The sequence below is a fragment of the Paenibacillus sp. OK003 genome (assembly GCF_900109515.1).
In the GTDB taxonomy this organism is placed as follows: Bacteria; Bacillota; Bacilli; order Paenibacillales; family Paenibacillaceae; genus Paenibacillus; species Paenibacillus marchantiae.
In genome coordinates this window covers 173,015-220,528 of sequence record NZ_FOBD01000012.1, presented here as the reverse complement: position 1 = coordinate 220,528, position 47,514 = coordinate 173,015, and the positions used below count along the sequence as shown (strand labels likewise).

Genomic DNA, 47,514 nt, shown 5'->3' with positions numbered 1-47,514 from the left:
TTTTTTCGCCATAAAAATATCCCCTCCAAGTTTCACTTGAACCCTCATGATACATGAAGGTTTTTTTAAGTGTCTACTTAAAGGGGATAATACCAGATTACCAGAATCGTTAGGGTTTTATGTTGAAACGAATTGTACTGCTTGTTTAGCGTTTCGTTATACTGCTTTTTCAACGTTTGTTCAGGGAATCTACTTCTTGACCAGTTCCAATATTTCATTGGCAACAAGATCCGGGTGATATTGATGAATATAATGCTCGGTATCCTTAACGGTTACATGTTTGGATTGTTCCGACCAGGATGTAAATTCAGCCTGGGTTTTGTCCCACTTTGGTTCACTTGCTCCGAAGTAATCTGCGGTCAGTATGGTAAGCGGAAACGGGAAGGGCTTTTTGTTGTCGATGACAATCTTGGCATTGGTTGTCGTTTCGCGCAATTCATCGACGGTGTTGGCATTGCCGTAATTAAGCAACAGAGCCGTTGTATCTACTTTCTTTAAATCATCTGGTACAAGCTTCAGGCCGTTACGACTGGCATTCGAGGCTTCTACAACAGCATCAGATTGCATAAGCAATCGGAACAAGCCAGTTTGGATACGGAACTGGTTCATGAAGCCGCCGACCATGCTTGCTATATCCTCGGTTTCATTGGCGTAGTATTCCGGGCTTCCTCCATCCACCATCACGATGCCCTGCACCTCATCCGGGTACTTTTGGGCAAAACGGAGCGTTTCCAGCGAGCCCAATGAATGTGCAACCAATACGTAAGGCGGTTTTTGTCCAGACACCTGTAATAGCTCATGCAGTTCATCCGCAATTGTATCGACATCGCGTTTCTTATCGGTCACATCGCTATAACCGTAGCCAAAGCGATCATAAACTGCAAATTTCGTGTAGGGAGCAAGCTTCTCATATAGCGGATAATAGTCCACATAAGGATCAGCTGTACCCCATCCGGATGCTAGGACAACTGTTGCATCTCCTTGTCCACCCGTATATAAATGCATATTGTCACCATGGATACTGTACAGCTTGCCTGGAGGGACAAATGTTTTCTCATCCTGCCGGGTACTCACTTGTTGATAGATCACACCTGTACCCAGTAGAATCAGAACAGCGACTACCCCGAATATCAACGTTTTAACTAATCTTCTGCGCCATTTTTTCATTATGTCTCACATACTCTCTTGGTTTTTCTCTATTATATATGCCCATTCTTATTGGATAGAAAACAGAATCTTAATTCCACCTTAATTTTCGAATTGGTCCATTGGCTCCATTGAAATGAAGTTAATTGAAATATTACATTCAGATAACCGAAGGCGAATTGATTATAAACGAGCAATGATTTAATATAAAGGCTAATATTGCTCCTGTTTTACTCAAGATTGAATGATCGCTTGAATGATTGATTATAGAGAACAGAAGGTATGAATAATGACAAAATACGAAAATCAGATTCCGACATCGGCGAGTATGAGCTTCAGCTCTCTGGTGAGTATGTTGAGGGATTCCATGCGGAGAAGTATAGAGCGCAGACCTGCGGGTAACATTCCCGTAGAGAAATATGAACCAGCGGAATCGTTAAATGTATCCGATCATCCGCAGGTAACATGGTTCGGTCATTCGGCTTTTTTGCTTGAGATCGAAGGACACAGATTGCTCTTTGATCCAATGCTGGGCAACCGTCCATCTCCTGTATCCTGGGCGGGTACGAAACGATACAGCACGAACCTGCCAATTCAACCCGAAGACTTTCCAGTCTTGGACGCGATCATTATATCGCATGACCACTATGATCATCTGGACTATTCCTCTATCCGCAGATTGAAAAATAAAACACAGCGGTTTATCGTTCCCCTTGGCGTGCGCAGGCGACTGATTCAACTGGGTGTGCCCGCGGAACAGATTACCGAACATAACTGGTGGGATGAGCTATCCTTTAAAGGTTTAACATTAGCCTGCACGCCGGCGCGGCATTTCTCGGGCAGGGGGTTGTTGGACCGTAACTCTACACTATGGTGTTCGTGGGTTATTGCTGGACAAGAAACGAAGGTTTTCTTTAGCGGTGACAGCGGATACGGTCCTCATTTTAAGGAAATCGGCAGTAAGTACGGACCCTTTGACCTGACCCTGATGGAATGCGGACAATATGATGAGCGTTGGTCCAACATTCATATGATGCCGGAAGAAACGGTACAGGCTCACTTGGACGTAAGGGGAGGGCTGCTCATCCCGATTCATTGGGCCGCATTTACGCTGGCCTATCATGCCTGGAACGAGCCGGTTGAACGGATCACCAAGGCTGCACATGCCTTGAATGTCTCCATTGCAACGCCAAAAATTGGTGAGAAGGTTGTGCTGAATGCCGGGGAATACCCAAGTCATCCGTGGTGGAGATCAAACTGAGGTAATTTGAAATAAACATAAAAGCGTCCAGCTCATTAGATGGGAGGACGCTTTTTCACTTGCATTTATTTTAAAATCGATAGGGCACTATAGATGAGCAAAATACCCATTAGGATATTAAAAGGCCGCTCATATTTCAATAAAAAGCTCTGAAATAACATACCGCATAACCCCCAAGTCATATTGGCACTAATGCCAATGATGGTTAGAAGTAACGAAAATACGATCATATGAACATGAGAGTCTCCGAGAGGCATAACAAATACCGAGATGGCCGTAAGACCATACAGAATGACTTTGGGGTTGATGAATTGCAGGGTGAAGCCAAAGAGAAACGTAAAACGATTGGCCTTGGGATCTTTGGCATTTGCAGGTTTACTTCGCATGATTTTGATCGCCAAATAAATCATGTATACACATCCCAACACGTTTAAAGCGGGTCTGATCCTCGGAATGTATTGATGCAGAATAAGGTTGAAATAACTGGACAGAAACATAATAAGCAGGCAGCCAGCTGCTACACCGGCAATAAACGGAAGTATCTTCTTGAATCCCTCGTTTCTTGCGTGCGTCATGGCGATGATGTTGTTGGGACCCGGAGTGAATGAAGCCACAATTGCGTAAGTCAGTAACGGTAAGATATTCATAAGTCCTCCACATTTCATTCTTGTTGTATGTTATATTTAACTGAAACGTGCGATATAACGTACGTTCTTTATAATTGTACAATATGTACGCTATATAGCACAATATAATCTTTTAAAACAGAGGTGACTGTATATTGAAAAACATTAATGTTGTTCTGGCTCAGAATTTGAAGCAGCTCAGGGAACAAAGAAAGCTTAGTTTGGACAAGGTTGCCGAAATGTCTGGAATTAGCAAGACGATGCTGGGTCAGATAGAACGTGGTGAATCCAACCCTACAATCGCGACGGTATGGAAGATTGCGAACGGCCTGAAAATTTCGTTTACAGCTTTAATCCACGAGCCAAAGTCGGACACTACAGTTGTAACGGGCAGTGATATTCAAGCATTGATGGAGGATGAGGGAAAGATTCGGATATATCCCCATTTTCCCTTCGAAGAGGGGCGCCGTTTTGAAATGTACATGATGGAAATGGATAAAGAGTCTTCTTTGAATGCTGAACCGCATATAGAAGGGGCAGAGGAATTCATTACAGTTTTTGAAGGGGAAGTTACGATTCGGGTTGGGGCGGAGGAATATACGATAAAACAAGGGGAGTCAATCCGTTTTCGCGCGGACAAGCCTCATGGCTATAAAAATTCGGGTGCCTCTGCCAATAAATTAAGCATGGTCATCCATTATTCAAAGTGAAATGGTGTGTACAAATAGATTCTACGCTATTTATATTTTGTTTAAATTCGTGTCGTACTATCATCCTGAAGGAGAGAAAGGGGGCCCGGTAATGAATCAAATTATGATTGTCGATGATGATATTTATATCCGTGAACTTGTAAGTACAATCCTGAAACAGGAGGGATTTCTCACCATTGAAGCGGTTGATGGAAACGATGCGCTGCAAAAAGTAGCAGAAGTGAATCCAAGCCTTTGCATTATAGATATTATGATGCCAAATATGGACGGTTTCGAATTGTGCCAAAAGCTACGGCGTTATCATGAGGATATTCCGATTTTGATGCTAACTGCGAAGGAGGATATCACTCAAAAGGTCAAAGGATTTGAAATGGGTACGGATGATTACCTCACCAAACCGTTTGAACCTGCTGAACTGATAGCCCGTACGAAGGCATTGCTGAAGCGTTATAAAATAAATGCCTCCCAATCGGTTACCGTTGGACGAATCACGCTAGACAGAAGCAATTATGCCGTCATTATGGAGGGGAATACTCATACGATTCCTATGAAAGAGTTTGAATTGTTATTTAAGCTTGCGGGTAATGCCAATAAAACACTCTCCCGTAATCAGTTGATTGAGGATTTATGGGGGTACGATTTTGAAGGGAATGAACGCACACTGGATGTACATATCAATCGGTTGAGAGAACGTTATCAACCGGAGACGGCAGGTTTCAAGATTACAACCATTCGAGGATTGGGTTACCGATTGGAGGAGACACCTTGAAGAAAGAAGGGGCTTTCAATCGAGCGGAGATGGACATGTTTATAAGGCGAACAATTTTCTTCCTGGTGCTCTTCTGTGGATCTCTATGTGTTGGATATGTGCTAATGGAATGGATCTATACGGTGACAGGGAATCCCCCGGAACTAATCTCTCATCTGCTTACGGCGATTATTGGCTTGGCTCTTATGCCGTTGGCAGGTTATGCGTGGGCATGGATCCGTGGTGGTGAACGGAAGGATCGCAGATTCATTTTTAATAAACAACGTACAGAATTGCTTGAAGCGATGAGCAGGATTTCCAAGGGAGATTTCAATGTATCTGTAAAGATGGAGGTCGAACAGGGCCCGTATCAGGAGGTGGTGGACAGCGTAAATACCATGGCTAGAGAACTTGGCTCGGTGGAAAAGATGCGCCAGGATTTTATATCCAATGTATCTCACGAGATCCAGTCCCCGCTCGCTTCCATCAATGGGTATGCCTCGTTGCTGAAAAATAAAAGTGTGAATCAAGAGCAAATCGTGTTATATGCAGATATTATTGAAACGGAGAGTAAGCGATTATCCAAGCTGAGCGGTAATTTGTTGCGTCTTTCCGCATTGGAGTCCGATTATACTTCCATGGAGAAAAAAGCTTATCGTTTGGACAGACAACTTGAGAACATCCTTCTTATGCTGGAACCCCAATGGGCTGAAAAACAAATTCAATTGGATGTATCTATGCCTGTGACCACGATTATAGGGAACGAGGATTTGCTAAGTCAGGTGTGGATCAATCTGCTGCATAATGCAATCAAATTCACACCTGAAGAGGGGACCATTGGGGTAACCCTTGATTGTCATCAAGATGAGGTTGTATGTACGATTACGGACAATGGCGTGGGCATCTCACCAGAAGATCAGCTGCACATTTTTGAACGGTTTTTCAAGGCGGATAAAGCTCGAACTCGTTCCCAGGGAGGCAATGGACTTGGGCTGTCTCTTGTCCAAAAAATTGTGAAGATGCATGGCGGACAAGTTACTGCCAAAAGTGAACTGGGACAGGGATCAGAATTTGTTGTGAGTTTACTCCTGATCACTGAAAAATCCTGAAATTAGATTGAATGTGTGGAATATGGAATCGGATTACCGGAGCATCAGTCGTTTAACGACTGATGCTTTTTTGGTTTTTCGTCAGATCGTCAGATTTTGAAACATCCTTACGAGAATATGAATCTGCTGATTTCTTTAACCATTTAAATTCAGTTTAACTTCAAGCGCTAAGATGAGTTTGTGAACAGGAAAAACAACATGAAATTAAACAATAAATTTAGGAGTGATTGCTATGAGTAATCAACATAAACGTATCGCTATTATCGGAGCGGGTCCTGGTGGACTCACGCTGGCAAGGATCTTGCAGCAGGCAGGGTACAGTCCTGTCGTGTATGAAAGTGACCCGTATCCGGCGTATCGCGAACAGGGAGGTACACTTGATCTGGATCAGGAGAGCGGCCAAAAAGCATTACAGATGGCCGGACTACTCGATCAGTTCCATGCCATTTGCCGCTTTGAAGGACAGGCGTTAAAACTTTCAAATAAAAAAGGAAACATTCTGCTTGATGCCCAGGGAGCCCTTGATCACACAGAACATGACCGTCCAGAAATCGACCGTTCCGTGCTGCGGGCGATGCTGCTTGACTCGCTGCAGCCGAATTCCATTCAATGGGGGTGTAAATTGTTGAAGGCTGTACCGCTTGGTCAGGGACAACATGAACTGCAGTTTGACAATGGGTTTACCGAAACCGTTGATCTGGTCATTGCAGCAGATGGTGCTTTTTCCAAAGTTCGTCCATTGGTCAGTGATGCAACCGCAGAATATTCGGGTGTGAGCATGATTGAACTTAACATCCTAAATGCCGCAGCCCAGTTTCCCGAACTTGCAGCATTTAATGGGATGGGAAGTATGTTTGCCCTGGGTGACCACAAAGGAATTATGGCACAGCTGAATGGGGACAAACGGATTCGGGTTTACCTGGGTTTCAAGGTGGAACGAGATTGGCTGGAGCAGAGCAATATTCCTTTTGAGAACCTGGAGGAAGCGAAGCAAGCGATATTGCCGTTATTTGAAGATTGGGACGAACAACTGAAGAGTTATATCCGATGTGCTAATGGGGCGATCACACCCAGACGAATATATATGCTGCCTGTCCCTCACCAGTGGGAACATCAATCTGGCGTTACACTGATAGGTGATGCCGCCCACCTGATGTCTCCCTTTGCGGGAGCAGGAGCCAATCTGGCAATGCTGGATGCTGCCGAGCTTGCCAATTCCATTATAAATCATGCTGATCTTGACAAAGCCGTGCAGGAGTATGAAACCAAGATGTTTGAGTACGCGGGGGAAACGGCAACCGTTACCCAGTCCAACATGGAATTATTTTTCTCGGACAATGCCATGGAAGCATTATGTGAACTAATGAATGAACTTACAATCCAAGCGTAAAAGGAGATCAAAAAAATGAAAAAATCAGGTGTGATTTCTCTCGAACTCGGTATTGAACTTCCGCAAGGCATGTGGACTTTCACGCCTTCGCTATTATATTCGGAAGATGAATTGATCCTTGTGGACACAGGCGTGGCGGGAATGGTGCAAGAAGTATCCTCCAAGTTGAATGAAGCTGGATATTCCATAGAACAGTTAACGGGTATTTTGCTCACGCATCAGGATCCGGATCATATTGGCAATCTAATCGAAATCATCAAGACCTATCCGGGGAAAAAGGTGTATGCACATGCTGCTGATCGTCCTTATATCGATGGAGAGCTTTCTCTTCTGAAACAGATCCCTCCAACAATAGAGCTCAAAACGGCCCATTTCCCATTAGTGTCTGGAACTGTCGTTACAGATACTCTCGAAAATGGCGACGAATTGGCATTCGGTGGCGGAGTCATTGTCATCGAGACGCCAGGACATACACCTGGGCATATCAGTTTGTATCACCCTGCTTCCAAAACATTAATTGCCGGTGATGCCATGTTAATTCGCGGGGGACAACTGCAAGGACCGAATCCCATGCAGACACCGGATTTGAAGCAAGCCTACGAATCGCTAAGCAAATTTGCCGCATATGACATCGAAAAAATTCTCTGTTATCACGGTGGTTGGTATGAAGAGGGGAATGTAAACGAACGAATCGCGGAAATTGCAGCAGCTGGACCACAAGAATAAATACAGACGATATAAATGATAATACCAATAAAGCAGTCTAAGAAATCGGCTGCTTTATTGGTATTTGTTTTGGATCCAACACCTTTGGCAAGTTTCCTGATTAAGGCTTTTCTTTTGCCTGACGCTGAATTTCCGTGGATGTTAACGCCTTATCATATACTTTTACGTTATCCATCGAACCTTTATAGAAGGGATCGGCTGTATAGCGGCTTTTGCCCAAATAAGCTTCCGTCACTTGCAGATCCTTCGGGTTAAACGTGATTTCCGTGCTGCTTGCTACGGATTTTCCGTTCACATACAGAGTTCCAACATCTCCCTGAAGGGTAACAGCGACATGCACCCATTGATTGGAGGGCAGCGGTTCAGCAGCAATCAGGCTCTGATCCCGTCCCTGATCATGAATGGTGAATTGCAATGCTCCAGTATGCTGGGCGGGAGTAAGGAACATATGTCTGTTCAGGCCATTTCCAAAGTCGAAAATTCGCTGCCAGGCTCCCCCGCCACTCCAGTTCACCCATGCGCTAAAGGTGAAATCCGTCGTATCGGTAATGATACCAGGCAATTGGATGTAGCTGTCGGTTCCATTAAAAGCAGCAGCCTGATTCTTACTGCTAATAGCAGAAGTCGCCACATTAAAGGCTTGGCCATGGTATTCATTTTTGCTGAAATCCTGTGCGATTTTTGCAAGTTTCTTTTGATCAAAAGTATATTCTCCAAGCAGTGGACTTACCGCTTGCTGTGGAATGATAACGTTAAACGTTTTGGAGCTTACCGCACTACCTTTGCGGATCGTTGCCGTTAATGCCACCTTGGCATCTCCCTTACCCGTTCGAGGACGATTCACTACTCCGGTAGCGGACAGCGCAGAGGTGTTGGAAGATTTCCACGTAATCTCTGCATCACGAGTTCCCTTGGTCGGGAGGGACAGGTTGAAGAATATGTTCCCTGTGTCGCCGATACTCAGATCCTTTTTCACCGCATTAACAATATCCTGATCCTTCAGTGCAGCCATCTGACTTCCCCAGATTGCCACGCCAGACGAGGAGAGAGCGCTAAAGGTCAGAACCGTCTTTTGGGAATCTGGCTCCCATTCATGCGTGAAGACTCCTTTATACAGAACATTATTCGATGTGATTTGCACCTGATTGTCTTCTTTAAGACTCCAAGTTCCCGTCACCGCACCACTGATCTGCCCATCTGCTGTGAACTGAACGGTCTGTGAAGATTTGATCTCGGCTGTGATTTCCTTCCCGTGATTCACCCATTTGTACTGACCAGCAATATCCTGGGTTTTCAATGCGGCAGTATCCTCTTCTAAGCCCGCATAGCGATAGGGAGAAACAACAGGCCATCCTTCCGAGTTCATATGCATCTCATGGACACGGACTTCATGCTCTTCGCCGCGTCCTGGAAAGCGGGAATGGAAGATCAGAAATTGTTTTCCCGTTTCAGCGTCAACATAAGCGGAGTTATGTCCTGGTGACACATAGCCGATACCTTGACCTGTGCCGGGGTCACCGATCTGTCTTTGAAACAGGAAGTTTCCTAGTAATTTGACGCCAAAAGGCTCGATCGAACGGTCGTCAAACAAGGGTTTGTCCTTGTCCGCCTTGACGTTGATCATATCGTTTCCTTCAGCATCGAGGAAAGGACCGTCCGGTGTTTTGGAACGAGCTACGCGAATGTTATATCCCCCGTCAGCACCTAATCCGCCATAGGACAGATACAGATAATAATAGTCGGTTTCGGGATTATAGAGCATATAAGGTGCTTCAATTCGGCTGTGATTGCCTCCGGTCAGCTTTGTGCCATACCCCTGATTAGGGAGAGGTTTTCCCGTCGTTTCATCCATCTCCAGAATGAAAATCCCCCCGGAATAGGAACCATATACCATCCAGAGCTTGCCGTTTTTATCGAAAAATACATCTGGGTCGACCACATTCGGATGTATGGTTGCATCGTATATGGTGCCATCCTCACTGATCTCATCCCACATGCCGGATTTGAGCAGAATACCCTGATCCTTATAAGGGCCCTCAATGTTATCTGCCACAGCAACACCTAACGCAGAGCGGGGAGAGTCCCCTTTGCATGCATTGTAGTACATATAAAATTTTCCATCCGCCAACTGAATGACGTCTGCTGCCCATAATGTATCGGTCTGCGCCCACTGCAGGGCTTCAGCGAATTCCTTGGTTACATTAGGGACAACAGGGTTGTCATCCGTAACCCCGGAGGCGACCGAATCCCAATTCATCAAATCTTTGGATTTTGCCACTTGAAGATGTGAACCAAAAATATAAAAGGTATCCCCCACCTTAATAACGGAAGGGTCATGAACGGAAACATTCCTGAATGCTGGAACCGCATTCTCAATGGATGTGGAAACTTGCGGGTTGGAACGGATTGCCCCTGGACTGTCCGCCAATACGGAGACGGGAGCCAAAGCTGTTGTCGTAAGTAATGCAGAGCTCAGTAAAGAAATGTGAAGTACGCTTACCCAATAACGTTTCATACGTTTCCCCTTTCCCAATACCTGAAATGAAAAATAACCCTATTCATTGCCGTAAACGTTATTTGGTAGGGCAGCCCTCCTTTTGGTTCGCATAAATTATCAAGCGCTTTCATTTGATATATTATCAATCAATTTATGTATTTGTAAACCATAAATATCAGGGTTAGGGTGACTTTAGGATGGAGAGGGAGATAAGCAAAAGGTCGATGTATTCGAAAGAATTCCTATGATATAACGGATTTTTTGTAATTTTGGGATTGAAATCTTTACTCGGAATAAGATACTATACGATTAGATCATTTATTTATATATTTATTAATCAATTTATATTTATACGAATTAAAGAAAGCTTATCTACGATAATTTACGCTACATAGGAGGAATGAACATGAATACATTTCATAATCAACTAATTGCACACTACAAGTTTGAAGATGCAGCTGACATTGGCAAGGATAGTTCAGGAAATGGGCACGTTGGAGCCGCCGCAGGAGAGAAATCACCCCACATTTCCGAAGTGAATGGCAGATGGGCGGTTACTTTTACGGGAGGATCGAACGGAACATCCTATTTGGAATTGCCTTCGAATTTGCTGCAAAATGTAAGCGACAACACTGGAGTAACTGTTGCAGCATGGGTCCATTTGGGCAAGGGATCGAACGTGTGGGAGCGGATTTTCGACTTCGGCAAAGGAGAAAAGGGCCCCTATTTATTTCTGACTCGTCAGATGCGAGGCACGTTATATGCAGGTGATGATCTGGTTGTAGACCCGGGACGTGGATTAGCCAGTGGGGAATGGATGCATGTTGCTTTGTCCGTAGCAGGCAGTCACGGCGGCACACGCAGCAGCGCGGGTCCGGTTGTATATGTGAATGGAGAGAAAGTAGCGGATGGCTCCATCAGTCAGACATCCAGTGGCAACTATGCCAAGCTGCGCAGATGGTTTGATTCGTTCGTAGATCCTGCGAATTATAGCCGCAATTATATTGGACGTTCTCAGTACGCGGCAGATGTGGATTTTGCAGGCTCACTGTCTGATTTTCGGATTTATCAGGCGGCTCTGTCCATGGATGAAGTGATCGAAGTCATGTGCGAGTCCCTGACGGATGAAGAGATTGTGAAGCTGGCAGGAGATAAATATTTGTCTGCTCCAGCCCGGATTATTACCAAAGACGTGTCATTGCCTGTAGATTTGCTGGGGGGCAAGGTAAACGTTCAATGGAAATCAAGTCAGCCAGAAGTTCTGTCAGCGAATGGACAAGTTCAACCCCTGAGCTCAGCACAGGAGATTCGTTTGAACGCACTTTTAACCAAAGGTGGAAATACGCTGAACAAAAGTTTTGATGTGTCCGTTGTGCCAGAACATCTTCCGCCTTATACCGTTACAATCCATGGGGACCAGCATGTGGCGGATATTAGTGAAGTGATGTACGGCCTGTTCTACGAAGATATCAACAATGCAGCAGATGGGGGAATCTATGCGGAGTTAGTTCAGAACCGTTCGTTCGAATCCTTTGCATTCGATACGTACTCGCATGACTCTGGCGAATGTGGTTGTTCGACAGGCCGGAACCGTGATCCTTTGTTTGCCTGGTCAGGGGATACCGAGAAAATGATCGTACAGCATACCGATGGAATAAACACTCATCTTAACGTAGAAGACCCGGAAGTGAACGCTTATTATGTAACGGTTCAGACGGGTGCGACCATTCGAAATCGCGGATTCTCGGATTCCAATGAGCATTGTGCCATGTCCATCAAGAAAGGAGAGGCATATGATTTTACCGTCTGGGCCAAGGCAGTATCCGCAGGAACGATTACGGTTCAATTGCAGGACGGGAACGGTGATGCCATCAGCGATTCTGTTACCCTGCAAGTTGAAGGCGGTAACACATGGAAGAAGTACGGGATCGCCTATTCCGATACCCGTGTCCTTGTGGCCAATGGCGAGATCAGCGGTCATGCAAGTGGTAGCCATGTATTGACTCACTCCAGCTCTCCCCATATCACCCATTCAAACGTGATCCTGACCGGAACGGAGACCGCGCTGGGGCAATTGGCACTTACCTTTGAAGGAGACATTTCCATCGACATGGTGTCGTTGACTCCGCAGGATGTATGGGGAGCCGATCCGAAAGAGCAGGGAGTATCCGCTTCAGCACATGCCAACTACACCGGGAATCCAAACTATCGTCTTAGGAAAGATCTGGTTCAAGCCCTTGTTGATCTGCATCCGAAGTTTCTGCGTTTTCCGGGGGGATGCATTTCCGAAGGCTCGTTTATTTGGGACAATGTGTATGACTGGAAGGATTCGGTGGGAGCGGTGGAGCTTCGCAAAGAGAACTATAACGTCTGGGGTTACATGATGACGATGGGTCTCGGCTATATGGAGTATTTCCAACTGGCAGAAGATTTGAATGCTGCTCCGGTGCCGGTCATGGCCTGTGGCGTTCTGTGTCAGGCTCGTTCGGATTACGCTCACCCGGCGGGTGGCGCTTTGAGGGATTACTATATCCGAAACTTTACAGACCTGATCGATTTCGCGCTCAGCACGGATATTGAACATAACGAATGGGCTGCCATTCGAAGCAGCATGGGACATCCTGAACCATTCGATCTACGTTATCTTGGCGTAGGTAATGAGAACTGGGGAACCGAATTTTTTGCCAACTTTGAAGTATTCAAGACGTCAATTGATGAGTATATGAAACGTAATTATCCTGATCATGAGCTTCATATCATTTCGACAGTCGGCGCCCAGGCGGACGATGATGCGTACCAACAGGGCTGGAAATTCCTGAGCGGCAATCTGACCGGATCAGCTCAGGTTGCTTTTGCAGATGGCAAAGAGGTCATCGAGGAGACGGTCACTTGGTATGAGAACCAGGACAACTATATGGATACCATTGCCGATGAGCACTACTATCGCTCCAATGACTATTTGCTGAACAACGTGGATCGGTACAACTATTATGAGCGGGCTTATCATGAAGACGGCAGTATGGATTGGACAGAGACATCCAAGGTATTTGTGGGAGAATATGCATCCACGGACAAAAATACACTGGCAGGTGCGATCGCAGAAGCTGCGGTCATGACCGGCTTTGAAAATAATGCGGATGTTGTTCGCCTGGCTGCCTATGCGCCGCTGTTCAACAAAGTACTGACGGATGGCACTTACCGCTGGACGCCGGACTGCATCTGGTTTGATGATGAAACGGTGTGGTACACACCGAATTACTATGTGCAGCAGCTTTTTGCCAAGTATGTGGGTGAGCAGGTGCTGGGCACTTCATTTACAACGTACAGCAAGGGTCAACCGATGGAACTCATTCCACGAGGCGGCATCGAGATTGCGACAGGCAATGCCGATATTGTGGTGAAACGGATTACGGTCACATCGAACCAGGATGGCAGCGTGCTGTTTACAGAAGATTTCAAGGAGCGGACAGCTCTGAATGAGGCATGGAATTCGATTCCGGGATCGGCAGGATACACGCTGGAGAAGGAAAAAGGACTGATTTTGAAAGCCCAGTCAAGCGGACTGAATGGATTATTCCTTCTGAACGATGAATGGTCGAATTATAAAGTGGAAGTCGAGGCTCAGCGTATAGCGGGTGAGGATGGCTTCACCATCGGTGTTGGATTGACGGATAGTTCACCTGAGAAAAAGGATGTCATCGAATACGCAATCGGATATGGCGGCAATGCAACGGGAGTCAAAGTATATAAACAAGGGGTAGAAGGCTACACTCTGGGTGATTATTCTTCCAGTTCAGCGGCGGGGAATCTCCGGGCAGCCAACTATCAACCGCTGGCGAACGATACGAATTATACGATTACTGTCAATTATGGTGGCGATACAGGGAAGAATCTGATCTGCTCTTATACCGATGGTCACACGACCAGCAGAATTCTGGATTACAAGCTGGAAGCGTACAACCGGGATGTATTCCATTCTGTTACGAGAGATGCGCAGCATGTGTATGTGAAGCTGGTGAACGCAGATGGGGTGGACAAAGCAACCCAAATTCACCTTCAAAATCTAAACGTTACCTCTGTTGCGAAATGGATAACACTTGGCGGAGATGAAGAATTGCTACATGTTCCTAATGTGAACCAGAAAAATGATGAGAAAATTGTTCCACAAGAACAAGTGATTCATCTGCAGGAGGATTCGGTTGTCGTGCAGCTTCCTGCGCATTCGGTCAATGTATTGGTTATGGATGTCCAGAACTAATTATATAAGTTGAACCAGTATTTTTCACACAAAGTCACTACGTGGTCAGAACCATCTTCCGATCGCTGTTATCCCCAGATTTTTTTGAATCCCTTATTTAAAAGGGGAAATCCGGTGATAAAGGCGAACGCTTCGCTTCTCCAGATTCCTTCTGACCTCTCCGTTATCGTGTAAATGTCTAGTACAAATTATATAGTTAATATTTCAATAGTAACCTGATGCAGCCAAAAAACCGCGACACTCGCGGTTTTTTGGCGTTCAACGAAGAGGGTCAACAAAAGATACCTAAAGTAAATAGCCTACACTATTGCCGATTCCTGACGGATTCTATAATGAATTTGAAGGAGGAGACAGCTCATGCGTTCCAACTACAAACAATTTATACGAAACGTTCCGCTTCATCTCATGATATTGCCTGGACTGATCATCATTATTGTATTCGGTTACATTCCGATGGCGGGACTCTCCATTGCCTTTCAGAATTTCTCTCCCATTGCCGGATTCAAAAATATGAACTGGGTCGGCCTGGACAATTTCAGGTATCTGTTCGATCTGCCGGGGTTCGGTCAGGTCGTATGGAATACGGTATTTATTTCCGCGATGAAAATGGTGTCCGGTTTGGTCATTCCGGTACTTGTGGCCCTGCTGCTGAACGAGGTGCGCAAAACAGGTTTTAAACGAACGATTCAGACGGTCATCTATATGCCGCATTTCTTTTCTTGGGTCATTTTGGCCGGAATCATTGTGGATGTATTATCTCCCAGTACCGGGATCGTAAATATGCTGCTTAAAGCAGTAGGTGTAGAGCCGGTTCAATTCCTGGCCAGTAACGAATGGTTTCCTTACATACTCGTCATTACGGACCAATGGAAAGAATTCGGATTTGGCACGATTATATATTTGGCCGCACTGACAAACATTGATAAATCCCTGTACGAAGCATCTGTCATGGATGGAGCAGGAAGATGGAAGCAGACCTGGCATATTACGCTGCCTGGCATTCGTCCCATCGTGATTCTAATGGTTACACTGAGTCTGGGTAACGTGCTTAACGGTGGTTTTGACCAAGTGTTCAACCTCTACAATCCGCTGGTCTATGAATCCGGAGACATTCTGGATACGATGATCTATCGGATCGGTCTGCAAGATGCGCAGTATTCGGTATCAACCGCATTGGGTCTCATTAAGTCAGTCGTTTCGTTTATCTTTATCGGGCTTGGTTACTTCCTCGCCTATCGATTAGCCAATTATCGGATTTTCTAGAAAGGAGGCAAGAACATGCATCACGCTTCAAGAGCCTACCGTTGGTTTCTGGGAATCAATTATGTCATCCTGACCCTTCTTGCCTTGCTATGTCTGTTTCCTATTGTGAATATTCTGGCAATTTCGTTTAGTTCAAGTGATGCAGTCAAGGCGGGGAGTGTCACATTCTGGCCGGTGGACTTCACCTTCTCCTCGTATAAATACATTCTCGAAAATCAGCAGTTTCTAAATTCATTCGGTACAAGTCTTCTCCGTGTGGTACTCGGAGTTGCGACCAACCTGATTTTCACGATTCTTGTAGCCTATCCGCTCTCCAAAGAGGCAGCAAAGTTTCGTTCCAGAACGTTCTATGCGTGGGTTTTTGTCTTTACCATGCTATTCAGTGGAGGATTAATCCCGGGTTATCTGATCGTCAAGGAAGCAGGCCTTTTGGATTCGATCTGGGCTCTGATATTACCGGGAGCGGTTCCGATCTTTAATGTATTGCTTATGCTGAATTTCTTCCGGGGTTTGCCGAAGGAGCTGGAAGAGGCGGCTTGGATGGATGGCGCAGGCCATTTCCGCACGCTATGGAGCATTTACCTTCCCATTTCATTGCCCAGTATCGCAACCATTACATTGTTTGCCATGGTGGGACACTGGAACGCCTGGTTTGATGGCATGATTTATATGAAAAGTCCGGAAGGTTATCCGCTAGCCACGTATTTGCAATCGATGCTTCAGCAAGTGACGATGATTCAAAGTGAGATGATGACCCTTGAAGATGCAACACTATTAAGTCAGGTGTCGGATAGAACGACCCAGGCATCTCAAATCTTTTTGTCTGTTATACCCATTCTGCTCGTGTATCCGTTCCTGCAAAGGTATTTCGTTCATGGACTTGTTGTCGGTAGTGTAAAGGGATAAGATCGATGGAGGAAAACCAATGGGAGGAGCCGATTTCCGGCTCCTTTTTGCCGTTGAGGAGAGGAGTGAAGTGAAATGAGATTCGCGGTGGGCACCTGGAAAAATGCATCCATCGTCGTCAAACTGATGATTGCTTTTGTGCTCGTCATCCTGCCCCTATATGGGATCAGCATTATGATCACGCATACCAGCTCCAAGCAAATGCAGACGGAAGTGGAGAAGGCGCATGAATCAAAGCTTTATTTTTACCACAATCATCTGCAATTCGAACTGGAGAGAATGAGTGGGCTTGTTACCGAATTTTCGTTCGATGAAACGATGTCCACCCTAAGTACACGAGCTGCGATTATGAGTAGATATGAGGTGACTTCCAGTCTCAATAATATCCACAACAAGCTGGGGCAGATCATGGTGACGAGTCCCTATATCAGCGATGTTGTGTATTACGTTCCGGCTCTGCATAAACGAGTAAGCGCGGTGGACGGAATTCGCAATGTAGAGGATACAGAATGGAAGGATCTGCTGGAAACTATGGGGAATCTGAATGGTGAGTTGTCTTATTCGGATAACAATCTTTATTTTCTCAAAAGCAATCCGTATAACATGAATCATGAAGAACCACCCAATTTTATATTAGGCATACGCTTGTCTGCAGAAGAACTGAAGCACAGATTACAGCAGCTCGCGGAAACAGGAGGCAGTGATATTACGCTGAGCTTCGGAGAGAAGCACAATGTCGCCATTTCCTCTTCAGACGAACCTACGTCGGCGGCATTATTGCAACGGGTATCACCTGTATCACCTGTATCCATGCAAGTGACGAGATTTCAATCCGATCCATATCTGTATTATTCGCTTTATGATCCCGATCACTCGTTCACGCTGACAGCCAGTATCCCTAATGATGTGCTCCAAGCTCCGCTGGAACAATACAACCTATGGCTGTGGACGTTGACGCTTATTTCAATTGTTATCATTATGATCTTCTCCTTTTCGATCTACAGGTCAATTCACAAGCCGTTATCTGTGCTCATTCGCGGGTTCAGAATGGCGGAGCAGGGCCAGACAAATATTCATATTCCGCAATCCAGACGCGATGAATTCGGTTATTTATACTCTCGCTTCAACCACATGATAGAGCGCTTACATATTTTGATTGATGAAAATTATGTTGCCCGGATTCGAACCAGCGAGGCAGAACTCAAACATTTGCAGTCCCAGATTCAGCCTCACTTTCTATATAACAGTCTGTTCAGCATCAAGCAAATGGCCGAGGTCGAGAATGTTGAATTAATTCAGGAATTCACCGACTATTTGGGTCAATATTTCAGGTATATGTCCAGGGATTCTCATTCCGAGGTTTCGCTAGGTGAAGAGGTGGACCATGCCTTGGTCTATGCTTCTATTCAGAAAATCCGATTTGGCTCAAGAGTCCAACTGCAACTGGAGGAACTAAGTAGGGAGTATCGAGACATCGCCATTCCCCGAGTCATTATTCAGCCAATCGTCGAGAACGTATTCGAACATGCCCTAGCCAAACGCAGTCAGGGAGGAATTCTGAAATTATCCTATCAAGTGGAACACGACAAGTTGTCCATTCGGATAGAAGATGATGGCGATCAATTAACAGATGAAATCCTGAGCAGCCTGCAAGCATCCTTTCAGGAATCTGCAAACCCGAGACATGGGGATGAAGAGATTACGGGACTAATGAATGTGAATCAACGTTTACGGATCAAGTTCGGGACGGGCTATGGTCTTTGTGCGCAGCGTAGTGAGTTGGGAGGTTTATGCATGATTTTAAATATTCCATGGAGACGGGAGTAATCGTATGCAGCGCATGTTAATTGTCGATGATGAACCGGTTATTTTGGATGGTCTTTATGCATTCTTTCAAAAAGCGGATTTTCAGGATATGGAGATCATTAAGGCATACTCTGCCTTTGAAGCAATCGAGTGGTTGAATTCTGTCAAAATTGATATCGTGCTCAGCGACATCTGTATGCCAGGCATGGATGGCATGGAACTGATCGAGAAGATTATGGATCGCTGGCCACGATGCAAAGTGCTATTGCTGACAGGTCATAACGAATTTGATTATGCACACCAAGCAATACGTAACCCTTGTGTTGTGGATTACCTGTTAAAGACAGAGGGCATGAGTCATATTCGCGCAGCGGTAGAGCGGGCGTTAACACAAATATCGGAGGAAAATGATTTCCGTTACCAGCATGCCTGGTTCCGCAGCAAGCTGCCCAGAGCGCTGCCGCAGCTACAGAGACAGTTACTGCTGGATCTCCTAAAACGAACGGAAAGACATGATACCGCCTCGCTTCAGGAAGAGTTGGATGCGGTCCAGTTACCTTTCATGTCCAACGAGCCTGTAATTCCGGTCATTATACGGGTTGAGGAGTGGAACAACTATCAATCCCAGGCGGACCGAAGTTTAATTCGCTATGCGGTTGCCAACGTTGCGGAGGAGCTGCTTCAGGATAAGGCCAAGGTCAAGGCTATTGATCTGGATTATCAGGTGATCGCCTGCTTTGTTCAGCCAAAGGTGGAGCCATCGAGCTTCCATACAGGACAGCAGGAGAAGTGGGAACAGACACTGCGTTTCGTCTATGGAACGCTGGAGTCTGTGCAGCAATCCTGTGCGGATTGCCTGAATCTGTCCGTCTCCATTATGGTGAGCGAACAGGCGGTGGAGTGGATGGAGTTAAGTCAGGCGATTGCACAGCTGCGCCTGTCGATCCATGAGGGCCCTGGACTTGGGATGGAGAAGCTTCTTCGGGTCAAAGTGCAGCATGATTCGCCATACACCCCCAATATTTTGAATCAGCAGAGTGTTGCAGCTCTTCATCTGGATCAGATCAGGCAGCGGGTTACAACAGGAGACAGGGAGTGGATGGAGTCGTTTCACAAATGGACAGAGGCTTCAAAAGAAGGACTTCAGGACCCCTTCTTTCGAATGAAGATCTATTCAGGAGCAGGTAATGGACTGATCGAGCTTCTTCATGAACTGGGCTTGTACGAATCAGCGATGGAGGAAATTGCGTTATCTCGTATGCTTTATTTTGACATCCATACGCCTTGGTCTGATCTGGTGGTTTTCTATCAATCGGCATATGAATGGATTATCTCCAAAAGAAGTGTTACACGTATCCATGATCAGTCCCAGATTCTAATTACGATTCATCATTATATCAAGCACCATCTGGAGGATGACCTATCGCTAACCCGAATTGCACAGGAGGTTTCCCTTAATCCGTCATATCTGTCCCGTTGGTACAAGCGTATTACAGGCAAAGGCATATCCGACTATATCCATGACCGGCGCATCGAGCGCAGCAAGGAATTACTTCTCGGCTCCACCTGCAAAATGCATGAAATATCCGCCAAGGTCGGATTTAGTGATCAGCATTATTTTTATCGTTTCTTCAAAAAGGCCACCGGCTGCACACCACAGGAATATCGGGATCAAAAAAGTTAGATCAAGTCTGAAATGGTAAATCAAAGATACCAGATGTCAACGGGGTACACTCGAAGTGATAGCGCTTTCTTACTAAAATGAAATTATACCTCACGGAGGAATAAAAAGGGGGATTCGCATGAACATGTCATTAAAGAAATTCTCATTGTTAACGTTAACCATGGTTCTGGCAACCACGCTTGCAGCCTGTTCATCGGGTACGGGTAGTGCTGAGAATGAAGCGCAACCGAGCACACAGCAGGATGCGGGAGGCCCGCTTACGAAATATGATCCACCCATCAAATTAACATCAACTATGAATGAAACAGGGAAAGAAACGCTCGCCGAAGGCGATACACACGCCAATAACATATGGACCAGAGGATACAAGGACGAGCTTGGGATCGATGTCACCTATGACTGGATTGTCCCAGATGCCAATTACAACGATAAAATGAACGTCACCCTGGCGAGTGGCGATTTGCCAGATGTATTGAAAGTAAGTGCTGTGCAGTTCGAACAACTGCACGAAGCAGGGATGCTGGAAGATTTGACAGAGGTTTATGATAAGTATGCATCCGATCTGGTCAAGGAATTTATGTCTGCTGAGGATGGAGCAGGCTTGAAACCGGTAACCAAGGATGGGAAAATTTACGCGATGGTGAGTTTCCCAGGCTCACTTGATTCCTCAGATATGGTCTGGATTCGTCAGGACTGGCTGAAGAAAGTGGGACTGGAAGCGCCAAAGTCTATTCAGGATATCATTAAGATCGCGGAAGCCTTTACCTTTGAAGATCCGGACGGAAATGGTAAAGATGATACCTACGGTATTGCATTAAACAAGGATTTGCCAATCAACAGCTTCCTGCTCGGTTATCATGGTTATCTTGAAACCTGGATCAAGGACGCATCGGGTCAGGTCGTGAATGGTACCGTTCAGCCTGAAGTGAAGGAAGGATTGCGAGAACTGCAAAATCTGTACCAGAAGGGCGTTATTGATCCTGAGTTTGGAGTGAAGGACTTTGCAAAAATGATGGAGGATGTCAACGGGGGTAAATCAGGCATATTCTTCCTCCCACAATGGGCACCATTTCAGGTCAGCAGCATGATCAAAAAGGATAAGAATGTGGACTGGCTGCCTTATCCTGTCCAATCTATTGATGATCAGCCTGCCAAAACGCAGAACCACCTTAGCTTGGGCGGTATATTCGCCGTTCGTAAAGGCTATGAGCACCCGGAAGCCTTAATCAAGCTGCTGAATTTCCAAGCAGAGAAAATGTTCGGTGAGTCAGCCAAGGAAGAGCGTGCTGCGTATTTGAACGGGGTAACCGGACTCGGTTTTCAGAATGCGACCGTATCCAATCTGCCTGCCAACAAAAACGTAAAAGCACAAGATGAAGTCGAGCAGGCGCTCAAAACGGGAGATACATCCGGATTAGAGCTCGAAGCGAAGCTGTTCTACGATGATATTATGGATTACCGCAATGGCAATCTGGATAAATGGCATATGGAACGTATTTTTGGACCGGAAAGCTCGCAGGGTGTCATTAAATATTATCGGGATAACGACCTCATTGTCATGAATGAATTTATCTACGCCCCGACGAGAACCATGAACACCAAACAGGCAACCCTGGATAAACTGCGAGCTGAGACGTTTCTGAAAATCATCTACGGCAACCTGTCTATTGACGAGTTCGATAAATTTGTTGCAAATTGGAAAAAGCTTGGCGGAGACCAGATCACTCAGGAAGTGAATGAAGTCATTAATGCGAATAAATAAGGTATATTAAAACAGAAAATGCCACTCTGCGTGCGATCCGCAGGGTGGCATTTTGTATTACAGGAGAAAGGTCATCCTGTTTCATGAGAGTTCTCTTTCTGCTTCTTGCGATATTCATTGGGGCTGCAGCCCATCTCTTGCTTAAACAGTTTGGTGAAGTGTGAGTAGTTGGTATAACCGACATTTCCAGCAATGGTATGCACCGATTGTGCGGTGGTCTCCAGCAAATGTCGGGCCGCCACAAGACGGGTATGGATGACATAATGGCCAAGTGAAATGCCCATTTCTTTCTTAAACAGTCTTGCTAGATAATCTGGATTCAGATAGACCATCTCCCCCAGGTTATTCCTCGTTAGATCTTCTCCATAGTGAGTGCGTATATAATGGGTAATCTCATGTACAACCGACTTGGGCTGCTCGGCAACATTCAGATATTCCGCAGCCGTATTGACCAGGTAGGCAATATAGGATTGCATGTCTTCAATAGAATGCAGAGATTGCATGAACAACTGATCATTCGTTTTGCCCATATACAGCTTGTGCACTTCGATCTCCTTACTCTTCAATTGGGCATACACAAGTTGCACCAGATCAAGACGCAACAGACTTAGAACAGCTGTGCCTACCACCTCTTCACGGACAAGTTGATGCATATAACGCCCCGTTTCATCTAGAAACGCCTGAAAGCGATTTTCATTCAACAATTTCTCCAGCAATCCCAGATCAGGCGGTGTGTAATTCAATTCAGGTCTATTATAGTTTTCCAGTAAAAAGGTTTGGTTGCGGTGTTTGATTCGTTCTTCATTCATAAGCAACAACTCGTTGATGGTATGACGAATCTGACCCAGCGGTAGAGAGAACCCGATACTACAGCAGACATCCGACTTCAGGTAATTATTAACCTCCGGGATAAACGAACCGCACATGGATTCGATCAGCTGTGCATCCGGCGCTCTGTTCCATTTTAGAATAATCATCCAGTTATGATCCTTAATCTCGGTAATGGCTTCAATGGAGAAGAGAGTGTCCTGAAACCGTTCAACCATCACATTCAAACAAGCGTAATCGAACAGGTTCTTGTCGGTCTTGCCCAGCGTATGATCATACGGAAACAGGTTAACCAAAATAGGCAGAAACAGATCAGTTGTGTCATAAGGCAGGTTTTGTTCTGTCAAAAAGGCAGAGACGTCGGCAGGGCCGGAAGGAAAGGCTTTACCGGAGATCAGCCTGCGCCAGCTATCCTCAATTAGTTTGCTCCGATTTTTCTGCCACAGTTCACCCTCATGAATGGCTTTCTCAATGAACTGCTGGTCTCGGGCTTTGGCAACCGCCTTTTGTATAATAAGCGTTAACTTGTCAAACTCAATAGGCTTCAGAAAATAATCAAAGCTTTGCAGCTCAATTGCTTTCTGGGCATAGTTGAAATCGGCATAGTTGGTCAGAAATATCGTCTGTACATTATGCGATTCGTCCCGGACCCATGCGAGTAATTCCAGCCCGCTGCCCTGGGGCATCTCAATATCACAGATGAGAATTTGAACGGGATGATTTTGCAAAACCTCCTTGGCCTGCGCAATATTGTAGGCTGTGAATATCGTATGAATCCCCAAGGCCTTCCAATCGATTTTCTTTTCCAAAGCCATAACTACAAAATAATCATCATCAACCAGCAATGCATTCATGGTTTGTCACCTCTCCCGAAGGTTCTGAATTCAGTATCATTTTAGGCAAGGAAAGCGTGATCAGGGCGCCACTTGCATCGTTTGCAAAGGTAATATTCGCTTCATCCCGATATAACAGCTCCAAACGTTGGATGGTATTCATAATGCCAATCCGGTTGCCACCGGTTTGTTCCAGCGCTTCTCCACGCATCAGTGCGTCAAGAACATCCGGGCTGAATCCTGGACCTGTATCCGAAATCCGGATCAGCACATGATCGCCATTTTCCTGTCGTTGTTCCGTTACGGATAAAGTAATGCATAATTCCCGGTCTCGGGAGACCCCATATTTGACGGCATTCTCGATGAATGTCTGAATGACGAGTGGTGGCACAGCGATGCCCGTGATCACATCTGGATGTTCAATGCGGTAGGAAAAAGCATCACGGTAACGCGACTTTTGGATATCCAGAAATGTTCTCACATGTTCAATCTCATCCTTCAGAAGAACGAAATTCTCCCCACTTTGAAAGATATATCGGAAATATCGGGACGTAGCCAAGGCCATACTCTCAATTTCCTCGTACATCTGCATCTGTGCCATACTGTACATGCTCGTCAGACAGTTCAGGAAGAAATGGGGCTTAATCTGCAATTTCATATAATCCAATCGTATTTTCTGTTTCTCTAATTCCTGCTCGTAGCGATCGATCTTGAACCGTTTAATCTGGGCTACCAGTTCTTTAAACTGTGCATTGACCTGCTCCAGTTCCATAATCCGGCTGCTCTTGAAGTCTGTCGCTTCGTCCCCTTCATTAATACGCGCCAGATTTTTGGAGAATCGCTGAATGGGAACAAGCAGATTTCTCCTGAAAAACATGATGATTGCACTTAATGTGGAGGTCACAATCAGAAAAAGCAGCATAATGAGCAGCTGAGCTACCATAATTTTCTCGAATGCGCCAAACTTGATGGCCATACGCACGCTGAATGCCGCATTGGAGAAGTCGCTGCTGACAATATTATGAGACTGGAACAGATCGAGAAATGAATGTCTCACTTCTGGTATGTGATCCCCGCCGGCAGGTCCGGAAAGTTGCACTCCATTCTCGTCTACCAGAGAGGCGTATCCGTTGGCCCCCAGATTAATCTGCTGTAGAGGGGCGATCAGTTCATCTGCGGATATCAAGGCAATAAGATAACGGTTGTAGTACGGCACAATATTGATAAGATAAGAAGTGCCGTTCACGTGAATTGGTGTCCAATGGGAATAGAACTTCTCATATACACCTTTATCACGGGTTAGCGTAATGATCTGCTTCTTCACTTCTGAATAATCCGAATAGGAGATACTTATTGGCGCGCAGTTGAGGAAATATTCACTATTCTCCAAATAATAAAAGAAATTGTACGACTGCCCGTAGTTTCGCTGTAGTTCGGCGAAGAGCAAATGTAATTTCTCGTTGGCCTTTAGGAACGGAATACTGTTCACGCCATATGTATTCATGTTGTCGAGATTCTCGTCATTGGCCAGTGTCCACCCCATGAAATGATTAATGTACGCAAAATCGTGATTAATGCGATTGATATACAGATCGGCTGCATCCTGCAAGTATTGGGTGGATTGCTGTTTGACCATGGAGATGGAAGCAATGCTGATTACGAGATCCAAGATGAGCACGACAAAGGAAATGACGAACATCATGCGGATATAATGCCGAATGGGGTAGGGTTTGATGGTGTTCAGGTTTGCCATGGAACAATGCACCACTTTCTTGATTGCTTGGTTATGAATACGCTTTAATATCTCAGGAATAGTATAAAACCTTTATTTGAAAAAAACATAAAGATTTGCATCTTTTGATTCATAAGTCCGGATTACACACACGAAAGTCTGGATAACGATATGATTTTTGCTTGTAAGCATCTTGGTTACTTGTAAAGTTCATGGATGGAACCATAGAAGTCCGAATAACGTCCTTAAGCGGTCCGGTAAACCCAATGTGAAGCAGTTTATACTGAAGCTATTCCAGAGATGACAGGTCCTACGGGAGAGCAGCATCAGTATATTTACAGGAGGGAAGGAAGAACCATGAGGACCAATCCACTTTATATGGGAAGAACGTTGGAGAGAATCAGGCGAAACTGGGGCCTTTACGTTTTGCTTTTTCCAGCGGTTCTGTTGACACTTTTATTTGCCTACAAGCCGATGTACGGCGTATTAATCGCTTTTAAGGACTACAGTCCGGCGTTGGGAATCGGAGACAGCCCTTGGGCTGGATTCAAATACTTTGAGAAATTCTTTCATTCCTATCAATTTACCAATACGATACGTAACACACTTGTGATCAGTCTGTACAGCTTGGCTACTTTTCCGATCCCAATTATGCTTGCACTACTGGTGAACCAGATGAGAGCCGGAAGATTCAAGAGGCTTTTTCAGACAGTCTCCTATATGCCTCACTTTATTTCAACGGTAGTTATGGTTGGGTTGATGCTGATCCTGTTCTCGCCAAGTACAGGGCTCGTTGGCAATATGTATCAGCTGTTTGGAGCACAAGCACCGGACTTAATGGGTTCATCAGCTCTGTTCAGCAGTGTGTATGTATGGTCTGACGTGTGGCAGCATGTCGGTTGGGATAGCATTATCTATATTGCCGCGCTGTCTGCCGTAGACCCAAGCCTCTATGAAGCGGCCACGGTTGATGGGGCAAGTCGATGGCACAAGGTTCGTTATATTGATATTCCGATGCTGCTGCCGACTGCCATCACGCTGCTTATTCTGCGGGTAGGCGGATTACTGGGCGTAGGATTTGAGAAGGTGTATCTGATGCAAAATGACCTGAACATTCTCTCAAGTGAGATTCTGTCTACTTATGTATACAAAATCGGGTTACTGAGCAGCCAATACAGCTTCTCCTCAGCGATCAACCTGTTTAATACCGTCATTAATTTTATTTTGCTTATTCTGGTCAACCAGTTGTCCAAGAAATACAGTGAAAACAGTCTATGGTAGGGGGGAGACAAACAAGATGAGCGTTATGGAACCGGCAGCAATGACCAGAACTCCCCGTACAAAACGTCGACCACGTGTTACGGTTGCAGAAGTTGTACTGTATGCCTTTGCTGTTCTTTTTCTGATTGCTATCATTTATCCGATCTATTTTATTGTCATCGCCTCGTTCAGTGATCCTTCATCTGTGGCTAACGGACAGGTGTGGGTGTTCCCCAAAGGCTTCACACTTGAAGGGTATAGGGAACTGCTGCGACACGAAAATATCTGGATCGGATATCGAAATACCATTCTGTATACGGTGGTGGGAACACTCTTCGGGCTTGTCGTTAATATTTCGGCGGCTTATGCATTATCGAGAAAAGATCTGGTCGGGCGCAAATTTTTCTCGCTGTTCTTTATCTTTACGATGTTCTTTAGCGGGGGCTTGATTCCAACCTTCCTGACGATCCGCGACTTCCATCTCTATAACACGTTCCTCGTGATGGTGCTTCCCTTCTCCGTGGTGGTTTTCGACATGATCGTCGCCCGGACATTTTTCCAGACCAGTATTCCGGGAGATTTATGGGAAGCTGCCCAGATCGATGGCTGTGGTAACCTGCGGTATTTTGTACTCATCGTATTGCCGCTGTCCAAAGCAATCATCGCCGTCCTCGGACTATGGATTGCTGTAGGGTATTGGAACTCCTATTTTAATGCCTTGATTTATCTAAAAGATCCGAATCTGTATCCGCTGCAACTAATTTTACGTAATATCCTCATCACGAATCAGATGCAGTCTGGCATCGGTACAGGAGAAGCAGCACAAGTTGCCCTGCGTCTTGCCAATTTGATGAGGTATTCCGTTATTATCATCGCTACAATTCCGATCATGTGTGTGTATCCGTTCATCCAAAAGTATTTCAATCAGGGGGTGATGATCGGCGCAGTGAAGGAATAAGGCGGGTTGAAATTCATTACGAATCAAGGGGGTTCCCAAATGGGGAAAAAGATAGGCAAGAAGTTATTCACCAAAATGAACAGCCTGCTTCTCGTGTCGGCCATGTTGGTCAGCGTTGTTGGCTGTAGTAGTGGAAATAGTAGTGAACCTGCGGAGACTACGATTTCAAGTGATTTTAACCAGGAAGGTCTGCCGATTGTCAATAAACCGGTCACACTCAAGGTACTGACGGTTCGTTGGGGGAATATGGGAGACACTTTTACACAGAACCAATGGCTCAAGGATTTGGAGAAGGAATCCAATGTGAAGATTGAGTGGCAGGTCATGTCCTCTAATGACTGGGGGGAGCAGAAATCCATTATGCTTGCCAGTGGTACACTCCCGGACATTATCTTGGGTGACCAGGTGTTCAGCGATTCGGACATTGTAAACAACCTGAGCTATTTCCGTCCACTGGATGAGTACATTGACTCGTATATGCCCAACTTGAAGGCTGCTATGCAAGAGACGCCAGATATGAAGAAAATCAGTACGTTTCCTGATGGCAAAATCTATTCTATGCCAACAAGACTGCCTGCCCGTCCGAAGAGCCGGAACCAGCCTGTAATTAATAAGGCTTGGCTTGATAAGCTGGGGCTGAAAGCACCAACGACAACAGAAGAACTCTACCAGGTGTTGAAAGCGTTTAAGGAAAAAGATCCGAATGGAAATGGAAAACAGGACGAAATTCCGTACACGGAAACGGGTCTGAATGTGGATTTCCTCAATCCATTCGGAATCACTGACATTAATGCCAGCAGTATGATTGTGCAGGATGGTAAACCGGTCTTCTTCCCAACGACTGACGCCTATAAAGAAGCTCTTATTTATACACACAAGCTGTATTCAGAAGGGTTGATTGATCAGGAACTGTTCACACAAGACAATACAATGACATCAGCCAAATGGCAAAATGCAGACATTCCAATCGTTGGCTTCAGCAACCAGTGGACACCTGATGCGGTGTTTGGCAAGTGGAGCGACCAATACGAAGCGATTGCGCCTATTGCCGGACCTGATGGCAAACGTTATCAGCCAGGGGATCCTGGCGGCATGAATCTGGCCCGTAATGAACTGCTGATTACAAGTTCATGTACTGTTCCAGAAGTAGCGGCACGCTGGGCTGATCAGTTCTATTCCAACGAAGCCAGCATTCAGAATTTCTGGGGTGCGATTGGAACTGTAATCAAGAAAAATGATGATGGCACATATACGCTGATGGATCCGCCAGCAGGCACTAGCGCCGATGCTTGGTACTGGGATCAATCCCTGCGTGATTTCGGACCCAAATATGTAAGCCCTTCCTTTGAAGAGAAAATTAAGCTTAATCCGAAGGCTGGTGACGGACTCAAGCTGCAAATTGATCAGTTGGGCAGTGCCGATGTAACGACACCTTATCCGAAGGTTATGTACAATGCTGAAGAGTTCCAGGAACTGCCAACGCTGACAACGGATATTGACGGTTATGTAGCGACGATGCGAGCTCAGTGGGTAACCAAAGGCGGCATCGAAGACGACTGGGATGCTTATATCAAAAAGTTGAATGATATGGGACTTGAACAGTTACTGACCATCCGTAATGATGCCTTCGAACGTTATATGAATGTCAAATAGAGTGGAGTTCAGTCACATCATTCATTGAATAACAAACAGGTGCACTTCCTTATTGAAGGAGGGCACCTGTTTGTTCGTTTAAGATCTGCGTTTCAACAATAAAACGCCACTGATGCTTGATGTTTTTTTGCTATAGACCACTTTAAAACCAATATCATTGTCCAGCAAACAGTTTAAGGCATTAATTAGCAATGCACCACGCACCAGTGTGAAGGTACAAGGGGACGTGTTTCCAATCACACGGACACTTCTGATTCGGCGTGCAGAACCAGGAACGAGCGGATTTCTGGACCAGTAGATCAATACCAAATCCGGTTGTGGAACAGCTTTTACACTAGCCATCCTCATCATCTCTTTTCTATTAGATTCTTTATAGTAAATGAAAAGGAAATGAGGAAGGTGCTAGACAATGGACGCGATATTTCATAAATGGACAATCGCCAGCTATGCCTCATGGCAAAGCTCATGTTATCCGTATTTGTAATTCACACACATGATTCGGACCAAAGTATGGTGTATCAGTCAATCATAAGTGTACTTCCAGTCCCATACATATAATGCTGGAGGTGATTGGAATGAGCAAGGAACCGATGGATGAGAACAAAAAGATAGAACAGCGAAATGCCTTTCTTCGGGATAATAACGGAAAAGAAATGTCTTCCAACGAAGGGGTTAAAATATCGGATGATAGCAACTCGCTAAAAGCGGGGGATCGCGGACCCACGCTGCTTGAAGATTTTCTGATGCGTGAGAAACTGTCTCACTTTGACCGGGAACGCATTCCGGAGAGAGTTGTGCATGCCCGGGGATATGGAGCTTACGGTGAATTTGAGTTATATGAGTCACTTGAAGAGTTAACGATGGCACATTTTCTTCAGGATCCTGCTGTGAAGACACCGCTATTCGTTCGTTTTTCCGAGGTTGCAGGCTCCAAAGGAGTGAACGAAACGAATCGGGATGTGCGTGGGTTTTCAGTGAAATTTTATACGGAGGAAGGCAACTTTGATCTGGTCGGCAACAATATTCCGATCTTCTTCATTCAGGATGGGATCAAGTTCCCGGATCTGATACATGCGCTGAAGCCGGAACCCAATAATGAAATTCCACAAGGCTCCACTGCGCACGATACCTTCTGGGATTTCATCGCGAATAATCAGGAGTCGGCAGCGATGGTCATGTGGATTATGTCGGATCGCACGATACCGCGAAGCTTTCGAATGATGCAGGGATTTGGAGTACATACCTTCCGGCTGGTGAACAAAGAAGGCAAATCCAGATTCGTGAAATTTCATTGGCGGCCTGTACTTGGCATGCATTCTTTTGTGTGGGATGAGGCGCAGAAGCTGGGCGGGGCGGACCCGGATTTTCATCGCAGGGACCTGTGGGAGAATATCAATGCAGGCAACTTCGCAGAGTTCGAACTTGGAATACAGGTGCTGGAGGAAGCGGATGAATTCAGGTTTGATTTTGATATTTTGGATGCAACGAAGTTATGGCCTGAGGAAGACATTCCGGTACGCATCATTGGCAAAATGACGATTAACCAAAATGTCGAGAATGTATTTGCGGAAACGGAACAATCGGCATTCCATCCAGGCAACATTGTACGTGGCATTGATTTCAGCAATGATCCACTGCTTCAAGGCCGGCTATTCTCGTATACGGATACACAATTGGCAAGGGTGGGTACGAATTATCAGGAATTGCCGATCAATCGTCCCGTATGCCCTGTACATAACAACCAGAGAGACGGAGCTTCCCGTTACACCATTGATCGAGGAAGAGTCGCCTATCACGAAAACTCTATTGCCAATAATTCTCCCTATACTGTGCCCGGTACAAAAGGTGGGTTTGTAACCTATCCTTCCACGGTGCAAGGTCTCAAGGAACGGAAAACGGCACCTAGTTTCCTGGATCATTTCTCGCAGGCACGTTTATTCTGGAACAGCATGACAGGCGTGGAGAGAAGTCATATCATTCAGGCACTCACGTTTGAGCTTGGGAAGGTTAAGGACGTTTCGATTCGTCAACAGGTCGTAGATATGTTGGGAAATATCAGCACAGAGCTGGCTACCATTCTGGCCCGTGAGCTTGGAGTCGCTGTACCGAACGTTGCTGAATCTTCAGTGACAAAATCCTCCCCTGCGTTAAGCATGGGCAATACCGTGTTTTCTCCCAAAACGCTGCGCGTAGGGGTGATTGTCGGTGAGGGATTCGATGGTCCAAGCACGCAATATATTTTGAATGAGTTTAAGAGCGCGGGACTTCGTCCAGTCATTGTTCATGAAAGACAAGGTGTGGTGCATGGAACAGAAGGTGTGGAGCTCAAAGTGGACGATAGCTTCCTAACCGGATCACCCTTGGTATACGATGGACTGTTCGTTGTTGGAGGACAGAACCAAGATGAATATTTTCAAAAATACACCCGATCCTATGCTATTGAAACGTATAATCATTTTAAACCAATAGGAGCTACACCAGTGGGGGCAGTACTGATTCAGCCAGTCGGTATTATCGGCAAACCTGGCGTCATTGTGGAACAACAACCAGCGGCGTTTGCAGAGCAATTCATTCAAGCAATGACCCAGCAGCGCTTCTGGAATCGAACGTAGCCAGCCTGGGTGCTTTTGAACAGTGGGATAAACTGGACATGGGAAGTTCAGGCGTCTAAACTGTATAGAACGATACAACCAAGAAGGGATGCGCCGATCCAAACCATGTTGCAGAAATTCGGTTTTACACAATATGAAAGTCAGGTATACGAGGCTATATTCGCGCAGGATGTACCGCTCGATGCCACATCCATTGTTAATTACTCCAATGTACCCAAGGCTAAGATATACGAAGTGCTTAATCGTCTTATTGATAAAGGGACGGTCCTAACAACTATGCATGGGAAGAAAAAATTGTATATGGCGGTTGATCTTCAGTCCATTATCCTCAAAATAAGAGCCGACTTTGAGAAAGATATTGAGGAGTTAAAGACATATAAAATCAAACGTACATTCACAGATGAACATATCTGGACGTTGAAGGATGCATCATCCATTGCATCGAATATTGAACAGCTTATTGAAGAAGCGGATTCATCTATCCTTTTTCTGGCGTGGAACGAGCAAATGGAGAAATACCGGGAGCTTCTGGAGAGAAAAGAGGCAGAAGGGGTATATGTGGAGGTCCTGGCTGTAGGAGGACTGCAAACGTCTCTAACCCGTAAATATTCGTTAATCCCTATGCTTGAGGACAGTAAACTTGAGCCTTCGCAGCTAATTATTGTTGACCATGGCTATCTCTTGTTTGCAGGAATCGAACATGATTCATGGAAGGCTATCAAGACAACGTCCAAACCGATTGTTAAAGCCATGACGGATTATTTCTATCATGACGTCGCTCTTACTCAAATTACCAAAAAATACGGCGACCAGCTGCTTCAGGACGAAGAAATCGCACGTCTGTTGGCGCGATTAATTTATTAAAACGATGGTTCCAAAGCTATTCTTTCGGAGAATAGCTTTTTTGTATTGAAATCCTCTCTTAATTAAGTTACTATCGTAGTTGTAACTTTTGAGGAGGATTCAAAAATGAATAAAAAAGTATATGTCCTGGCAATCGCGGCATTTGTGGTTGGTACCGTTGAACTCATTTTAGGCGGGATTCTGGACTTGATTGCAACAGATCTTCATCTAACCTTGGCCAAAGCCGGGTATTTAATTTCCATCTTCTCACTCGTCTATGCGTTATCTGCGCCTATTTTGTTAAATATGACGGCTAGATTCGAACGTAAAAAAGTATATATGTGCACTTTATTCGTTTTTCTAATCAGCAATCTCATCTCTGCGTTCAGTGCCAATTTCTATATTCTTTTGGCAGGCAGAGCATTGGGGGCCGCAACGGGCTCTCTGATTTTTGTCCTGTCTTTGACGCTCGCAGCTCGTATTGTGGAGCCCCAATATAAAGGGCGTGCTGTGGGGATTATCACGATGGGAGGAAGTGCTTCACTGATCCTGGGTGTACCTCTCGGAATCTTTGTGGGTAATCTCGCTGGATGGCGTGAAGTGTTTATGTTGATCGCGATTTTGACTGCAGTAGTCATGGTTGCCATTGGCATTGCCATGGATCGTGTGCAGCCGATTCCGGCAGTATCCCTGAAGAAGCAGCTTACTGCTCTATGGAATCCGAAAATGCTGGCAATCCATGTTACAACATTGCTTGTGCTTGCAGGACACTTGACGTTATATGCTTATTTCACACCATTTCTCCAGGAAGCGCTGGGAGCCAGCTCAACAATGGTCACCTTTATCTATATGATGTTTGGTATCGCTGCTGTGGCAGGGGGAGGAATCGGCGGCATATTATCAGATCGCTTGCACCCAGCCAAAGCCATTATTATCGTGCTGATACCCTTTATCATAAGCATGGCGGTTATTCCATTTAGTACCGGGTTGCCTTTAATTGCCTTCTTGATTCTGCTAAGTATCTGGAGTGCATTAAGCTGGACCGTTACACCGGTACAGAATAGTCTGATTATCAAAACCTCACCGGCAACGGCTGAAACGTTAATTAGCACCAATTCAGGCATTGCACATGCTGGTATTGCTCTCGGAACCTATATTGGTGGGGTGGTTATCGATCATTCGACCATTATATATACAGGATGGGTGGGATCGGTTCTGATCCTGATGGGTCTGGTGTCGGCCGTTTACGCAATTAGTCGCAAGGAGCAAACCGTTCATACGGTTACTTGATTAATTGAAATTAACCCCTATAATTAAAATAGTTTTATAAAGTGTTTTAATATATAGAGAAGAGCTGGAGGCACAAGAATTCATGACAGAAAAAGAGAAATCACAACTGGGACTGCTGTATAATGCGAATTACGACAAAGAATTAATTGATGAGCGTTTGTACGCGAAGGGGCTTTGCTACGAATATAATCAGCTTCATCCAGGCAAAATTACCGAGAGAGAAATGCTAATTAAAAAGTTGCTTGGAAAAACGACGGATCGTTTTCTGATCGAGCAGCCGTTTGTATGTGACTATGGCTATAACATTGAAATTGGTGAGAACTTCTATAGCAATCATAATATCGTTATGCTGGACGGAGCCAAAATCAGCTTTGGTGACAACGTTTTTGTTGCTCCGAACTGTGGGTTCTACACTGCGGGTCATCCTTATGATGTGGAACAACGTAATGAAGGTCTTGAAATTGTAGGTCCCATCACAGTGGGCAATAATGTATGGATCGGCGGCGGTGTGACGGTGCTTGCGGGTGTGACCATTGGAGATAACACCATTATCGGGGCAGGAAGTGTAGTTACCAGAGACATTCCTTCGGATGTAATTGCTGCGGGTAATCCATGCAGAGTGATTCGCAAAATAACGGAAGCAGACAAAACGAAGTATAGCAGAGGCTAAATACGGAAGTGTATACGAACCCTTAGAATGCCCGATGTTTTTTCATCGGGTGTTTTTAAACCCTTTGAAGATATTGTATAGTTACTACATTGGAGAAGAAACGATGGAGTAGGGGTGCTTATGAAAATAGCGAACGCGTATTTGATGAAAGAAATTAATATAAACCATGTACGCCAGGTCATGAAAAGGGTGGAAACAGCAACCAAGCCACAACTGGCCTCCTTGACCAAGCTCAGTGTAGTAACCGTCAATTCACTGGTCAAAGAGTTGTGTGATCTGGGTGAACTGTTTGAGGACGAGACCGTGCCTTCCAACGGGGGAAGACCTGCATTAACCTACAGATATAATTACGATTTTAGCTTGGCTTTGGTCATGTATATCAACGAAAAGCAGGGGCAGGATCTGATCACAGCCACTGTCATTAACTTAGAGGATAACATGGTGTTCAGAGAAGAATATACGATGCACGCCTTTGACCAGAGACACTTCTATGAAATCATTGGGAACGTACTGGCTCAACATGCTTCCATTAAAGTCATCGGTATCGGTATTCCGGGGCAAACCGTGAATGGAGAAATTACGGTGAGCAGTCACCGGCAGTTAGAAGGTGTCCGCATGATTGAAGATCTTGAAGCACAGTTCGGATTACCAGTCATGGTGGAAAATGATGTGAACGCTGCAATTAGCGGATATTGCGCAAAAAAAGAGTTAGATGAGGATCAATGTGTCATCGGAATTTATTTTCCAACTAAATATCCTCCAGGCATGGGCATTTATGTGGACGGTAAAGTGATCAAAGGAAAACTTGGTATGGCCGGGGAGGTCAAATACCTTCCTATGGGAGTTGATTGGTATGATACAGTGGAGAAGGAAGCGTTTATTGCAACAGTATGCAAAATGATTCAAATGGTAAATGCGATTCTTGCTCCAGACCAGGTTGTGATTTACCAGAAGATGGTTGAGAAAGATGCAGTGGTTCATGCATGGCAAATGTATCAAGCCGAGCTGTCGATGCCATCTGATCCTGACATCATTCTGATCGATTCCTTCCAGGAAGACTTTGAAGCAGGGATGAGATGGTTAACGTTGAAAGCATTGGAACCGGACCTGGTCCAATTCAACTGAAGACGGGACTCCCATATTAATAAAAATCCCTCAGCAGAAAACAATACATTATCACATTGTATACCAATGCATGTCCTTGTTTTCTGCTGGGGGAGAGCAGGAATGCACCTGCTACAGCTGTAACAATTCCTTAACGTTTTAGGCTCTTGCCGTTACTGCCAATGACATCTTTGTACCAGTGGAACGACTTTTTGCGATACCGATCAAGTGTTCCTGAACCATCGTCATGGCGATCGACATAGATGTAACCATAACGCTTTTTCAATTGTGCTGACGAAGCACTGACCACATCAATACATCCCCATGACGTATATCCCATAACTTCAACGCCGTCTTCAATGGCTTCTGCGACCTGAACAAGATGATCATTCAAATACTGAATGCGATAGTCATCTTCAACGGTCTTCTCACCATCAGGTCCGGTAATAAGCTCGTCCACAGCGCCCAGTCCATTTTCTACAATAAAGAGTGGTTTCTGATAACGGTCATAGAACATATTCAAAACATAACGCAGTCCTTGCGGATCGATCTGCCATCCCCATTCACTTGCAGGCAAGTAAGGGTTAGGTATACCTCCAAGCAGGTTACCTTCACCTGCAACTTGTTTATCCGGATCAGCCGTTTGGCAGATACTCATGTAATAGCTGAAAGAAATGAAGTCGACGGTATGGAGCAACATGTCTTCGTCGCCATCTTCCATCTGAATCTGGATTCCATTTTCACGGAAGTAACGTTTCATGTATCCAGGATAGCGGCCTCTCACATGTACATCTCCGAAGAAGTAATTGCTGTGTTCGAATTCCATCACTTTAATCATGTCATCGGGATTCGGCGTTAGCGGATAGGTCGGCATACTGAGCATCATACAACCAATCTGTGCAGTTGGAATGATCTCATGACAGAGTTTCACAGCAGAAGCACTCGCTACAAACTCATGGTGTATTGCCTGATAAAGATTCTGCTTGCTCAATTTCTCTTTTGGTGTGTAGATCCCACCGCTCATGAATGGTGCTTCCAGAATCGAATTGATTTCGTTGAACGTGAGCCAGTATTTCACTTTATTTTGATAACGTTTAAATACAGCAGTCACATAACGCTCGTAGAAGCCGACCATCTTCCGATTAACCCAGCCATCATATTCCTTGGAGAGATGGAGAGGTGTCTCGTAGTGGGAAAGGGTGACCAGTGGTTCGATTCCGTATTTAAGACACTCGTCAAAGAGATCATCATAGAATTGAAGGCCTTCTTCATTGGGTTCCAGCTCATCGCCTTTAGGGAAAATACGGGACCAGGCGATGGAAGTACGGAATACCTTGAATCCCATCTCAGCGAACAGCTTCACGTCTTCTTTATAACGGTGGTAGAGGTCAATCCCGATCAGTTTCATGTTATCTTCAGTCGGTTCTTCCGTAATGGGACCCATGATACCTTTGGGAGCCACATCCTGAGTGGACAAACCTTTGCCACCTAAATTATATGCACCTTCAGCCTGGTTGGCGGCAATCGCACCACCCCACATAAAGTTTTCGGGGAAATGAAATGATGGATGTTGAGAATGAGTCATGTGTATCGCTCCAATCGTTATGAATTCATTGTGAATATTACATACAGCAGCACTGCATAAAAAAAGCTTAATCGTTGGAACGGGTTACACGTCAAGTTTTACTTTTTATTTATTTTGAGGCAAACTGTAATTCATCATAGAAAGTCAGCAAGAAAGGAGACTTCATGTGTCCAAGTTCGATGAAATTATGAAGCTGTCCGGCTACTCGAAGGCCACGGTGTCCAGAGTGATTAATCATTCACCACATGTGAGTGACGAGGCCCGGCAGAAAATAACCGAAATCATGAAACAACTAAATTATATCCCAAACCGAAATGCGGTTTCGTTATCCACTGGACAGACCAAGCAAATTGGGATTGTCACATCGGCTACCAACGAAATTATTATTACGTTCATGAATCAATTCATTGATACAGCGATGGATTATGGATTCCAGACCCTGATCTATACTTCGCGTGGAGATAAAGAGATTGAATTGCAGGCGTTCGAGGATCTGCGGAGTAAACGGGTAGATGGACTGGTGATTATGACCTGTGTCAATCATCCAGACAAACTGAAAGCCTACTGCGAGTATGGTCCGATTGTATCCTGGCAGCGGATGGGGAATGACGAAATTCCGTCAGTGGCTATGGACCAGGCGCAAGGCTACAGGCTAGCTCTTGAACATCTGGTGTCCAAAGGCTATACCCGCATTGCCAATGCCTTTGGCAGAGCAGAAAGCCTGAATACCCAGAGTCGGCGTGAAGCCTATGAATCATTTATGGCAGATAAGGGTCTGCCTGTATGGCGTGAAGCTTATCAATATTCCGTGTTCAGTTCATCTGACGGAGAAGAGGCGATGCGAAGAATGGCAAGTGGGCCAGAACTTCCTCAAGCTGTGTTATGTTCGAATGATTATGCAGCAATCGGAATCTGGTCCGAAGCACGCAAACAGAATATACAAGTTCCCCAAAAACTTGCTATTGTTGGTTTCGATGACATTGAACTGTCCCGTGTGCTTGGAATAACGACCATACATAATCCAATTGCAGAACAGGCTACCCAGGCCTTTCATCGATTATGGGCCGTCCTTGGCAAGCAGGAGCTACAGCCTCAACAATTGGAATTTCAACTGATTGAACGTGCTACTACCTAATTTTTTGGGGGAAGTACATAAACATATCATTGCTTACGAATTCATACACCATTTTAAAACTCTCAACAATACCTGCACGGATAGTTCAGTCATTAATTATTCAAAATTGAAGCATTTCCGAACCAGAACCATGCGGTATACTGAACAAGACGTTTCAAGAGAAGCTGCATGATTACAGATGATGTGGCTTCAAGTTGAAACATCTTGTAACAAGTTACATATTTCACAAACTAGCTGCTGGAAAGGTGAGATTGAACAGGATGAAGACAGTCACAGGTCGTTTCAGAATTGCAGGCAATTGGGAAGGTGTATCCTTACTGCTGTTGATTTTTGTAGCCATGCCGCTAAAATATTTAGCCGATATGTCTTCCCCGGTAATGATTATGGGGATGATTCACGGTATTCTTTTTCCGTTATATCTGATTACGCTTGTACATTTGGCTGTTGTGAAGAAGTGGAAAGCTTCACGCTGGTTCATGGGATTGGTAGCAGGCGTATTGCCTTTCGGAACATTTGGTTTCGAATCCTATCTTCGCAAGAGAGAGTGGAAGTAAGAATTGTTGAAAAGAATGATGACAATGACAGCAGGCGGCCAAATTCGGATGTTATCCGAACTGGTCGCCTGCTGATTTTCTGTGCAAATTCTTTCTTGGAAAGAGTGCGAACGCTTATTTTACAGTGCCTGATTGACGATCCGATAGCAGGCTAACTCCAATATCACCAGAGGCATCAGATGCAGGTGCATACGCGGAGAAGGAGATAACAGCAATCAGGGCAGTAAGCAGAAAAAGAAATGATTTTTTCATACAATAACCTCTTTTCATTTGGGATGATCTTCCAACTTCATTTTAATGCAGATAGGCTGTGTTTGAAAAGAAAATGTTTAAGCGAGCGCGAATCTGGCCGAAAGGGTGACCCTTGTGAAAGAACATAATGCCATAACATTCATAGAGATGTTCGAAGATATGATTCAACAAAATGAATTAAGTGTTGTGTTGAAAACGGTTTTATGCTAATTTAAAATATATAAAAACGTTTTTATAGCAAAGGACCAAAAAATTATGGGAAAGATTACAATTAAAGATGTTGCAAGGGAAGCCGGAGTATCCATTTCTACGGTTTCTAACGCCTTGAACGGCGTGGATGTCTTAAACCCGGAGACCAAGTCACATGTCCTGAAGGTGGCAGAGCGTTTAAACTACGTTCCCAACCTGAACGGCAAGCTGCTAAAATCCGGGCAAACCAAAATGCTGGGCTTTTTCACCACAAGTGTGTCGGGCCCGTATTTTTATAAGCTGGTTGAATCCATGTCTCGCGAATGCGATCGTCTGGGCTACGGGCTGAATGTATTTGTGACCAAGGATAAGCAGGTCATTATGAGTAATATTCTGGGTCGGCGTGTGGATGGCGTCATCATCTACGAAGAACTGCGGATTGATGAGCAGGATATTATCGCTATGGAAAAAGACAAGATCAAGGCTGTATTTCTGGACCGGGTCTATCAGAGCGATACGATGGGAAGCGTCATTTTTGACTCCTATGTGGCAGGTTACGAAGCGACCAAGTATTTAATTGGGCTGGGACACAAGAAAATTGCCTACATCTCCGGCGTGGACACGATGTTTGACAGTAATCAGCGTAGAGATGGATATCTGGCCGCTTTGCGTGAGTACCAGCTTCCGCTGGATGATGATTACATCTTACAGGGATATTTTGAGGAAGAGGGCACCTACAGTGCGGTAAAATCTTTTCTTCATCTGCATCCTGCCAAGCTGCCTGATGCTTTTTTAGCAGGAAATGATGTGAGTGCAATTGGCTGCATCCATGCGTTGAAGTCGCATGGCTTCGAGGTTCCTCAGGATGTAAGTGTAGTAGGCTTCGATGATATTGATATTGCCCAATACTTCTCCCCACCATTAAGTACCGTAAGAAACCAGATTGCAAGGCAGGGTATCCTGGCGGTCAATCACCTGGTTCGCATGATCAAAAAGAAGGAACATGGGGTTTCACAGAAACTGGCGGGTGAACTTATCATACGGGGATCAAGTCATGTGAAGATGGACCGGAGTGATTTTTCAACATAACTGATGCAATCATTTCCGGTCTTTTTTAATTATAGATTTGAGATTAGGGGGTTTTTTTGTCAGAGAATAAAAACGTTTTTATGATGAAATGCTTAAGTTGGAGGGGAGCAAAAAAGCGTGAGTAAATTAGCCGTAGAGACGTCGTCAACCGGTAAAAAGCCTGTAAGACCGGGGGGAAGGAAGCCAGTCGGACAAAGAGTAAAAGAGTTCGTCATCGATTATCGAAGACAATGGGAAATTCAATCGATGATTATACCTGGCATCATTTTTATGATTATTTTTTGTTACATTCCCATATACGGATTGACGATTGCATTCAAAAATTACACCGTTATTGATACGCTGTCTAGCGCACCATGGGTTGGTTTGGAAAATTTCAGAATCATTATGTCAGACAAATACTTCTGGGATGCTGTAGTGAATACGCTGGGGATCAGCTTTTTGAAATTGGGTATCGGGTTCGTCATTCCCATTATCCTGGCGATCATGATCTATGAATTAAACAGCGGACGCTTCAAAAAGTTCGTGCAAACGGTTTCATATCTACCTCACTTTCTGTCCTGGATCGTACTGGGGGGTATGCTTATCACCTGGTTTTCAACTACGGGATTGTTTAATCAGCTGCTACTTAGTCTGGGACTGATCTCGCAGCCGCAGAACATTTTGCTGGATGCAGGCAAGTATTGGTGGATTGCAGTGTTATCCGATATTTGGAAAGAGGCCGGCTGGGGAACAATTCTGTATTTGGCGATTATGTCGAAGATTGATCCTACGTATTACGAGGCAGCGAAAATTGATGGTGCAAGCCGTCTCAGACAAATCTGGAATATCACGTTGCCCAACATGAAGTCGATCATTAGCCTTAATCTGATCCTTACTGTAAGCGGTTTACTTGGTTCCAATCTGGACCAGACGCTGGTTCTGATGAACTCGCAAAACCGTGATAAGGCAGAAGTGATCAATTCGTATGTATATCGTATGGGGATGTCACAGGGTGACTTTTCGTATGCTACCGCGGTTGGTCTGGGCGTCTCGATTGTGTCCGTTATTCTGTTGGTCACCGCGAACAAAATTACAAGCAAATTAAACGATAATCAATCTGTGCTGTAGAAGGAGGCATCCCGTGTGAATGGAAAGGTGGCTAAAGAAGATCTCGATAGTCGGATCTTTGATACCTTAAATATTATTTTACTCGTTATTTGTACTGTTGTTATTGTGGTTCCACTCTGGAATGTCATCATCTCTTCTTTTAGCTCAGGCAAGGCTTTGGCGGAAGGCGGGTTCATCTTCTGGTCACCGGAGTTCTCGCTGGAGAATTATAGAGCCGTGTTCAACGATTCAAATATCTGGCAAGCGTTCTTCATCTCCGTATCCAAAACAACAATCGGAGTCGTTACACACGTGTTCTTCTGTGCCATGGTCGGCTACGGTCTGAGCAAAAAGCACATACGTGGCCGTAAACTGTACGTTGCCATGGGGGTTATTACGATGTTCTTCTCTGGCGGAATGATCCCAACGTACCTATTGATCAAATCACTCGGCCTGCTCAACAGCTTCTGGGTGTACATTATTCCGGCATTGTTCAGCTTCTATGATGTCGTCATTCTGATGAATTTCTTCCGGAATGTACCGGATTCCCTGGAGGAGTCAGCCAAAATCGATGGTGCAGGAGACTGGCATATTTTCCTCAAAATCTTCATCCCGCTGTCCATGCCAGCGATGGCAACCATTGCCTTATTCAATGGGGTGGGGCAATGGAATGACTTTATGACAACCAAGCTGTACATTACCGATCAGTCTCTGTATCCATTACAGATGATGCTGTATGAGATTATTGTTCAGTCCCAAACGCAGTCGATGCAAAATATCGGCGGTTCAGCAGTCATCGAAACAACGACAAAAGGGGTGCAACTGGCCACGATTGTTATTACCACACTGCCAATCATACTGATCTATCCCATCCTTCAAAGATACTTTATCTCGGGTATGATGCTGGGTGCAGTCAAGGAGTAAGGGAAATCCAAGCATGTTCGAAAGTTCGCTCTATTCAATATTTCTCACCTAACCTTAAGGAGGAAACAATATGTTCAAGATGAATAAGGCAGCAGGCAAAAAAGGAGTTAAGCTGTGCGCGGCATTTCTGACAGCGGTGCTGATGATTACAGGCTGCAGTGGCGGTTCAGGGGGTTCGAGCGAAGGGAACTGGGTTTCCATTGAAGATCGCTATACAGTCGATCCAGAAAAACCAGCCTGGCAGCTTGATAAAAAGGAAGAAGCTACGGACCTTACCTGGTATGTTAATGCGGACTGGTGGAACACGGATTTCGGTAAAGACATTGTGACCAAGAAAATCAAGGAAGATCTGAACATCAATATCAAATTCATTACAGGTGATGACACGAAGTTAAATACATTCTTTGCCGGTGGCGACATGCCTGACCTGCTGACCGTGTTTGACTCCAATTCCCCTGTGGTGCAAAAAGCTGCAACGTGGGCTATGCCGCTGAATGATCTTGCGGAGAAATATGATCCATACTTCAACAAGGTCGCGGCTGCCGATACCCTGAACTGGTTCCAACTGGCTGATGGCAAGACGTATGGTTATCCAAACTACTCCAATACGCAAGCCGATTATGATAGCGGCAACATCCCAGCCAAAACGGCATTTATCATCCGTAAAGACGTATACGAAGCTTTGGGAAGCCCTGTCATGGGAACGCCAGAGGAATTCGAAAATGTAATGAAACAGATCAAGGAAAAGTTCCCTACGCTGATTCCATTTGGTTTTAACTCGATCGGGGAAGGAACAGGTTCACTCGGAGACACGTTGCAAGATTTCATTGGCGTGCCGCTTGAAACTGAAAATGGAGAATTCTATGACCGCAATCAGGATGAAGATTATCTTACGTGGTTGAAGACTTTAAACAAGGTATACAGAGACGGAAATATCAGCGATGACAGCTTTGCTGATGATGGTACGGCCTTTGAGGAAAAAGTGAAATCCGGAAAATATGCAACGATGCTGCTGGATGGTACACCTCAACAGGGAGGAAATCTGCAAATTTATCTGAGTGCCAATGAAGGCAAAGAGTATGTTGCCATAGATGGACCACAAAGCACCAAGGGTAATGCACCGACACTCAATCAATCCGGTATTACAGGCTGGATGATCAACTTCATCTCCAAAGACGCCAAAGATCCGGCCAAAGCCATTCAAATCTTTACGTACCTGCTGAGTGAAGAAGGTCAGCTTCTGATGAACTATGGTATTGAAGGCGAGACGTATAAAAAGAATGCAGACGGTACGGTTGAGCTGCTGCCAGCTGTGAAAGACCTGCAGCTGCACAACGCGGACAAATTCAAGAAGGAATACCGGATGGGTGAATTCATGTTCTTTGGTCATGACCGTCACAAAGCACTGAGCGCGGATGCTTTCCCGGAAGCGATTAAACAAATGCAAGAGTGGGGCAAAGGGAAACTGAAACCACACTTCATTCTGGAGAATATTAGTCCGAATCAAGGAACCCCTGAAGCACGTGCGTTGTCTGCGATCAATGCCAAGTGGAATTCAACACTGGTAAGCATGGTACGTGCCAAAGATGATGCCTCTTTTGACAATGCGCTCGCCGCTTACAAGTCATTTTTAGGTGAAAACCGTTGGGATGACATCCTGAAGGTACGTAGTGAGAAGATGAAACAAAATAAAGAGAAATTGGGCATCCAATAAGAGGAATGTGGAGGGAAAGCATATGACGAAATTCAAAATGTACAAATCCACGGGAGAAGATGCATTGTTTGTATCTGTGTCCCAGGATCAATTGAAATCGCAGGACTCCAGCATGGAGACAACGACTATTCTTCTCGATGATCAGCAAACGTATCAGGAAATGGATGGTTTCGGGGCTTCTTTTACCGACTCAGCGGCCTATCTGATCAACCAGATATTAAGCGAAGAGCAGAGAGCTGAAGTCATGACCCGGTTGTTCCATCCCGAGGAAGGCATTGGATTGTCGGTCATCCGCAATCCGATGGGAGCTTCAGACTATGCCAGAACGGTATACAGCTATAATGATCTGCCAGAAAATCAAACGGACCCGGATTTATCCGGGTTCAGCATTATACATGATGAAGCGGATGTTATTCCTTTGACTCAGAAGGCTTTGGAGCTGAATCCTGATCTGAAGCTGTTCGCTTCACCTTGGAGTGCCCCGGGCTGGATGAAAACAAGCGGCTCGATGATTACAGGTCAACTGAAAAATGAGTGGTATTCGGCGTATGCGGACTATTTTGTGAAATATATTCAAGCCTACGCATCCCATGGATTGCCTATCCATGCCGTAACACCACAGAATGAGGCACTTTATGAACCAGGACATTATCCCGGCATGTTGATGCCAGCTGAAGCACAAGCAGACTTTATCAAAAATCATCTCAAGCCGGCTTTGGTACGCAACGACATTCAAACCAAAATCCTCTGTTATGATCACAACTGGGATCGTCCGGATTATCCGTTGACCGTACTTGATGAGGCAGCAGATGAAGTGGATGGAGTCGCGTGGCACTGGTATGGGGGCGAAGCCTCAGCACAAACTAAGGTATATGAAGCCTTTGCTGGTAAAGAGGTACACTTCACCGAAGGATCTGGTGGGGAATGGATTCCTCCATTCGAACAAGCTTTCTCCAATGTGATCAGAACAGGTATTGAGATTCTTCGCAATTACAGCAAATCTTTTGTACTCTGGAATATGGCACTGGATGAGAACAACGGTCCTACCGTTCCTGGCTTCGGGAAAAGTACGTGCCGAGGCATTGTGAAGGTTAACCAGCAAACGAAAGAGCTTACCTATACACTAGACTATTATGCTCTGGCTCATTTCAGTGCATTGATTCGTCCACAGGCTGTGCGGATTGACTCTTCCTCCAATGAGGCATCCATTCGTTCCGTTGCCTTCAAAAATATGGATGGTTCGATTGCCGTCGTTCTATTCAATGATGGGGAGCAAACCGGAAATGTGCAGGTGAACCTTCGCAATGATGAGCTTTTACACCTGCAATTGGAATCCAAAGGGGCCTTGTCCATTTTGATCAACCCTGAATAAGTCGTCTTAAGGTGCAAACGAACCTACTACACCTTAAACGGCGAATTTTTAAGGAATGCACATTTTAACGAACCTCAGTGACGTTATTCCGTCACAAAACGGCGTTAACACCTTAAAAATCGGCCTCATTAACGAAATAACGTCTCTGTGATTCGTTAGATTACAGACATGGACTAATAAGAGCCAATAGCGTGTACCAGATTCGTTAAAACAAAATAACGATAACAAGGGGATGTCCGTCGTCATATTCATGACTTTGGAGACATCCTCTTTATACTACTTTCTATATTACGTGAAAAACCTACACGCGTTGAATCGCTAGATTTGGTGTTCCTCCGCTCTCATCAATAAACAGAACATACTTATTCCCGCTAGTGCCTATTAACACTAGACCCGGCTGATTGAGTACACCGGGATTATAATATAACAGTTGCTGGATGAGTGGCAAGGCAACTGGAAGAGTCGGCTGATTCATGGCCATGAGCTGTGTTGTTGCTTTTACACTGTCTCCTGCCTCGATAACCCCGCCGACACCCAGATTATTTGTAATGGAGGAGCTGTCGTTAATCTGCAAGCTGCCAGCAACCGTCTGTTCTCCATTCACCTGCAGATCCAGGCCAATGGTTACATTACCGTTTACCTGCAAATCCTGATTAATAGTTTGATTTCCCGTGACAAGAATGCTATCGAATGTTGGCAATCATATCAACTCCTATCTGGTTTGATATATTTTATGAGGACAAGAACCGGATGGACACGGGGTTGTGGCACATTTAAAGACACGGGTGAAGCCCATCTTTGAATAGTTAAACACCTAAAAATGAGGCGATAGAAACCTAGCCAAAGACAAATGCATATTGTAGGCAATGAGAGTTAATCCGCTTCGTGATTGGAGGGTATGGTCATCAAAAAAAGGAGGCGTATGCTAGCCAAATCCCAAAAGAATCGGCGTCCTGTCCAGCATCCCAATCAACTATACCTCAGACAAATGAACGCAAGATTGAACCGAAAACTTAAATCAATCCGGCATCATCTGGTGGTACAGCAATCGGATCTGCAGCAGCATCTTATGAAAATGATTCAGGACGGTAAGGAACAGTCCATGGATAGTAAAGACAATGGGAACATTTCGGATTCTCCCCGTGTTCATTATAAACAGCTGAAGGTCCTCCTGATTACTCCTGCAATAGAACGAAAAGGCTCTGCGAAATCTATTATGATTGAACAGAGCTTGAGGCATTTGGTTCAACATGTTAATGAAATCAAAACGATTCAGTCGTTGGCAGATCATACGGCAGGGCAGGATTTGGATTTGATTCTGGTACTGGATGGAGAAGATGCTCTGTCAAATCAGAATATGGAAGCGTTGAGGACATCCTCTGCCAAAAAGGCGATTTGGTTGTCGGACCAGTCGGATGTAAAACAGTTGGAATCAATCATCCCTTTTTTTGATTATGTATTTACACAGCATTCGACCCAGATTCCCTCCGATCAGCATATGGTGAATGTCTCATGTCATGCAATACCTTTTCCACCGAATCCCACAGTGTTCTGTCCACAGGTGGTGGGAAGAGAATATGAATCCGATGTTTATATCATTGGGGATGCACACCCTGGCAGCTGCCTGTATGCTCTTGCAACTCATGCGTCGTTATCGGATAAAAGAGTGCGAGTTGAAGGACAGGGGTGGGAGAGATTCGGTGCATTTGTGCCCGTGAAACCTCATGAGATTCGGGAAAAGTTATACAACGGCACCAAACTTGTTGTTCAGGAAAAATTTTCCGTTAGACGTATCATGGAAGTAGCTGCGTGCGGCACATTTCAACTTATTTCGGCTTCTTCAAGCGGGCCCTTGAACACGGATGACTTCCAACGCTATGCAACATTTGAAGAACTCGTACAGAAGCTTGGACATTATTGGGACCATGTGGATCAA

The 47,514-nt window shown here is 45.1% G+C and carries 37 protein-coding genes (1 of these 37 running past the window's edge); 28 read left to right on the top strand and 9 right to left on the bottom strand.

What is annotated here, in order from left to right:
* Window positions 1–189 precede the first annotated feature (189 nt).
* Entirely contained in the window at window positions 190–1,167 is a 978-nt protein-coding gene (locus BMW94_RS19950) for an alpha/beta hydrolase (RefSeq protein WP_091000686.1), read from the bottom strand.
* Window positions 1,168–1,435: 268 nt separating this feature from the next.
* Here BMW94_RS19950 and BMW94_RS19945 point away from each other — a divergent pair, with 268 nt between their 5' ends.
* On the top strand, window positions 1,436–2,407 hold the full coding sequence (locus BMW94_RS19945; protein ID WP_091000685.1) for an MBL fold metallo-hydrolase: 972 nt from the start codon (window positions 1,436–1,438) through the stop codon (window positions 2,405–2,407).
* 65 nt (window positions 2,408–2,472) lie between these two features.
* Here the strand turns inward: BMW94_RS19945 and BMW94_RS19940 are convergent, their stop codons facing one another.
* Entirely contained in the window at window positions 2,473–3,054 is a 582-nt protein-coding gene (locus BMW94_RS19940; protein ID WP_091000684.1) for a LysE family transporter, read from the bottom strand.
* A gap of 134 nt (window positions 3,055–3,188) precedes the next feature.
* Here BMW94_RS19940 and BMW94_RS19935 point away from each other — a divergent pair, with 134 nt between their 5' ends.
* From BMW94_RS19935 to BMW94_RS19915, 5 genes are all read left to right on the top strand, one after another.
* A complete protein-coding gene (locus tag BMW94_RS19935) occupies window positions 3,189–3,743 on the top strand; it encodes a helix-turn-helix domain-containing protein (RefSeq protein ID WP_091000683.1) in 555 nt (184 codons plus the stop codon).
* A gap of 91 nt (window positions 3,744–3,834) precedes the next feature.
* The gene (locus BMW94_RS19930; protein WP_091000682.1) at window positions 3,835–4,512 is read left to right on the top strand and encodes a response regulator transcription factor; all 678 of its coding nucleotides are present in this window, start codon (window positions 3,835–3,837) and stop codon (window positions 4,510–4,512) included.
* Window positions 4,509–5,600 (top strand): sensor histidine kinase, encoded by a 1,092-nt coding sequence (locus tag BMW94_RS19925; protein WP_217648193.1) that lies wholly within the window; start codon window positions 4,509–4,511, stop codon window positions 5,598–5,600. Before BMW94_RS19930 ends, BMW94_RS19925 begins: the two co-directional genes overlap by 4 nt.
* Before the next feature lie 232 nt (window positions 5,601–5,832).
* Window positions 5,833–6,990, top strand: a complete 1,158-nt coding sequence (locus BMW94_RS19920; protein ID WP_091000681.1) for an FAD-dependent oxidoreductase — start codon at window positions 5,833–5,835, stop codon at window positions 6,988–6,990.
* Window positions 6,991–7,005: 15 nt separating this feature from the next.
* On the top strand, window positions 7,006–7,716 hold the full coding sequence (locus BMW94_RS19915; protein ID WP_091000680.1) for an MBL fold metallo-hydrolase: 711 nt from the start codon (window positions 7,006–7,008) through the stop codon (window positions 7,714–7,716).
* Window positions 7,717–7,816: 100 nt separating this feature from the next.
* Here the strand turns inward: BMW94_RS19915 and BMW94_RS19910 are convergent, their stop codons facing one another.
* Window positions 7,817–10,231 (bottom strand): arabinan endo-1,5-alpha-L-arabinosidase AbnB, encoded by a 2,415-nt coding sequence (locus tag BMW94_RS19910; protein WP_091000679.1) that lies wholly within the window; start codon window positions 10,229–10,231, stop codon window positions 7,817–7,819.
* A gap of 388 nt (window positions 10,232–10,619) precedes the next feature.
* On the opposite strand from BMW94_RS19910, the gene BMW94_RS19905 reads away from it, so the two are divergent.
* From BMW94_RS19905 to BMW94_RS19880, 6 genes are all read left to right on the top strand, one after another.
* Window positions 10,620–14,471, top strand: coding sequence for an alpha-L-arabinofuranosidase C-terminal domain-containing protein (locus BMW94_RS19905; RefSeq protein ID WP_091000678.1), 3,852 nt, complete (start codon window positions 10,620–10,622; stop codon window positions 14,469–14,471).
* 357 nt (window positions 14,472–14,828) lie between these two features.
* Window positions 14,829–15,734, top strand: coding sequence for an ABC transporter permease (locus BMW94_RS19900; RefSeq protein ID WP_091000677.1), 906 nt, complete (start codon window positions 14,829–14,831; stop codon window positions 15,732–15,734).
* Between the two features lie 15 nt (window positions 15,735–15,749).
* Window positions 15,750–16,640 (top strand): carbohydrate ABC transporter permease, encoded by an 891-nt coding sequence (locus BMW94_RS19895; protein WP_063563570.1) that lies wholly within the window; start codon window positions 15,750–15,752, stop codon window positions 16,638–16,640.
* Window positions 16,641–16,715: 75 nt separating this feature from the next.
* Entirely contained in the window at window positions 16,716–18,467 is a 1,752-nt protein-coding gene (locus tag BMW94_RS19890; protein WP_091000676.1) for a sensor histidine kinase, read from the top strand.
* Between the two features lie 4 nt (window positions 18,468–18,471).
* Complete coding sequence (locus BMW94_RS19885) at window positions 18,472–20,130, top strand: response regulator transcription factor (RefSeq protein ID WP_091000675.1); 1,659 nt, start codon at window positions 18,472–18,474, stop codon at window positions 20,128–20,130.
* 118 nt (window positions 20,131–20,248) lie between these two features.
* Complete coding sequence (locus BMW94_RS19880; protein ID WP_091000674.1) at window positions 20,249–21,892, top strand: extracellular solute-binding protein; 1,644 nt, start codon at window positions 20,249–20,251, stop codon at window positions 21,890–21,892.
* 71 nt (window positions 21,893–21,963) lie between these two features.
* On the opposite strand, the gene BMW94_RS19875 is transcribed toward BMW94_RS19880, so the two are convergent.
* Together BMW94_RS19875 and BMW94_RS19870 are read right to left on the bottom strand one after the other, a co-directional pair.
* The gene (locus BMW94_RS19875) at window positions 21,964–23,574 is read right to left on the bottom strand and encodes a response regulator (protein ID WP_072732685.1); all 1,611 of its coding nucleotides are present in this window, start codon (window positions 23,572–23,574) and stop codon (window positions 21,964–21,966) included.
* Window positions 23,555–25,306, bottom strand: a complete 1,752-nt coding sequence (locus tag BMW94_RS19870; protein ID WP_254790309.1) for a sensor histidine kinase — start codon at window positions 25,304–25,306, stop codon at window positions 23,555–23,557. The genes BMW94_RS19875 and BMW94_RS19870 overlap by 20 nt, the downstream gene beginning before the upstream one ends.
* A gap of 336 nt (window positions 25,307–25,642) precedes the next feature.
* Between BMW94_RS19870 and BMW94_RS19865 the strand changes: the two genes are divergently transcribed.
* The 3 genes from BMW94_RS19865 to BMW94_RS19855 are packed head-to-tail and all read left to right on the top strand — an operon-like array spanning window position 25,643 to window position 29,156.
* Window positions 25,643–26,566, top strand: coding sequence for an ABC transporter permease (locus tag BMW94_RS19865; protein WP_091000673.1), 924 nt, complete (start codon window positions 25,643–25,645; stop codon window positions 26,564–26,566).
* A gap of 40 nt (window positions 26,567–26,606) precedes the next feature.
* On the top strand, window positions 26,607–27,503 hold the full coding sequence (locus BMW94_RS19860; RefSeq protein WP_254790313.1) for a carbohydrate ABC transporter permease: 897 nt from the start codon (window positions 26,607–26,609) through the stop codon (window positions 27,501–27,503).
* 39 nt (window positions 27,504–27,542) lie between these two features.
* Complete coding sequence (locus BMW94_RS19855) at window positions 27,543–29,156, top strand: type 2 periplasmic-binding domain-containing protein (RefSeq protein WP_091000672.1); 1,614 nt, start codon at window positions 27,543–27,545, stop codon at window positions 29,154–29,156.
* 78 nt (window positions 29,157–29,234) lie between these two features.
* Here BMW94_RS19855 and BMW94_RS19850 read toward each other — a convergent pair whose 3' ends face one another.
* Window positions 29,235–29,498, bottom strand: a complete 264-nt coding sequence (locus tag BMW94_RS19850; RefSeq protein ID WP_063563578.1) for a hypothetical protein — start codon at window positions 29,496–29,498, stop codon at window positions 29,235–29,237.
* A gap of 248 nt (window positions 29,499–29,746) precedes the next feature.
* On the opposite strand from BMW94_RS19850, the gene BMW94_RS19845 reads away from it, so the two are divergent.
* From BMW94_RS19845 to BMW94_RS19825, 5 genes are all read left to right on the top strand, one after another.
* On the top strand, window positions 29,747–31,768 hold the full coding sequence (locus BMW94_RS19845; RefSeq protein WP_091000704.1) for a catalase: 2,022 nt from the start codon (window positions 29,747–29,749) through the stop codon (window positions 31,766–31,768).
* 105 nt (window positions 31,769–31,873) lie between these two features.
* Window positions 31,874–32,632, top strand: coding sequence for a TrmB family transcriptional regulator (locus BMW94_RS19840; protein ID WP_091000671.1), 759 nt, complete (start codon window positions 31,874–31,876; stop codon window positions 32,630–32,632).
* Between the two features lie 105 nt (window positions 32,633–32,737).
* Window positions 32,738–33,901 (top strand): MFS transporter, encoded by a 1,164-nt coding sequence (locus BMW94_RS19835; protein ID WP_091000670.1) that lies wholly within the window; start codon window positions 32,738–32,740, stop codon window positions 33,899–33,901.
* An 82-nt stretch (window positions 33,902–33,983) separates the two neighbouring features.
* Window positions 33,984–34,571 carry a sugar O-acetyltransferase gene (locus BMW94_RS19830; protein WP_091000669.1) on the top strand — a complete coding sequence of 196 codons (588 nt, stop codon included), beginning with the start codon at window positions 33,984–33,986 and terminating at the stop codon, window positions 34,569–34,571.
* Between the two features lie 120 nt (window positions 34,572–34,691).
* Entirely contained in the window at window positions 34,692–35,696 is a 1,005-nt protein-coding gene (locus BMW94_RS19825; protein ID WP_091000668.1) for an ROK family protein, read from the top strand.
* Window positions 35,697–35,826: 130 nt separating this feature from the next.
* On the opposite strand, the gene BMW94_RS19820 is transcribed toward BMW94_RS19825, so the two are convergent.
* Window positions 35,827–37,260 carry a glycoside hydrolase family 1 protein gene (locus BMW94_RS19820; RefSeq protein WP_091000667.1) on the bottom strand — a complete coding sequence of 478 codons (1,434 nt, stop codon included), beginning with the start codon at window positions 37,258–37,260 and terminating at the stop codon, window positions 35,827–35,829.
* A gap of 166 nt (window positions 37,261–37,426) precedes the next feature.
* Between BMW94_RS19820 and BMW94_RS19815 the strand changes: the two genes are divergently transcribed.
* Together BMW94_RS19815 and BMW94_RS19810 are read left to right on the top strand one after the other, a co-directional pair.
* Complete coding sequence (locus BMW94_RS19815; protein ID WP_091000666.1) at window positions 37,427–38,395, top strand: LacI family DNA-binding transcriptional regulator; 969 nt, start codon at window positions 37,427–37,429, stop codon at window positions 38,393–38,395.
* Window positions 38,396–38,655: 260 nt separating this feature from the next.
* Window positions 38,656–38,949 carry a DUF3817 domain-containing protein gene (locus BMW94_RS19810; RefSeq protein ID WP_091000665.1) on the top strand — a complete coding sequence of 98 codons (294 nt, stop codon included), beginning with the start codon at window positions 38,656–38,658 and terminating at the stop codon, window positions 38,947–38,949.
* A 114-nt stretch (window positions 38,950–39,063) separates the two neighbouring features.
* Here the strand turns inward: BMW94_RS19810 and BMW94_RS30595 are convergent, their stop codons facing one another.
* The gene (locus BMW94_RS30595) at window positions 39,064–39,201 is read right to left on the bottom strand and encodes a hypothetical protein (RefSeq protein WP_175480774.1); all 138 of its coding nucleotides are present in this window, start codon (window positions 39,199–39,201) and stop codon (window positions 39,064–39,066) included.
* A 255-nt stretch (window positions 39,202–39,456) separates the two neighbouring features.
* Between BMW94_RS30595 and BMW94_RS19805 the strand changes: the two genes are divergently transcribed.
* From BMW94_RS19805 to BMW94_RS19785, 5 genes are all read left to right on the top strand, one after another.
* The gene (locus BMW94_RS19805) at window positions 39,457–40,479 is read left to right on the top strand and encodes a LacI family DNA-binding transcriptional regulator (RefSeq protein ID WP_091000664.1); all 1,023 of its coding nucleotides are present in this window, start codon (window positions 39,457–39,459) and stop codon (window positions 40,477–40,479) included.
* Window positions 40,480–40,596: 117 nt separating this feature from the next.
* Window positions 40,597–41,589 carry an ABC transporter permease gene (locus tag BMW94_RS19800; RefSeq protein ID WP_175480773.1) on the top strand — a complete coding sequence of 331 codons (993 nt, stop codon included), beginning with the start codon at window positions 40,597–40,599 and terminating at the stop codon, window positions 41,587–41,589.
* Between the two features lie 15 nt (window positions 41,590–41,604).
* Window positions 41,605–42,492 carry a carbohydrate ABC transporter permease gene (locus BMW94_RS19795; protein WP_091000663.1) on the top strand — a complete coding sequence of 296 codons (888 nt, stop codon included), beginning with the start codon at window positions 41,605–41,607 and terminating at the stop codon, window positions 42,490–42,492.
* Window positions 42,493–42,562: 70 nt separating this feature from the next.
* Entirely contained in the window at window positions 42,563–44,206 is a 1,644-nt protein-coding gene (locus BMW94_RS19790) for a type 2 periplasmic-binding domain-containing protein (protein ID WP_091000662.1), read from the top strand.
* 22 nt (window positions 44,207–44,228) lie between these two features.
* Entirely contained in the window at window positions 44,229–45,578 is a 1,350-nt protein-coding gene (locus tag BMW94_RS19785) for a glycoside hydrolase family 30 protein (protein ID WP_091000661.1), read from the top strand.
* A 301-nt stretch (window positions 45,579–45,879) separates the two neighbouring features.
* Here the strand turns inward: BMW94_RS19785 and BMW94_RS19780 are convergent, their stop codons facing one another.
* The gene (locus BMW94_RS19780; protein ID WP_091000660.1) at window positions 45,880–46,278 is read right to left on the bottom strand and encodes a hypothetical protein; all 399 of its coding nucleotides are present in this window, start codon (window positions 46,276–46,278) and stop codon (window positions 45,880–45,882) included.
* 222 nt (window positions 46,279–46,500) lie between these two features.
* On the opposite strand from BMW94_RS19780, the gene BMW94_RS19775 reads away from it, so the two are divergent.
* Window positions 46,501–47,514, top strand: the 5' portion of a protein-coding gene (locus BMW94_RS19775; RefSeq protein WP_175480772.1) for a glycosyltransferase family protein. Its footprint extends 96 nt past the window's final position; only the first 1,014 of its 1,110 coding nucleotides appear in the window; it begins with the start codon at window positions 46,501–46,503; the stop codon falls past the right edge of the window.

What these genes read in the sequence shown, in the direction of transcription:
- BMW94_RS19845 (WP_091000704.1), top strand. Translation starts at nt 29,747, where the DNA reads ATGGATGAGAACAAAAAGATAGAACAGCGAAATGCCTTTCTTCGGGAT.
- BMW94_RS19810 (WP_091000665.1), top strand. Translation starts at nt 38,656, where the DNA reads ATGAAGACAGTCACAGGTCGTTTCAGAATTGCAGGCAATTGGGAAGGT.
- BMW94_RS19860 (WP_254790313.1), top strand. Translation starts at nt 26,607, where the DNA reads ATGACCAGAACTCCCCGTACAAAACGTCGACCACGTGTTACGGTTGCA.
- BMW94_RS19865 (WP_091000673.1), top strand. Translation starts at nt 25,643, where the DNA reads ATGAGGACCAATCCACTTTATATGGGAAGAACGTTGGAGAGAATCAGG.
- BMW94_RS19870 (WP_254790309.1), bottom strand. Translation starts at nt 25,306, where the DNA reads ATGGCAAACCTGAACACCATCAAACCCTACCCCATTCGGCATTATATC.
- BMW94_RS19945 (WP_091000685.1), top strand. Translation starts at nt 1,436, where the DNA reads ATGACAAAATACGAAAATCAGATTCCGACATCGGCGAGTATGAGCTTC.
- BMW94_RS19900 (WP_091000677.1), top strand. Translation starts at nt 14,829, where the DNA reads ATGCGTTCCAACTACAAACAATTTATACGAAACGTTCCGCTTCATCTC.
- BMW94_RS19885 (WP_091000675.1), top strand. Translation starts at nt 18,472, where the DNA reads ATGCAGCGCATGTTAATTGTCGATGATGAACCGGTTATTTTGGATGGT.
- BMW94_RS30595 (WP_175480774.1), bottom strand. Translation starts at nt 39,201, where the DNA reads ATGAAAAAATCATTTCTTTTTCTGCTTACTGCCCTGATTGCTGTTATC.
- BMW94_RS19890 (WP_091000676.1), top strand. Translation starts at nt 16,716, where the DNA reads ATGAGATTCGCGGTGGGCACCTGGAAAAATGCATCCATCGTCGTCAAA.
- BMW94_RS19950 (WP_091000686.1), bottom strand. Translation starts at nt 1,167, where the DNA reads ATGAAAAAATGGCGCAGAAGATTAGTTAAAACGTTGATATTCGGGGTA.
- BMW94_RS19880 (WP_091000674.1), top strand. Translation starts at nt 20,249, where the DNA reads ATGAACATGTCATTAAAGAAATTCTCATTGTTAACGTTAACCATGGTT.
- BMW94_RS19940 (WP_091000684.1), bottom strand. Translation starts at nt 3,054, where the DNA reads ATGAATATCTTACCGTTACTGACTTACGCAATTGTGGCTTCATTCACT.
- BMW94_RS19910 (WP_091000679.1), bottom strand. Translation starts at nt 10,231, where the DNA reads ATGAAACGTTATTGGGTAAGCGTACTTCACATTTCTTTACTGAGCTCT.
- BMW94_RS19875 (WP_072732685.1), bottom strand. Translation starts at nt 23,574, where the DNA reads ATGAATGCATTGCTGGTTGATGATGATTATTTTGTAGTTATGGCTTTG.
- BMW94_RS19790 (WP_091000662.1), top strand. Translation starts at nt 42,563, where the DNA reads ATGTTCAAGATGAATAAGGCAGCAGGCAAAAAAGGAGTTAAGCTGTGC.
- BMW94_RS19835 (WP_091000670.1), top strand. Translation starts at nt 32,738, where the DNA reads ATGAATAAAAAAGTATATGTCCTGGCAATCGCGGCATTTGTGGTTGGT.
- BMW94_RS19915 (WP_091000680.1), top strand. Translation starts at nt 7,006, where the DNA reads ATGAAAAAATCAGGTGTGATTTCTCTCGAACTCGGTATTGAACTTCCG.
- BMW94_RS19785 (WP_091000661.1), top strand. Translation starts at nt 44,229, where the DNA reads ATGACGAAATTCAAAATGTACAAATCCACGGGAGAAGATGCATTGTTT.
- BMW94_RS19895 (WP_063563570.1), top strand. Translation starts at nt 15,750, where the DNA reads ATGCATCACGCTTCAAGAGCCTACCGTTGGTTTCTGGGAATCAATTAT.
- BMW94_RS19825 (WP_091000668.1), top strand. Translation starts at nt 34,692, where the DNA reads ATGAAAATAGCGAACGCGTATTTGATGAAAGAAATTAATATAAACCAT.
- BMW94_RS19805 (WP_091000664.1), top strand. Translation starts at nt 39,457, where the DNA reads ATGGGAAAGATTACAATTAAAGATGTTGCAAGGGAAGCCGGAGTATCC.
- BMW94_RS19850 (WP_063563578.1), bottom strand. Translation starts at nt 29,498, where the DNA reads ATGGCTAGTGTAAAAGCTGTTCCACAACCGGATTTGGTATTGATCTAC.
- BMW94_RS19840 (WP_091000671.1), top strand. Translation starts at nt 31,874, where the DNA reads ATGTTGCAGAAATTCGGTTTTACACAATATGAAAGTCAGGTATACGAG.
- BMW94_RS19855 (WP_091000672.1), top strand. Translation starts at nt 27,543, where the DNA reads ATGGGGAAAAAGATAGGCAAGAAGTTATTCACCAAAATGAACAGCCTG.
- BMW94_RS19920 (WP_091000681.1), top strand. Translation starts at nt 5,833, where the DNA reads ATGAGTAATCAACATAAACGTATCGCTATTATCGGAGCGGGTCCTGGT.
- BMW94_RS19905 (WP_091000678.1), top strand. Translation starts at nt 10,620, where the DNA reads ATGAATACATTTCATAATCAACTAATTGCACACTACAAGTTTGAAGAT.
- BMW94_RS19930 (WP_091000682.1), top strand. Translation starts at nt 3,835, where the DNA reads ATGAATCAAATTATGATTGTCGATGATGATATTTATATCCGTGAACTT.
- BMW94_RS19830 (WP_091000669.1), top strand. Translation starts at nt 33,984, where the DNA reads ATGACAGAAAAAGAGAAATCACAACTGGGACTGCTGTATAATGCGAAT.
- BMW94_RS19820 (WP_091000667.1), bottom strand. Translation starts at nt 37,260, where the DNA reads ATGACTCATTCTCAACATCCATCATTTCATTTCCCCGAAAACTTTATG.